General features: G+C 52.7%; 53 protein-coding genes, 1 tRNA gene and 1 other RNA gene (1 of these 55 only partly in view). 16 read left to right on the top strand and 39 right to left on the bottom strand.

Annotated features, from left to right (window positions below; genetic code table 11):
• Positions 1 to 1,236: 1,236 nt before the first annotated feature.
• A tRNA-Gly gene (locus ABIE10_RS15765) sits at positions 1,237 to 1,310 on the bottom strand.
• Between the two features lie 79 nt (positions 1,311 to 1,389).
• Positions 1,390 to 2,148 carry an amidase activator ActS gene (gene actS, locus ABIE10_RS15770; RefSeq protein ID WP_046274955.1) on the bottom strand — a complete coding sequence of 253 codons (759 nt, stop codon included), beginning with the start codon at positions 2,146 to 2,148 and terminating at the stop codon, positions 1,390 to 1,392.
• Between the two features lie 166 nt (positions 2,149 to 2,314).
• Between actS and idi the strand changes: the two genes are divergently transcribed.
• The gene (gene idi, locus ABIE10_RS15775) at positions 2,315 to 2,863 is read left to right on the top strand and encodes an isopentenyl-diphosphate Delta-isomerase (protein WP_279263795.1); all 549 of its coding nucleotides are present in this window, start codon (positions 2,315 to 2,317) and stop codon (positions 2,861 to 2,863) included.
• 85 nt (positions 2,864 to 2,948) lie between these two features.
• Here idi and lysS read toward each other — a convergent pair whose 3' ends face one another.
• From lysS to xerD, 5 genes are all read right to left on the bottom strand, one after another.
• Complete coding sequence (lysS, locus tag ABIE10_RS15780) at positions 2,949 to 4,466, bottom strand: lysine--tRNA ligase (protein ID WP_005123357.1); 1,518 nt, start codon at positions 4,464 to 4,466, stop codon at positions 2,949 to 2,951.
• 9 nt (positions 4,467 to 4,475) lie between these two features.
• Positions 4,476 to 5,574 (bottom strand): peptide chain release factor 2 gene (gene prfB, locus ABIE10_RS15785; protein ID WP_100250065.1). Its coding sequence is split into 2 segments (ribosomal slippage): positions 4,476 to 5,498 and positions 5,500 to 5,574, totalling 1,098 coding nucleotides; the frame shifts between segments, so codons are not numbered across the junction.
• A 217-nt stretch (positions 5,575 to 5,791) separates the two neighbouring features.
• Positions 5,792 to 7,525, bottom strand: a complete 1,734-nt coding sequence (recJ, locus tag ABIE10_RS15790) for a single-stranded-DNA-specific exonuclease RecJ (protein ID WP_016157413.1) — start codon at positions 7,523 to 7,525, stop codon at positions 5,792 to 5,794.
• 5 nt (positions 7,526 to 7,530) lie between these two features.
• Complete coding sequence (gene dsbC / locus ABIE10_RS15795) at positions 7,531 to 8,244, bottom strand: bifunctional protein-disulfide isomerase/oxidoreductase DsbC (protein ID WP_047357820.1); 714 nt, start codon at positions 8,242 to 8,244, stop codon at positions 7,531 to 7,533.
• Positions 8,245 to 8,267: 23 nt separating this feature from the next.
• A complete protein-coding gene (gene xerD, locus ABIE10_RS15800; RefSeq protein ID WP_016154346.1) occupies positions 8,268 to 9,164 on the bottom strand; it encodes a site-specific tyrosine recombinase XerD in 897 nt (298 codons plus the stop codon).
• 113 nt (positions 9,165 to 9,277) lie between these two features.
• Here xerD and fldB point away from each other — a divergent pair, with 113 nt between their 5' ends.
• Positions 9,278 to 9,799, top strand: coding sequence for a flavodoxin FldB (gene fldB, locus ABIE10_RS15805; protein ID WP_016154347.1), 522 nt, complete (start codon positions 9,278 to 9,280; stop codon positions 9,797 to 9,799).
• A 100-nt stretch (positions 9,800 to 9,899) separates the two neighbouring features.
• Here fldB and ABIE10_RS15810 read toward each other — a convergent pair whose 3' ends face one another.
• Positions 9,900 to 10,307 carry a protein YgfX gene (locus ABIE10_RS15810; RefSeq protein WP_016154348.1) on the bottom strand — a complete coding sequence of 136 codons (408 nt, stop codon included), beginning with the start codon at positions 10,305 to 10,307 and terminating at the stop codon, positions 9,900 to 9,902.
• A complete protein-coding gene (sdhE, locus tag ABIE10_RS15815) occupies positions 10,288 to 10,554 on the bottom strand; it encodes an FAD assembly factor SdhE (RefSeq protein ID WP_016154349.1) in 267 nt (88 codons plus the stop codon). The genes ABIE10_RS15810 and sdhE overlap by 20 nt, the downstream gene beginning before the upstream one ends.
• A 257-nt stretch (positions 10,555 to 10,811) precedes the next feature.
• Here sdhE and ygfZ point away from each other — a divergent pair, with 257 nt between their 5' ends.
• On the top strand, positions 10,812 to 11,792 hold the full coding sequence (gene ygfZ / locus ABIE10_RS15820; RefSeq protein ID WP_137352061.1) for a tRNA-modifying protein YgfZ: 981 nt from the start codon (positions 10,812 to 10,814) through the stop codon (positions 11,790 to 11,792).
• A 79-nt stretch (positions 11,793 to 11,871) separates the two neighbouring features.
• On the opposite strand, the gene trhA is transcribed toward ygfZ, so the two are convergent.
• Both trhA and yqfB read right to left on the bottom strand, forming a co-directional pair.
• The gene (gene trhA, locus ABIE10_RS15825; RefSeq protein WP_049282171.1) at positions 11,872 to 12,531 is read right to left on the bottom strand and encodes a PAQR family membrane homeostasis protein TrhA; all 660 of its coding nucleotides are present in this window, start codon (positions 12,529 to 12,531) and stop codon (positions 11,872 to 11,874) included.
• A 164-nt stretch (positions 12,532 to 12,695) separates the two neighbouring features.
• Positions 12,696 to 13,007 (bottom strand): N(4)-acetylcytidine aminohydrolase, encoded by a 312-nt coding sequence (gene yqfB / locus ABIE10_RS15830; RefSeq protein ID WP_016154352.1) that lies wholly within the window; start codon positions 13,005 to 13,007, stop codon positions 12,696 to 12,698.
• A 52-nt stretch (positions 13,008 to 13,059) separates the two neighbouring features.
• On the opposite strand from yqfB, the gene ABIE10_RS15835 reads away from it, so the two are divergent.
• On the top strand, positions 13,060 to 13,788 hold the full coding sequence (locus ABIE10_RS15835; RefSeq protein WP_003838265.1) for a MurR/RpiR family transcriptional regulator: 729 nt from the start codon (positions 13,060 to 13,062) through the stop codon (positions 13,786 to 13,788).
• Positions 13,789 to 13,908: 120 nt separating this feature from the next.
• Positions 13,909 to 15,342 carry a 6-phospho-beta-glucosidase BglA gene (gene bglA / locus ABIE10_RS15840; RefSeq protein ID WP_016154353.1) on the top strand — a complete coding sequence of 478 codons (1,434 nt, stop codon included), beginning with the start codon at positions 13,909 to 13,911 and terminating at the stop codon, positions 15,340 to 15,342.
• Between the two features lie 94 nt (positions 15,343 to 15,436).
• On the opposite strand, the gene ABIE10_RS15845 is transcribed toward bglA, so the two are convergent.
• The 8 genes from ABIE10_RS15845 to ABIE10_RS15880 form a co-directional block, all read right to left on the bottom strand.
• Entirely contained in the window at positions 15,437 to 16,180 is a 744-nt protein-coding gene (locus tag ABIE10_RS15845; RefSeq protein ID WP_046274935.1) for an SDR family oxidoreductase, read from the bottom strand.
• Between the two features lie 61 nt (positions 16,181 to 16,241).
• The gene (gcvP, locus tag ABIE10_RS15850; RefSeq protein WP_049282168.1) at positions 16,242 to 19,115 is read right to left on the bottom strand and encodes an aminomethyl-transferring glycine dehydrogenase; all 2,874 of its coding nucleotides are present in this window, start codon (positions 19,113 to 19,115) and stop codon (positions 16,242 to 16,244) included.
• Positions 19,116 to 19,291: 176 nt separating this feature from the next.
• A complete protein-coding gene (gene gcvH, locus ABIE10_RS15855; RefSeq protein WP_003026965.1) occupies positions 19,292 to 19,681 on the bottom strand; it encodes a glycine cleavage system protein GcvH in 390 nt (129 codons plus the stop codon).
• A gap of 25 nt (positions 19,682 to 19,706) precedes the next feature.
• On the bottom strand, positions 19,707 to 20,801 hold the full coding sequence (gene gcvT, locus ABIE10_RS15860) for a glycine cleavage system aminomethyltransferase GcvT (protein WP_016157417.1): 1,095 nt from the start codon (positions 20,799 to 20,801) through the stop codon (positions 19,707 to 19,709).
• Between the two features lie 452 nt (positions 20,802 to 21,253).
• Positions 21,254 to 22,456 carry an FAD-dependent 2-octaprenylphenol hydroxylase gene (gene ubiI, locus ABIE10_RS15865; RefSeq protein ID WP_047499314.1) on the bottom strand — a complete coding sequence of 401 codons (1,203 nt, stop codon included), beginning with the start codon at positions 22,454 to 22,456 and terminating at the stop codon, positions 21,254 to 21,256.
• A gap of 139 nt (positions 22,457 to 22,595) precedes the next feature.
• Entirely contained in the window at positions 22,596 to 23,774 is a 1,179-nt protein-coding gene (ubiH, locus tag ABIE10_RS15870; RefSeq protein WP_016154358.1) for a 2-octaprenyl-6-methoxyphenyl hydroxylase, read from the bottom strand.
• Positions 23,771 to 25,096, bottom strand: coding sequence for a Xaa-Pro aminopeptidase (pepP, locus tag ABIE10_RS15875; RefSeq protein ID WP_429156278.1), 1,326 nt, complete (start codon positions 25,094 to 25,096; stop codon positions 23,771 to 23,773). The genes ubiH and pepP overlap by 4 nt, the downstream gene beginning before the upstream one ends.
• Before the next feature lie 24 nt (positions 25,097 to 25,120).
• Positions 25,121 to 25,699, bottom strand: a complete 579-nt coding sequence (locus tag ABIE10_RS15880; protein ID WP_016157420.1) for a YecA family protein — start codon at positions 25,697 to 25,699, stop codon at positions 25,121 to 25,123.
• Between the two features lie 167 nt (positions 25,700 to 25,866).
• Here ABIE10_RS15880 and zapA point away from each other — a divergent pair, with 167 nt between their 5' ends.
• The 3 genes from zapA (at position 25,867) to ABIE10_RS15895 (ending at position 27,037) form a co-directional block, all read left to right on the top strand.
• Complete coding sequence (gene zapA / locus ABIE10_RS15885) at positions 25,867 to 26,196, top strand: cell division protein ZapA (RefSeq protein WP_003026980.1); 330 nt, start codon at positions 25,867 to 25,869, stop codon at positions 26,194 to 26,196.
• Between the two features lie 41 nt (positions 26,197 to 26,237).
• Positions 26,238 to 26,421: non-coding RNA, 6S RNA (gene ssrS, locus ABIE10_RS15890), on the top strand.
• 19 nt (positions 26,422 to 26,440) lie between these two features.
• Entirely contained in the window at positions 26,441 to 27,037 is a 597-nt protein-coding gene (locus ABIE10_RS15895; RefSeq protein ID WP_286454560.1) for a 5-formyltetrahydrofolate cyclo-ligase, read from the top strand.
• A gap of 381 nt (positions 27,038 to 27,418) precedes the next feature.
• Here the strand turns inward: ABIE10_RS15895 and serA are convergent, their stop codons facing one another.
• Positions 27,419 to 28,651 (bottom strand): phosphoglycerate dehydrogenase, encoded by a 1,233-nt coding sequence (serA, locus tag ABIE10_RS15900; RefSeq protein WP_016154363.1) that lies wholly within the window; start codon positions 28,649 to 28,651, stop codon positions 27,419 to 27,421.
• A gap of 271 nt (positions 28,652 to 28,922) precedes the next feature.
• A complete protein-coding gene (gene rpiA / locus ABIE10_RS15905) occupies positions 28,923 to 29,582 on the bottom strand; it encodes a ribose-5-phosphate isomerase RpiA (protein WP_016154364.1) in 660 nt (219 codons plus the stop codon).
• Between the two features lie 170 nt (positions 29,583 to 29,752).
• Here rpiA and argP point away from each other — a divergent pair, with 170 nt between their 5' ends.
• The 5 genes from argP (at position 29,753) to ABIE10_RS15930 (ending at position 36,292) form a co-directional block, all read left to right on the top strand.
• On the top strand, positions 29,753 to 30,646 hold the full coding sequence (argP, locus tag ABIE10_RS15910; RefSeq protein ID WP_003825477.1) for a DNA-binding transcriptional regulator ArgP: 894 nt from the start codon (positions 29,753 to 29,755) through the stop codon (positions 30,644 to 30,646).
• 226 nt (positions 30,647 to 30,872) lie between these two features.
• A complete protein-coding gene (scpA, locus tag ABIE10_RS15915) occupies positions 30,873 to 33,017 on the top strand; it encodes a methylmalonyl-CoA mutase (protein ID WP_181629876.1) in 2,145 nt (714 codons plus the stop codon).
• Positions 33,010 to 34,005: a methylmalonyl Co-A mutase-associated GTPase MeaB gene (gene meaB / locus ABIE10_RS15920; RefSeq protein ID WP_181626958.1), complete on the top strand. Its 996-nt coding sequence runs from the start codon at positions 33,010 to 33,012 to the stop codon at positions 34,003 to 34,005. The genes scpA and meaB overlap by 8 nt, the downstream gene beginning before the upstream one ends.
• Before the next feature lie 10 nt (positions 34,006 to 34,015).
• The gene (gene scpB / locus ABIE10_RS15925) at positions 34,016 to 34,801 is read left to right on the top strand and encodes a methylmalonyl-CoA decarboxylase (RefSeq protein WP_049041966.1); all 786 of its coding nucleotides are present in this window, start codon (positions 34,016 to 34,018) and stop codon (positions 34,799 to 34,801) included.
• A 24-nt stretch (positions 34,802 to 34,825) separates the two neighbouring features.
• Positions 34,826 to 36,292, top strand: coding sequence for an acetyl-CoA hydrolase/transferase family protein (locus ABIE10_RS15930; RefSeq protein WP_429156283.1), 1,467 nt, complete (start codon positions 34,826 to 34,828; stop codon positions 36,290 to 36,292).
• Here the strand turns inward: ABIE10_RS15930 and srsR are convergent.
• The 3 genes from srsR to argO all read right to left on the bottom strand — a co-directional run bounded on the left by srsR (position 36,289) and on the right by argO (position 38,823).
• Positions 36,289 to 37,185, bottom strand: a complete 897-nt coding sequence (gene srsR, locus ABIE10_RS15935; protein ID WP_016154369.1) for a LysR family transcriptional regulator SrsR — start codon at positions 37,183 to 37,185, stop codon at positions 36,289 to 36,291. The two genes, ABIE10_RS15930 and srsR, sit on opposite strands and share 4 nt — an antisense overlap.
• 186 nt (positions 37,186 to 37,371) lie before the next feature.
• Positions 37,372 to 38,094 (bottom strand): oxidative stress defense protein, encoded by a 723-nt coding sequence (locus ABIE10_RS15940; protein WP_029139653.1) that lies wholly within the window; start codon positions 38,092 to 38,094, stop codon positions 37,372 to 37,374.
• A gap of 93 nt (positions 38,095 to 38,187) precedes the next feature.
• The gene (gene argO, locus ABIE10_RS15945) at positions 38,188 to 38,823 is read right to left on the bottom strand and encodes an arginine exporter ArgO (RefSeq protein ID WP_003027005.1); all 636 of its coding nucleotides are present in this window, start codon (positions 38,821 to 38,823) and stop codon (positions 38,188 to 38,190) included.
• A 200-nt stretch (positions 38,824 to 39,023) separates the two neighbouring features.
• Here argO and dctP point away from each other — a divergent pair, with 200 nt between their 5' ends.
• The gene (gene dctP, locus ABIE10_RS15950; protein ID WP_200079809.1) at positions 39,024 to 40,070 is read left to right on the top strand and encodes a TRAP transporter substrate-binding protein DctP; all 1,047 of its coding nucleotides are present in this window, start codon (positions 39,024 to 39,026) and stop codon (positions 40,068 to 40,070) included.
• A 41-nt stretch (positions 40,071 to 40,111) separates the two neighbouring features.
• On the opposite strand, the gene ABIE10_RS15955 is transcribed toward dctP, so the two are convergent.
• From ABIE10_RS15955 to tkt, 11 genes are all read right to left on the bottom strand, one after another.
• Complete coding sequence (locus ABIE10_RS15955; protein WP_141875628.1) at positions 40,112 to 40,972, bottom strand: small-conductance mechanosensitive channel MscS; 861 nt, start codon at positions 40,970 to 40,972, stop codon at positions 40,112 to 40,114.
• 191 nt (positions 40,973 to 41,163) lie between these two features.
• Complete coding sequence (gene fbaA / locus ABIE10_RS15960; RefSeq protein WP_003027029.1) at positions 41,164 to 42,243, bottom strand: class II fructose-bisphosphate aldolase; 1,080 nt, start codon at positions 42,241 to 42,243, stop codon at positions 41,164 to 41,166.
• Positions 42,244 to 42,331: 88 nt separating this feature from the next.
• Entirely contained in the window at positions 42,332 to 43,495 is a 1,164-nt protein-coding gene (gene pgk, locus ABIE10_RS15965; RefSeq protein WP_003027032.1) for a phosphoglycerate kinase, read from the bottom strand.
• A 39-nt stretch (positions 43,496 to 43,534) separates the two neighbouring features.
• The gene (epd, locus tag ABIE10_RS15970) at positions 43,535 to 44,563 is read right to left on the bottom strand and encodes an erythrose-4-phosphate dehydrogenase (protein ID WP_016154379.1); all 1,029 of its coding nucleotides are present in this window, start codon (positions 44,561 to 44,563) and stop codon (positions 43,535 to 43,537) included.
• 287 nt (positions 44,564 to 44,850) lie between these two features.
• Positions 44,851 to 45,561 (bottom strand): nucleoside/nucleotide kinase family protein, encoded by a 711-nt coding sequence (locus ABIE10_RS15975; protein ID WP_046274945.1) that lies wholly within the window; start codon positions 45,559 to 45,561, stop codon positions 44,851 to 44,853.
• Positions 45,558 to 46,067 carry an MltR family transcriptional regulator gene (locus ABIE10_RS15980; RefSeq protein WP_016154381.1) on the bottom strand — a complete coding sequence of 170 codons (510 nt, stop codon included), beginning with the start codon at positions 46,065 to 46,067 and terminating at the stop codon, positions 45,558 to 45,560. Before ABIE10_RS15980 ends, ABIE10_RS15975 begins: the two co-directional genes overlap by 4 nt.
• 15 nt (positions 46,068 to 46,082) lie before the next feature.
• Positions 46,083 to 47,054, bottom strand: a complete 972-nt coding sequence (gene glpX / locus ABIE10_RS15985; protein WP_279265520.1) for a class II fructose-bisphosphatase — start codon at positions 47,052 to 47,054, stop codon at positions 46,083 to 46,085.
• On the bottom strand, positions 47,051 to 48,328 hold the full coding sequence (locus tag ABIE10_RS15990; RefSeq protein ID WP_016154383.1) for a zinc-binding dehydrogenase: 1,278 nt from the start codon (positions 48,326 to 48,328) through the stop codon (positions 47,051 to 47,053). Before ABIE10_RS15990 ends, glpX begins: the two co-directional genes overlap by 4 nt.
• Before the next feature lie 24 nt (positions 48,329 to 48,352).
• The gene (locus ABIE10_RS15995) at positions 48,353 to 49,732 is read right to left on the bottom strand and encodes a PTS mannitol transporter subunit IICB (RefSeq protein WP_141875630.1); all 1,380 of its coding nucleotides are present in this window, start codon (positions 49,730 to 49,732) and stop codon (positions 48,353 to 48,355) included.
• A 27-nt stretch (positions 49,733 to 49,759) separates the two neighbouring features.
• Positions 49,760 to 50,203 carry a PTS mannitol transporter subunit IIA gene (cmtB, locus tag ABIE10_RS16000; protein ID WP_016157436.1) on the bottom strand — a complete coding sequence of 148 codons (444 nt, stop codon included), beginning with the start codon at positions 50,201 to 50,203 and terminating at the stop codon, positions 49,760 to 49,762.
• 316 nt (positions 50,204 to 50,519) lie between these two features.
• Positions 50,520 to 52,511 carry a transketolase gene (gene tkt, locus ABIE10_RS16005; RefSeq protein ID WP_016154386.1) on the bottom strand — a complete coding sequence of 664 codons (1,992 nt, stop codon included), beginning with the start codon at positions 52,509 to 52,511 and terminating at the stop codon, positions 50,520 to 50,522.
• A gap of 279 nt (positions 52,512 to 52,790) precedes the next feature.
• Here tkt and ABIE10_RS16010 point away from each other — a divergent pair, with 279 nt between their 5' ends.
• Positions 52,791 to 53,549: a M48 family metallopeptidase gene (locus ABIE10_RS16010; protein ID WP_016154387.1), complete on the top strand. Its 759-nt coding sequence runs from the start codon at positions 52,791 to 52,793 to the stop codon at positions 53,547 to 53,549.
• A 111-nt stretch (positions 53,550 to 53,660) separates the two neighbouring features.
• Here ABIE10_RS16010 and speB read toward each other — a convergent pair whose 3' ends face one another.
• From speB to ABIE10_RS16030, 4 genes are all read right to left on the bottom strand, one after another.
• On the bottom strand, positions 53,661 to 54,581 hold the full coding sequence (gene speB, locus ABIE10_RS16015) for an agmatinase (protein WP_016154388.1): 921 nt from the start codon (positions 54,579 to 54,581) through the stop codon (positions 53,661 to 53,663).
• A 142-nt stretch (positions 54,582 to 54,723) separates the two neighbouring features.
• The gene (gene speA, locus ABIE10_RS16020; RefSeq protein WP_016154389.1) at positions 54,724 to 56,700 is read right to left on the bottom strand and encodes a biosynthetic arginine decarboxylase; all 1,977 of its coding nucleotides are present in this window, start codon (positions 56,698 to 56,700) and stop codon (positions 54,724 to 54,726) included.
• A gap of 8 nt (positions 56,701 to 56,708) precedes the next feature.
• Positions 56,709 to 56,840, bottom strand: a complete 132-nt coding sequence (yqgB, locus tag ABIE10_RS16025; RefSeq protein WP_049041971.1) for an acid stress response protein YqgB — start codon at positions 56,838 to 56,840, stop codon at positions 56,709 to 56,711.
• Positions 56,841 to 56,931: 91 nt separating this feature from the next.
• Positions 56,932 to 57,069 carry a hypothetical protein gene (locus ABIE10_RS16030; RefSeq protein ID WP_269149342.1) on the bottom strand — a complete coding sequence of 46 codons (138 nt, stop codon included), beginning with the start codon at positions 57,067 to 57,069 and terminating at the stop codon, positions 56,932 to 56,934.
• Positions 57,070 to 57,607: 538 nt separating this feature from the next.
• Here ABIE10_RS16030 and metK point away from each other — a divergent pair.
• Positions 57,608 to 57,671: the start of a methionine adenosyltransferase gene (gene metK / locus ABIE10_RS16035; RefSeq protein WP_003027071.1), read on the top strand. Its footprint extends 1,091 nt past the window's final position; 64 of the gene's 1,155 nt are visible here — the first part of the coding sequence; it begins with the start codon at positions 57,608 to 57,610; its stop codon lies off the right edge, out of view.

The following is a 57,671-nucleotide window of genomic DNA, read 5'->3' on the forward strand; positions in this document are numbered from 1 at the left end:
TCCATAACCTCAAAAAACTCTATTTCATCCATGGAAAGGTAAGTGTCTACTTTTAAGCACACCGCCCCTCTAAAAAATACCTAACAATCGAGTAATTGATTTTATTAATATTGCTAAATACATGAGATGAACTTTTACACAACAAGGATGTGATATCAACCCCTCGCCATTCATAGCTAAAAGCTATCAATCACTCATTCTTAGATTTGAATTACTAATGGATATCGGCATTTTAATACGATTATTGGTTGTATTATTAGCACTACCTGTGAAACCGCACTTTCATCTTTTATTCAAAATGAGAAAATTCTCAAAACACAAGGAAACATTTTCTTACAAATTACCAGCATACATACTGGGGTTAAAGGTAGCCTGACTGAATTGTCACCCATGTCTCTACCTTTAAATTCTTAGCTATACCGTGTGAGATTTTAATCAGTACAACTGAAGTCTATCTAACTATATTTGCTATATTTTTCAACAACAATGACATAATATACACAAGGCTAACGAGCCCCCGGGCATAGCAAGCATTCAAAATGGTACAAAGTACTAAACTGACTCGTATATTTTTGTGTATCTACATGATTTCGTGACCGGATAATGAGAACAAAACTAGTCACCCTAAGAAATTATCAGCAGTGATTAAACTCCTGAAGATATTTTTAACAAAATAGATGTCACCATGTTTATCCAGGTAAAATCATACCAAGTCTAAACCATTTAAAACCTGTTACTGCCGATTAGAGAAAATTGACCTACAAAAAGACTATATTACTTATTTATGAAGAATGACCAATCTTATATCGTGTTAAATAAAGATAACTTTGGAATTATAATCTAACAATTAACTACGTGACCTGTATTAACGTTGATATATTTTCAGACAGATAATCAAACATACTTCTTAAAATTTCTTAAATAAATTCAATTGATTGATAGTTGATTTTTTGTACCACGGGGGGGAAATGCGATATTTAAGACACCAGTATCGCGAATTGAAAGGATTAACCAACATATACAAGGCTCTACTATCCGAGAGCGTCAAAGATTTCTCTTTGGCCCCTGTGGATAGTTAGTTTCATATGAGGTATCTCCTGCCAGGGGAGCCTATCGTCTCCCACAATCGCTTTAGCCTGCATAGTCGTGCATTGAGTCTGTCTGACCGTTAAACAAAGAAACACATTGAGATTACGAAGGATAATTGAATCAGGAGAGTCAGTGAGAAGTAAGTCGTGGAGCGGGCGAAGGGAATCGAACCCTCGTATAGAGCTTGGGAAGCTCTCGTTCTACCATTGAACTACGCCCGCATTGGAGTGCGTAAGGGATTATAAACCTTACGCTCTCCTTGGCAAGGGACTAACTGACTGACTGGCGATTAATTCACCGTCAGCATTTTGGCTTACTGCCCTTTGGTGGCAAATAACGCAGCGGATCGATAGCCGTCGCCCGATAGCGGATCTGGAAATGCAGCCGCACCGTGGTCGCATCCGAGCTGCCCATCGTCGCGATCTTCTGCCCGGCTTTCACGTTTTGACCGTTGTTCACCAACATGGTGTCATTATGCGCATACGCAGTGATGTAGTCCTCACTGTGCTTAATCATAATGAGATTACCGTAGCCCCGTAGCTGATTACCGACATAAACCACCTTCCCGGCTCCGGCGGCATAAATCGGCGTACCGCGCGCAGCTGAGATATCAATGCCTTTATTGCCGCCGTCCGCGGTTGAATAAGGCAGAATCACTTTACCGCTGGCAGGCCACTGCCAGCAACGCTGTCCGACCGGTGGCCAGGAGGATTGCGGTACGGACGAAGATGGTCTGACCGCCGCCGTTTTGGTTGAGGATTTCGTCGTTGTTTTGCCAGAGCCTGAACTGGTTTTCGCGCCGCCGCTGACCTTCAGCTTTTGCCCCACTTCAATGGTATAGGGCGGTGAAATATTATTCAGGCGTGCAAGCTCTTTTACGCTGGTCCCGGTGGCGCGCGAAATACGGTATAGCGTATCTCCCCGCTTCACGGTATACACGGAGCCGGAATAACTTCCTGTATCAGACGACTTGCTCCCGGAACAGCCAGCTAACAGCAGACCGACACACAGCAGCATCGCGATACTCAGGCCATTTTTCTTCAGGCGTCCTGCACTCAAAACAATACCTCGCAACATTTTCAGACGCTTTATCATAGCAGCCAGAAACCGGATGCCAAATCATATCGCGCAACGAAGCGTCGACTCTGGCATTTCACACCCTCTGTTAATCATTCTGACTTAATAAAGCATATAATGTGAATGCTTAAGATTGATGGTGGACGCTATGCGACAGGAACATGTCATTTTATTGAATGAGCAGGGCCAGCCCTGTGGAACACTGGAAAAGTATGCGGCGCATACCGCCACAACCCCCCTGCACTCTGCTTTCTCATGCTGGATATTTAACGAGCAGGGTCAACTGCTGGTCACCCGCCGTTCGCTGCACAAAAAAGCCTGGCCAGGCGTCTGGACCAACTCTGTCTGCGGTCACCCGCAATTGGGTGAAAGCACCGAAGCCGCTATTATCCGCCGGGCTAGCTTCGAGCTGGGTGCAGACATCGACTCGCTCAGCCCCGTGTATGCTGATTTTCGTTATTGCGCCACGGACCCGAGTGGAATAGTGGAAAACGAAGTATGCCCGGTTTATGCCGCACATATCGTCAGTGAGCTACAGCTAAACCCAGATGAAGTGATGGATTTCCAGTGGAGCAATCTTGAGGATGTTTTAAGCGGGATTGACGCGACGCCGTGGGCTTTTAGCCCGTGGATGGTAATGCAGGTTTCAGACGTTAAGGCGCGAGAGTTACTGCGCAAGTTTGCCAACGGGAATTGATTGCCTGACGGGGCTACGCCCATCAGGCCTACATAACGCATTGTAGGCCTGATAAGGCATCAGCCGCCATCCGGCATTTCACATCTTACTTAACCGGGCGCATTGCCGGGAACAGGATTACGTCGCGGATAGTATGGCTGTTTGTGAACAGCATAACCATACGGTCGATACCAATGCCCAGGCCCGCAGTCGGCGGCAGACCGTGTTCCAGAGCGGTAACATAGTCTTCGTCGTAGAACATCGCTTCGTCGTCACCTGCATCTTTGGCATTAACCTGATCCTGGAAACGCTGCGCCTGATCTTCTGCATCGTTCAGCTCGCTGAAGCCGTTACCGATTTCACGTCCGCCAATGAAGAATTCGAAGCGATCGGTGATTTCCGGATTTTCATCATTACGACGCGCCAGCGGAGAAACTTCTGCCGGGTACTCGGTAATGAAGGTCGGTTGAATCAGGTGCGCTTCTGCAACTTCTTCAAAGATTTCGGTCACGATACGGCCCAGACCCCAGCTCTTCTCAACTTTGATGCCGATAGATTCCGCAATCGCTTTTGCAGAATCGAAGTTATCCAGATCGGCCATGTTGGTTTCCGGACGGTATTTCTGAATCGCTTCGCGCATCGTCAGTTTTTCGAACGGCTTACCAAAGTCAAAGACTTCTTCGCCGTAAGGCACTTCAGTCGTTCCCAGAACGTTCTGCGCCAGCGTACGGAACAGCGATTCGGTCAGTTCGATCAGATCTTTGTAGTCCGCATAAGCCATGTAGAGTTCCATCATGGTGAACTCTGGATTATGGCGAACAGAGATGCCTTCGTTACGGAAGTTACGGTTAATTTCGAATACGCGTTCGAAGCCGCCAACCACCAGGCGCTTGAGGTACAGTTCCGGCGCGATACGCAGGTACATGTCCAGATCCAGCGCGTTATGATGGGTGATAAACGGACGCGCTGCCGCCCCGCCTGGGATCACCTGCATCATCGGGGTTTCTACTTCCATAAAGCCACGACCAACCATGAACTGACGGATACCCGCCATAATCTGTGAACGCACTTTAAAGGTATTGCGGGATTCATCGTTAGAGATGAGGTCCAGGTAGCGTTGACGATAGCGCGCTTCCTGATCCTGCAGACCGTGGAATTTATCCGGCAATGGGCGCAACGCTTTCGTCAGCAGACGCAGCTCGGTACAGTGGATAGACAGCTCACCGGTCTTGGTCTTGAACAACTTACCTTTCGCGCCGAGGATATCGCCCAGATCCCATTTTTTGAACTGCTCGTTGTAGACGCCTTCCGGCAGATCGTCGCGAGCAACGTACAGCTGAATGCGGCCGCCAACATCCTGCAGCGTAACGAATGATGCTTTACCCATAATACGGCGGGTCATCATACGGCCAGCAACGGAAACCTCAATGTTCAGCGCTTCCAGCTCTTCATTTTCTTTCGCGTCGAAGTCAGCATGCAGTTGGTCTGAGGTATGATCGCGACGGAAATCGTTCGGGAAGGGGATCCCCTGCTCGCGCAGGCTCGCCAGCTTCTCACGGCGCGTTTTCAGTTCATTGTTAAGGTCGGCTACCGCGTCAGCGCCCTGTACGTGTTGTTCAGACATGTTGGTTCCTCATAACCCTGCTTTCAAACTTGCTTCGATAAATTGATCCAGGCTGCCATCCAGCACCGCCTGCGTGTTGCGGGTTTCAACCCCAGTACGCAGATCTTTGATGCGGGAGTCATCAAGGACATAAGAACGAATCTGGCTACCCCAGCCGATATCTGATTTAGTATCTTCCATCGCCTGTTTCTCGGCATTCTTCTTCTGCATTTCCAGTTCATAAAGCTTCGCTTTCATCTGCTTCATGGCCTGGTCTTTGTTCTTGTGCTGGGAACGGTCGTTCTGACACTGCGTCACAATCCCAGTCGGGATGTGGGTGATACGCACCGCAGATTCGGTACGGTTAACGTGCTGACCGCCCGCACCAGAAGCGCGGTAAACGTCAATACGCAGGTCCGCCGGGTTGATATCGATATCAATATCATCGTCAACTTCCGGGTAGACAAACGCAGAGCTGAACGACGTATGGCGACGACCGCCGGAGTCGAACGGGCTTTTACGCACCAGGCGATGTACACCGGTTTCAGTACGCAGCCAACCGTAAGCATATTCGCCAGCAATTCTGATGGTCACGGATTTAATACCCGCCACTTCACCTTCAGATTCTTCAATAATTTCAGTCTTAAAGCCGCGCGCTTCAGCCCAACGCAGGTACATACGCATCAGCATGCTTGCCCAGTCCTGTGCTTCCGTACCGCCGGAGCCAGCCTGAATATCGAGATAGCAATCTGCGCTATCATATTCACCGGAGAACATACGACGGAATTCCAACTGGGCCAGCTTATCTTCCAGCGTATCAAGTTCTGCTACGGCTTCGTTAAAGGTTTCTTCGTCGTCGGCTTCTACAGCCAGTTCCAGCAGGCCGGAGACATCTTCCAGGCCCTGGCTCATCTGATCGAGCGTATCAACGATGGCCTCGAGGGAGGAACGCTCTTTACCCAGCGCCTGCGCGCGTTCGGGTTCGTTCCATACGTCCGGCTGTTCCAGCTCGGCGTTTACTTCTTCCAGACGCTCTTTCTTGGCATCATAGTCAAAGATACCCCCTAAGAACGTTAGAGCGCTCCGTGAGGTCCTGAATGCGGTTATTTACCGGATTAATTTCAAACATTGTCTGATTTCTTTTATTGGACTAGTCAAAATGCGGTTATAAGAGCGGGATTGTAACTAATCCACACCCTTTTTTATAGCGAATATACACATCATCCTTCAAGCTGCCTCTTTGTTGGCTGCGCGATTTCGCCCCAGTCACGTACTGCTCGTACGCTTATGGAGACTCATCCACTTGCCGCCTCGATGCAGCTTGAATGATTTTGTGTAAAGTGACGCTAAAGTGGCCAGATATTATCGATTATAATCTGCAGGCTGCGGTTGCCGCGAAACTCATTAATATCCAGTTTGTAGGCAAGCTGAACTTCGCGAACACCGTTATCCGGCCAGCAGGTGGTATCAACGTTAAACGCAATACCGTCCAGCAACGGTCCACCACCGACGGGCTCCACCATCACCTTCAGATGACGCTCACCGACCAGACGCTGCTGGAGCAGACGGAAATGCCCGTCAAACAGTGGTTCCGGGAACATTTGTCCCCACGGTCCGGCATCACGCAGCATTTGCGCGACCTCCATGGTCATCTCCGCCGCGCTCAGAGCACCGTCAGACACCACTTCGCCCTGCAGTAAGGCGGGGTCCAGCCACTCGGTTACCAGTTCGCCGAAACGCTGCTGGAAACGCTCAAACTGCGCCTCTTCCAGCGACAAACCCGCCGCCATAGCGTGACCGCCAAACTTGAGGATCATACCTGGATGAAGAGTGTCCAGGCGCTCCAGCGCATCGCGCATGTGTAGCCCCTGAATCGAGCGCCCGGAGCCTTTCAGCGTACCGTCACCGGCCGGGGCAAACGCAATTACCGGACGGTGAAAGCGCTCTTTAATACGCGATGCCAGAATCCCCACCACTCCTTGATGCCACTCGGGATGGTACATCGCCAGACCGCCTGGTAGCGTATCGCTACTGCGTTCCAGCTTTTCACACAGAGTCAGCGCTTCCGCCTGCATACCCTGCTCGATCTCTTTACGCGTCTGGTTGAGTGCGTCCAGCTCATTGGCCAGCACGCGTGCTTCACCAATGTTGTCGCACAGCAACAGCGCCACGCCAACGGACATATCGTCCAGACGCCCCGCTGCATTCAGCCGTGGTCCGAGAGCAAAACCTAAATCACTGGCAGCCAATTTGAGTGGGTCGCGATTGGAAATCTCCAGCAGCGCTTTTATACCAGGGCGGCACTTTCCGGCACGAATACGGCTTAAGCCTTGCCACGTCAGAATGCGGTTATTGGCATCCAGCGGGACCACGTCGGCCACCGTGCCAAGCGCAACCAGATCGAGCAAATCCGCCAGGTTCGGCGGCGCAATTCCTCGTTCATCAAACCAGCCTTTGTCACGCAGGAAGGTGCGCAGCGCCAGCATCAGATAGAAGGCCACGCCAACGCCAGCAAGCGATTTAGACGGGAATTCACAATCGTGGAGGTTAGGATTGATGATCGCTTCAGCGCCCGGCAGCGTGTCCCCAGGCAGATGGTGATCGGTCACAACGACCGGGATCCCCAGCGTTCTGGCATGTTCAACACCCGCGTGGGACGAGATGCCGTTGTCGACGGTGACAATCAGCTGAGCGCCCCGGGCATGGGCCTGATCAACAACTTCCGGGCTTAAGCCATAACCGTCTTCAAAACGATTAGGCACCAGGTAGTCCACGTTACTGCAGCCCAACGCGCGCATCGCCAGAATGCTGAGCGCGGTGCTGGTCGCGCCATCGGCGTCAAAATCGCCGACCACGATGATTCGGGTTCCTTCGCGAAAAGCGTTATAGAGGATTTCAACCGCTTTTTCGACACCGTTCAAATGCTGCCACGGCAGCATGCCTTTCACACTACGCTCAAGCTCCTGCGCGCTGCGCACGCCACGGCTGGCGTATAAACGGCGCAGCAATGGCGGCAAGTCGGCAGGTAGCTCGGCGGTCTCGTCGGCTTCACGCCGACGAAGTTGTATCTGTTGTTTCACGCGAATTATTTACCGCTGGTTTGTTTTGCATGTGCGTCGAGGAATTCTTTCATCTCTTTCGGGCCCTGATAGCCAGGCACTACATAGCCATTGCTCAGCACAATCGCCGGCGTACCGCTGACGCCAAACTGTACGCCCAGCGCGTAGTGGTTAGCGATGTCCACATTGCAGGTCGCAGGCTTCACATCTTTGCCAGCCATGGCGTCGTCAAAGGCTTTGTTTTTGTCCTTCGCACACCAGATAGATTTCATGTCCTGCTCGGCCTGGCTTTCCAGTCCCTGACGAGGGAAGGCCAGATAGCGTACGGTGATCCCTAACGCATTGTAGTCTTTCATCTCTTCATGCAGCTTGTGGCAGTAGCCACAGGTGATGTCGGTGAAAACGGTAATGACGTGTTTTTCCTGCGGCGCTTTGTAGACGATCATCTCGTTTTCCAGCGCGTTCAAATGCTTCATCAGCAGTTGGTTGGTAACGTTTACCGGGCTTGCACCGCTCACGTCATACATCGGTCCCTGAATAATATGTTTACCGTCTTCGGTAACGTACAACACGCCGCTATTGGTCAGTACAGTTTTCATGCCCGCAACCGGAGCAGACTGAATCTCGGTACTCTTAACACCCAGCTTCGCTAATGACTGGCGAATCGCCGCATCGTCTGCATGTACCATGCCGGAAAACGCCGTCGCCAGCAGGGTGAACATCATAAAACGTTTTTTCATAACCTATCCTTTCCTGTCAGCACTCACGCTCGCGGGTGATGCTGTTGATGTAGTTGCCGCAAGCGCTCCGTTGCGACATGAGTATAAATCTGCGTTGTCGAGAGGTCGCTATGCCCCAGTAGCATCTGCACCACGCGCAGATCAGCGCCATGGTTGAGCAGATGCGTGGCAAACGCATGCCGCAGGACGTGCGGGGACAGCTTTTCGCTGTCGATTCCAGCCAACACAGCATAGTGTTTGATACGATGCCAAAAGGTTTGGCGAGTCATCTGTTGCGCCCGCTGGCTGGGAAACAGCACATCTATTGATACACCGTTGAGCAACCACGGACGCCCATGCTCCAGGTACGTTTCCAGCCAGTACACCGCCTCCTCACCTAACGGGACAAGGCGCTCTTTATTACCTTTACCGATCACCCGAACCACGCCCTGACGCAGGCTGACGTCACTCATCGTCAGCCCCACCAGTTCAGACACGCGCAGGCCTGTGGCATACAATACTTCCAGCATGGCTTTGTCGCGAAGTTCCAGCGGTTGTTCTATCAGCGGCGCCTGCAGAAGTCGTTCGACCTGTGCTTCGCTGAGATCTTTGGGCAGACGCTGCGGAAGTTTAGGTGATGCAAGCGAGGCGCTGGGGTCATCTTCGCGATATTTTTCACGGTACAGATGCTGAAAAAAACGCCGCATTGCACTGAGCAAGCGTGCGGAACTGGTGGCTTTATATCCCCCATCCATCCGCTCAGCCAACAATGCTTGCAGGTCATCACTCTGCGCGGTCGCAAGCGAGGCGCCGCGGTGATGTAGCCATTCAACAAGCATGGTCAGATCGCGACGATACGCACTTAGCGTGTTTTCCGCCAGATTTCGTTCCAGCCACAGGGCATCAAGAAACTGCTCGATGCGCGCCAGATCCTGTTCCACTCGCGCCCCTTATTTCACTCTCATTTTTGATGCATTATGCCTCATTGTGCCGAGAATGCGGCGATTCTGTTACACTACCCGCAACGCTACAGCAGAATTGAGATGTTTACGTCATGAACATGGGTCTTTTTTACGGTTCCAGCACCTGCTATACCGAAATGGCAGCAGAAAAAATCCGCGATATCCTGGGTCCCGAACTGGTGACACTGCACAACCTCAAAGATGATTCCCCGACCTTAATGGAGCAGTATGACGTGCTCATTTTAGGCATCCCAACCTGGGATTTCGGTGAAATCCAAGAGGACTGGGAAGCGGTCTGGGAGCAACTGGACGACCTCAACCTGGAAGGCAAAATTGTTGCGCTTTACGGTATGGGCGATCAGTTGGGATACGGTGAATGGTTCCTGGATGCGCTGGGTATGCTGCACGATAAACTGGTCACCAAAGGCGTAAAATTTGTTGGTTACTGGCCAACCGAAGGGTATGAATTTACCAGCGATAAGCCCGTCATTGCCGATGGACAGCTGTTTGTTGGCCTGGCACTGGATGAAACAAACCAGTACGATCTCAGCGATGAACGCATTCAGGCCTGGTGCGAGCAAATCCTTGGTGAAATGGCCGAACACTGGTCCTGATAACCATTTTGCCGGATGTAGGCGTAAACGCCATATCCGGCCTACATGTCGCACCGAACCGTAGACCTTAACGCTGCACGCCATCAGGCATTCATCAGCATTATCCCTGCTTCGCCTGTTGCAGTATTAACCGCCGCAAATCCCGCCACTCCGCGTCATCCATACTGTCTGCCGCCAGCCACAAATGCTGACGTTTTCCGGCATCGGAACGTAAACGCAGCATCATGCCTGTTTTGACCATCCAGGGTGCGCTAGCAATAGTCCACTCTTGCCCTTGCCAGCGCAGACGACCGTCCATCAACAGCCGAATCTCGCCCTGACAGGCATTGATTCGGCGCTGGCTACGGACGCTATCGAACACCACCAGAGAGAGCAGAACCAGCCATAATGGGGTGTAGCTCAATGGCCAGGGCATCAATAATATAAATACCGCCACCAGCCCATGAATGAGCAGCGAAAGCCATTGCGCGCGCCATGAAACGCGTAAATCAGATTGCCACTGGACCACGTTCCCGATTCCGTGTCTGGATAAGTCGCACCATCTGCTCTAGCTGAGCATCAGCCGGTTTCCCATGATTCATCAACCAGTTAAATAAGTCTGGATCATCACATTCTAGCAGACGGATAAAGATACGTTTTTCTTCATCACTTAAGCTGTCATATTCATGTTCGAAAAACGGCATGATCGAGATGTCCAGCTCACGCATACCGCGACGGCATGCCCAATGAATACGTGCTTTGTTGTTAATATCCATGTTCTTCTTCCTATCTCGCGAAAACGAAGTATCCCGCTATTGTAACGTGTTTTTCCCTCATATTTACGGGAATATCAGTAAACGGAAGCGTGCTCGCTAAATAAAACCACATTAAGTCAAAGGATTCAGCATTTTTGGATGTCTCCTCGCAAAGCTTAATATATGGCACAAATAGCCTGTTTAAACCGCTTGCAATGGGCCATAGCTCTTTTACCATTAGTCATTATCACTGCGTTAAGCAAATCAGGACATTAATTATGGCTTTTATATCTTTTCCTCCTCGCCAGCCTTTCGCGTCAACGCGCTTGCCTCTGACGCTAATGACGCTCGATGAATGGGCGCTCGCCACCATCACCGGTGTCGACAGTGAGAAGTATATTCAGGGTCAGGTCACAGCGGATGTCAGCCAGATGACTGAGCATCAGCACGTGTTGGCAGCACATTGTGACGCCAAAGGTAAAATGTGGAGCAACCTGCGTCTGTTCCGCCAGGGTGACGGTTTTGCATGGCTTGAGCGCCGTAATCTGCGCGATGCGCAGCTCACCGAACTGAAAAAATATGCAGTCTTCTCGAAAGTGGCGATTGCCCCGGACGACGAGCGCGTACTGCTGGGCGTCGCGGGATTCCAGGCGCGTGCTGCGCTGGCCAATCTCTTTAGCGAATTACCAAACAGCGATAAGCAGGTCATTACTGAAGGTTCTTCCACCATATTGTGGTTCGAACATCCCGCTGAGCGTTTCCTGCTGATCGTTGATATTGCAACGGCGGAAACCCTGGTAGAGAAGCTGCGCGGTGAAGCGGAGTTAAATAACAGCCAACAGTGGCTGGCGCTGGATATCGAAGCAGGTATTCCGGTGATTGATACTGCCAACAGCGCGCAGTTTATTCCGCAAGCCACCAATCTGCAGGCTCTGGGCGGAATCAGCTTTAAAAAAGGCTGCTATACCGGTCAGGAAATGGTTGCTCGCGCAAAATTTCGCGGAGCCAACAAACGTGCCATGTGGACGCTGGCAGGTGCGGCCAGTCGGGTACCGGAAGCAGGTGAAGACCTGGAGCTGAAAATGGGTGAGAACTGGCGTCGTACCGGCACCGTACTCGCCGCGGTGCAACTGGCGGATGGACAGGTACTGGTGCAGGTTGTGATGAATAACGACATGGAAGCCGACAGCGTGTTCCGCGTTCGTGACGACGCGAAAACGCTGCATATCGTACCGCTGCCGTATTCGCTGGAAGAGTAAATCGCCGGGTGGTGACTTTATCTTACCGGGTCGCGCGTTTTAAAGACCCGGTAAGCACAGCACTGCTGGGTAATGATAATTACGCCTGCCCCACGTACAGGTAGATCGCCAGGAAATGGCAAACGCTGCCACCCAGCACAAAGCCGTGCCAGATCGCATGGTTGTATGGAATGCGCTTACAGACGTAGAAAATAACGCCCAGCGAATACACCACACCACCAACTGCCAGCAACGTCACACCACCCACCGCCAGCTTAACCGCCAGTTGATACACCACAATCAGCGATAGCCAGCCCATCGCCAGGTAGGTTACCAGCGACAGAACCTTAAACCGGTGCGCAATGGTCAGTTTGAATAAAATACCGAGCAGCGCCAGGCTCCAGATAACAATCATCAGTCCATGTGCCAGCGGCGAATCCAGCCCCACCAGCAGAAATGGCGTGTAGGTCCCGGCAATCAGCAGATAAATCGCGCAGTGGTCGAACTTTTTCAGCCAGACTTTCGCTCTTTGATGGGGGATCGCGTGATATAAAGTTGAGGCGAGGAACAGCAGGATCATGCTGCCGCCATACAGGCTATAGCTGGTTATCGCCATGGCGCTGGCGTTGGTATCCACTGCCTGAACCAGCAACAATACCAGTCCGACAATCCCAAACACCAGCCCGATACCGTGACTGATGCTATTGGCTATTTCCTCTGCCAGCGAATATCCCTGCGCAATTAATGGCTTCTGAACCATATTTTACTCCCGAGAAACGAACACTATCGTGATTGCTCCTCTAGCGTAACTGAGAATGGTTCCAGTGAACACCTGTTAGCTAAAATATTTGCCAACTAAATAATAATCCATAAAAATCATGATGTTATATTTTAATATTCAGCTAACAGGCGTTACCTTTAAAATCAAAGGCATTTAAAATCAATCACATAAAATTGTGTTTGATCCGGGTAAATCTCGGCAATCACGTGTTTAAGTTCTTCTAGCGTCATGTTTTCCTGGCGAGCATGTTTCTCCGTCAGCGTATCCAGCGTGACGGTTGAGGTGCCAACAACCTCAATCGTGCAGAAGTACCCCTCATCTTCGAAGCGCCCAACCCGTAGAATGTCACCGGCTTTGAAGTGTGATTCGGACTCGTCACGAATCGTAATGGTTTTGCGTCCGGCCAGAATGTCATCCTGGAAACGCTGAAAAAAAGTGATGTCATTTGGCTGCATGTTATTATTCCCTGTAGATGAAGTCTGATGAGTGAGTTTTGCCATTGTGAGTATGTTCTCCCACGCTGCCATCGCCAGTCTCAACAATCTTGAGATGCTGGTCTACAACTATGTCATCAAAAACCGTGACAAAGTCATGTACATGACCATTCGCGAACTGGCTGATGCCGTGGGCGTTTCCACCACCACCGTACTGCGCTTTTGCCGCAAGCTTAAGTGTGAAGGTTACTCAGAATTTCGCGTACGCTTCAAATTATATTTAGAGCAGAATGAACCGCAACAGGCTAATTTCGGTGCCAGCGAAATTATCAGCTTCTTTAAAGGCGTTAATAACGACGAGTTCGACAAACTACTCGATCAGGCTGTTGATATTATATTATCTTCCGAGCGTATTATATTCGTCGGGGCGGGAACATCCGGAGCCCTGGCAAAATATGGCGCACGTTTTTTCTCAAACGTCGGAAAATTCAGTAACCACATCGATGACCCTTATTTCCCGGTAACTAATGATATGGCCAGAAACGCGCTGGCGATCGTGCTTTCCGTTTCTGGAGAAACCGAAGAGATCCTACGCTTTGCCAGCCAGTTCAGTCTGCATAACTGTAAGGTTCTGTCGGTCACCAGCCATGAACATTCGCGCCTCGCGAAACTTGCCGACTTTAATCTCTCCTGGCACGTTCCACAGACACGCATTGCCGGGGTATACGATATAACCACGCAGATCCCCGTTATTTATATTCTGGAATCACTCGGTCGCAAGCTGGCGAAAAGAATAGCGTAAAAAAACAATATGTTTTTTTGATGTAACAAATCACATTAACGCTATTTTGTTATATCGTGACATTTATCTTTCCTTTGTTAGACTCAAAATCAGATTGTATTAATTTGAGACTGAGCGCAGATGAAAAAACTTACCTTACCAAACGATTTTTTATGGGGCGGCGCGGTTGCGGCGCATCAGGTTGAAGGCGGCTGGAATAAAGGTGGCAAAGGGCCCAGCATTTGCGACGTACTGACCGGGGGGGCACACGGCGTTCCGCGAGAAATCACTCAGGACGTCGTGCCAGGTAAGTACTACCCCAACCACGAAGCCGTCGATTTTTACGGTCATTACAAAGAAGACATTAAGCTGTTTGCCGAGATGGGCTTCAAATGCTTCCGTACGTCAATTGCCTGGACCCGTATCTTCCCCAAAGGGGACGAAACCCAGCCAAACGAAGAAGGGCTAAAATTCTACGACGACATGTTTGATGAACTGCTGAAGTACAATATCGAACCGGTCATCACCCTTTCCCACTTCGAAATGCCGCTACACCTGGTTCAACAGTACGGTAGCTGGACCAATCGTAAAGTCGTTGATTTCTTTGTCCGTTTTGCTGAAGTGGTCTTTGAGCGCTACAAGCACAAGGTCAAATACTGGATGACCTTCAACGAGATCAACAACCAGCGTAACTGGCGTGCACCGCTGTTTGGCTATTGCTGCTCCGGCGTGGTGTATACCGAGCATGAAAACCCGGAAGAGACTATGTACCAGGTGCTGCACCACCAGTTCGTGGCCAGCGCTCTGGCGGTGAAAGCCGCACGTCGCATCAACCCTGAAATGAAAGTCGGCTGCATGCTGGCAATGGTCCCGCTATACCCGTACTCCTGTAAGCCTGAAGATGTGATGTTCGCGCAGGAATCAATGCGTGAACGCTATGTATTCACCGACGTTCAACTGCGCGGCTACTATCCATCTTATGTACTGAACGAGTGGGAGCGCCGCGAATTCAATATTCGAATGGAAGCTGGCGATGAACAAATCCTGCGTGAAGGCACCTGCGACTATCTCGGATTTAGTTACTACATGACCAACGCGGTAAAAGCGGAAGGCGGTAGCGGCGATGCTATTTCCGGTTTTGAGGGCAGCGTGCCGAACCCGCACGTCAAAGCATCCGACTGGGGCTGGCAGATTGATCCGGTCGGCCTGCGTTACGCCTTATGCGAACTGTACGAGCGTTATCAGAAGCCATTGTTTATCGTTGAAAACGGATTTGGCGCTTACGACAAAGTGGAAGAAGACGGCAGCATCCACGATGACTACCGCATCGACTATCTGCGCGCCCACGTCGAAGAGATGATGAAAGCGGTAACGTATGACGGCGTAGATCTGATGGGCTACACGCCGTGGGGCTGCATCGACTGCGTCTCGTTCACCACCGGCCAGTACAGCAAACGCTACGGTTTTATCTACGTGAACAAACACGACGACGGCACCGGCGATATGTCGCGTTCGCGTAAGAAAAGTTTTGAGTGGTATAAAGCAGTGATTGCCAGCAACGGCGAGAATCTGTAATTTTTTGCCGGATGGCGCTGCGCTTATCGGGTTTACGGTAACTGTACCTGTAGACCAGAGCAGACATTTACGCCGCCATCCGGCAAGCAACGCATTACTTCCCGCCGGCCAGCTCCAAAAAACTGCCCGTGACGTAAGACGCCTTCTCACTCAGCAGCCAGGTTATCGCCTGCGCGACCTCTTCCGGCTGTCCGCCGCGCTGCATAGGCAACATGGATTTCACGCGATCCACCCTTCCCGGCTCGCCGCCTGACGCATGCATTTCCGTGTAGATAAGACCGGGTCTCACGCAGTTCACGCGTATCCCCTGCGCCGCAACCTCCAACGCGAGGCCGGTGGTAAGCGTGTCCACCGCACCTTTTGAGGCTGCATAATCAACATATTCGAACGGGGCGCCAAGCCGTGACGCCGCCGAAGAGACATTCACAATCGCCCCGCCCTGACCGCCATGCTTAAACGACATGCGCTTTACCGCTTCCCGACAACACAGAAAATAGCCGGTAACATTAGTCGCCAGGACGCGATTAATACGCTCAGCGGTTAGGCTTTCCACCGTGCTCTGTTCAAACAAAATCCCGGCATTGTTCACCAGCGCAGTCAGCGGCTCACCCTCGCGGTCAATGGACTCAAACATCGCCCCGACCTGGCTTTCATCGCTGATATCGGCCCGCAGAGCAAACGCCTTTCCTCCCGTAGCGGCGATATTGTTCACCACCTCCGTTGCCGCACGAATATTGTGATGAAAGTTAACGGCGACCGTGTAACCCTCTAGCGCTAACTGCAGCGCGGTTGCCCGACCAATACCGCGACTGCCTCCCGTAACCAGTGCTATAGCCATCACTATTCTCCCCAAAAATAAAGGCGCCGAAGCGCCTTTAAAAGATAGCTGAATCAGTCGATTACTGATAATCGCTCATCGGCACGCAGGAGCAGAACAGGTTACGGTCACCGTAAACGTCATCAAGGCGTTTCACGGTCGGCCAGTATTTGTTCGCTACGCCCGCCGGGAAGACGGCGATTTCGCGGCTGTAACCGTGATTCCACTCCGCGACCAGCTCATTTTGCGTGTGCGGGGAGTTAACCAGCGGGTTATCTGTAAGCGACCATTCACCGGCTTTCACGCGATCGATCTCTGCGCGGATTGCCAGCATCGCATTGATAAAGCGATCCAGTTCCACTTTGCTTTCCGATTCAGTCGGTTCCACCATCAGCGTACCCGCTACCGGGAACGACATGGTCGGCGCATGGAAACCGTAATCGATCAGACGCTTGGCAATATCCAGTTCGCTGATGCCGGTCTCTTCTTTCAGTGGGCGAATGTCGAGAATACATTCATGTGCCACGCGACCATCGCGACCGGTATACAGCACCGGATAGGCATCTTTCAGACGGCTGGCAATGTAGTTAGCGTTCAGGATCGCCACCTGGCTTGCCTGCTTCAGACCTTCTGCGCCCATCATACGGATATACATCCAACTGATCGGCAGAATGGATGCGCTACCGAACGGTGCCGCAGAAACCGCGCCCTGACGGGTGAGCATCCCTTCAATCTGTACTACGCTATGACCCGGCACGAACGGCGCCAGATGCGATTTAACACCGATTGGTCCCATACCTGGGCCGCCGCCGCCGTGCGGAATGCAGAATGTTTTATGCAGGTTAAGGTGTGAGACATCGGCACCGATAAAGCCCGGTGTGGTGATCCCAACCTGAGCATTCATGTTCGCGCCATCAAGATAAACCTGGCCGCCAAACTGGTGCACAACGTCGCACACTTCACGGATCGTTTCTTCATACACGCCATGAGTAGAGGGATAGGTCACCATGATGCAGGAGAGGTTTTCACCCGCCTGCGCCGCTTTTTCACGCAGATCGCCAAGATCGATGTTGCCGTTTTTATCACAGGCGACAACCACTACCTGCATACCCGCCATCTGTGCAGAGGCCGGGTTGGTACCGTGGGCAGAGGCCGGGATCAGACAGATATCGCGATGGCCTTCGTTACGGCTTTCGTGATAATGGCGAATCGCCAGCAGACCCGCATACTCGCCCTGCGCGCCGGAGTTCGGCTGCATGCAGACTGCGTCATAACCGGTCAGTTTTACCAGCCATTCGGAAAGCTGGCCGATCATCTGGTGATAACCTTCTGCCTGCTCTGGCGGGCAGAACGGATGCAGTTCAGCGAATTCCGGCCAAGTGATAGGGATCATCTCGGCGGCAGCGTTCAGCTTCATGGTGCAAGATCCCAGCGGGATCATTGCCTGGTTCAGGGCCAGATCTTTGCGCTCCAGCGAGTGCATGTAACGCATCATCTCGGTTTCGCTGTGATAGCGATTAAACACCGGATGGCTGAGGATCGCATCGTCACGCAGCATGCTGTCCTGAATGGAACGGCTGTCGAGCGCCACGTCTTTGTCCAGCGTTTCGATGTTCAGACCGTGGCTGTCTCCCAGCAGAACATTGAACAACTGCACCACGTTTTCACGGGTGGTGGTTTCATCGAGCGTAATACCTACCGCGTTATGGATATCGCTACGCAGGTTGATTTCTGCTGCTTCAGCACGCGCCAGTACCGCAGCCTTATCGGCCACTTCAACACACAAAGTGTCAAAGTAGTGCGCATGACGCAGCTTCAATCCTTTCTGTTGCAGACCGGCTGCCAGAATATCGGTCAGACGATGGATGCGATTAGCGATGCGTTTCAGGCCAACCGGGCCATGATAAACGGCATACAGGCTGGCGATGTTGGCCAGCAGAACCTGCGAGGTGCAAATGTTGGAGTTCGCTTTCTCGCGGCGGATATGCTGTTCGCGAGTCTGCATCGCCATGCGCAGGGCGGTATTACCCGCTGCATCTTTGGAGACGCCGATAATACGGCCTGGCATGGAGCGCTTGAATTCGTCTTTAGCGGCAAAGAATGCCGCGTGCGGGCCGCCGTAGCCCATCGGTACGCCGAAGCGTTGCGCAGAGCCGAAAACGATATCCGCGCCCTGTTTGCCCGGTGCAGTCAGCAGTACCAGCGCCATAAAGTCGGCAGCGACGCTGACCACTATTTTACGGGATTTCAGCTCAGCCATCAGGGCGCTGTAGTCGTGCACTTCACCGGTGGTGCCAACCTGCTGCAACAGCACGCCGAACACATCCTGATGATCCAATGCTTTTGCCGCGTCATCAACAATGACGTCAAAACCAAAAGTTTGCGCACGAGTACGCACTACGTCCAGCGTTTGCGGATGAACATCAGCAGCCACAAAGAAACGGTTAGCGTTTTTCAGTTTGCTGACGCGTTTGGCCATCGCCATGGCTTCAGCTGCAGCAGTAGCTTCATCCAGCAGAGAAGCGGAAGCCATGTCCAGGCCGGTCAGATCCAGCGTCACCTGCTGGAAGTTCAGCAGTGCTTCCAGACGGCCCTGGGAGACTTCCGGTTGATACGGGGTGTAGGCGGTGTACCAACCCGGGTTTTCCAGCATGTTACGCAGGATAACCGGTGGCAGCTGCACGGCGGTGTAGCCCATGCCAATGTAGGACGTGAAGCGCTTGTTACGCCCGGCGATGGCTTTTAATTCAGCCAGCGCAGCGTATTCGGTCGCCGCCTCGCCCACCTGTGGCGGGGTTGCGAGCTGAATGTCTTTCGGCACAATCTGGCCGATCAGCGCGTTTAACGACTCTGCGCCAACCGCATTCAGCATCTCTTGCTGCTGCGCGGCGTCCGGTCCGATGTGGCGTTCAATGAAAGCGCCGCTATTTTCAAGCTGGCTTAACGTCTGTGTCATGGGCGATGGTTCCTGAAACGTGCAGTGAATCGTAGGTGTCTCTACTTACCTGAATACGCGAAAAATTCGCGTTGCAGGAAGGCGGCGACGCAGCACATCCCCAGGAGCTTACATCAGTAAGTAACTGAGGTGTGCAAGAAAGCCAACACACCTGCAACGTGAAGAATGAAGCGTATTTATTCGTCTTCTAACAAAGCTTCATATGCAGTCGCATCCAGCAGCGATTCAATTTCGCTTTCATCGCTGGCTTTGATTTTGAAGATCCAGCCCCCTGCATACGGCTCGCTGTTGACCAGTTCCGGGGAGTCGCTGAGCGCGTCGTTAACCGCAACAATCTCACCGCCTACTGGCGCATAAATATCGGATGCCGCTTTTACGGATTCCGCAACGGCGCAGTCATCGCCCGCGCTGACGGTTGCGCCAACTTCGGGCAGGTCAACGAAAACCATGTCACCTAACAGCTCCTGAGCATGTTCGGTGATCCCAACGGTGTAAGAGCCGTCAGCTTCTTTGCGCAGCCATTCGTGTTCTTTGCTGTATTTCAGTTCTGCAGGTACGTTGCTCATCAATCAATCTCCAAAAAAGGATGAATTACGCGACGGCTTTGCCGTTACGCACAAAAACAGGTTTAGTCACTTTTACCGGCATTTCGCGGTTACGGATCTGTACGATCGCATTCTCACCAATACCCGCAGGGACACGCGCCAGCGCGATGCTGTAACCCAGGGTTGGGGAGAATGTTCCGCTGGTGATAATGCCTTCCTGCTGATTGCCGGAAGCATCGGTGAAACGCACCGGCAGTTCATTACGCAGTACGCCTTTCTCGGTCATCACCAGTCCGACCAACTGTTCGTGGCCTTTTTCACGCTGCATTTCCAGCGCTTCCCGACCGATAAAGTCGCGGTCAGTAGGTTCCCACGCGATGGTCCAGCCCATGTTGGCCGCCAGCGGGGAAATGCCTTCGTCCATCTCCTGACCGTACAGGTTCATGCCGGCTTCCAGACGCAGCGTGTCGCGCGCGCCAAGACCGCAAGGTTTGACACCTGCTTGTACCAGCGCACGCCAGAAGTCTGCCGCCTTTTCACTCGGCATGGCAATTTCATAGCCTGCTTCGCCGGTATAACCGGTGGTTGCGATAAACAAATCACCCGCCTGAACGCCGAAGAACGGCTTCATGCCTTCTACCGCCTGACGCTGCTCGTCAGTAAACAATGTGGCTGCTTTTTCCTGCGCGTTTGGACCCTGCACCGCAATCAGCGACAGATCGTCTCGAACGGTGATGTCGATGGCGTAAGGTTCAGCGTGTTGGGTAATCCAGGAGAGGTCTTTTTCGCGGGTGGCGGAGTTTACAACGAGGCGGAAGAAATCTTCAGTGAAGTAGTAGACAATCAGGTCATCTATCACGCCGCCCGACGCGTTGAGCATACCGGAGTAGAGGGCTTTACCCGTCTTCGTTAGCTTCGCGACGTCGTTTGCCAGCAGATAACGCAAGAACTCCCGGGTGCGGCTACCGCGCAGGTCGACGATGGTCATATGTGACACATCAAACATTCCGGCATCGGTGCGAACAGCATGGTGTTCATCAAGCTGAGAACCGTAATGCAGTGGCATCATCCAGCCATGGAAATCTACCATGCGCGCGCCACATAGCGTGTGTTGTTCGTACAAAGGAGTCTGTTGAGCCATCTTTTCCTCGTTGAATAAGCGGGGCTACCAACTCTTTCGCGGTGAAATTTTCGCCACGAAACCCAGCACCGCAGCCGCTCCAGGGGCCACGACGCAAACGTTCTCTTTGTCCTGAACTTACCACCGAAACAGACGCTAAACCATAAGGCAAAATTAACCATCACATTAGCTTATGGCCAAAAACAGCAAAATCACCGGCAGAACAAAACCCCATCCATACGGCAAATAATCAGAATAAAAAATAAATACAAGCTGGAATTAACAGCACCAACCAACATTAAATGTGGAAAAATTGTCAAAAATGGCGTTATGAAAAAAACGTAATATTAAAAAAACTAATGCGAAAAAAGGCGTGGAATTAGATTATTTCAAATGAGAGAAGCCCCCCGGCGCGCAGGCCGGGAGTGGAAAGTGTGACGGGTCTCAAACTCTTAAGATTGTCCTTACGGACGCTAGCGTAACCACTCAGGAAGATCGTTCAGTCCCATCGCCTGGCGGATGAGCTGTGGTTTTACGCCTGGCAGGGTATCGGCCAGTTTCAGACCAATATCACGCAGCAGTTTTTTCGCCGGATTCTCGCCAGCAAACAGTTCACGAAAGCCCTGCATACCGGCCAGCATCATCGCTGCGCTGTGCTTACGGCTACGCTCGTAGCGGCGCAAATAGAGATACTGACCAATATCTTTGCCCTGACGCTGTAGCCGCTTCAGCTCATCGATCAGCTCCGCCGCATCCATAAAGCCAAGGTTAACCCCCTGACCCGCCAGCGGGTGGATGGTATGCGCCGCATCCCCCACCAGCGCCAGACGATGAGCAGCGAACTGACGGGCATAGCGTCCCGTCAGCGGAAACGCCTGACGCTCGCTTTCAAGGCTGCACAGCCCCAGGCGATTATCAAAAGCGATATTCAGCGACTGATTAAACTCGTCAACGCTTGCCTGCTGCATGCGTTCTGCTTCCTGCGGCGAAAGCGACCAGACGATAGAGCACAGGTGCGGGTCACTGAGCGGCAGGAACGCCAGGATCCCCTCACCGTGAAACGCCTGCCGCGCAACCGCGCCGTGAGCTTCCTGCGTACGGATAGTCGCCACCAGCGCATGATGACGGTAATCCCAGAAAGTGAGCGGAATATCCGCTTTGTTGCGCAGCCAGGAGTTAGCGCCATCGGCGCCGACCACCAGGCGAGCTGTCAGCATTGCGCCATCTTTCAGGGACAGAAATGCCTCATTCTCACCCCAGGCTACCTGCTGTAACTCAGCGGGCGCCATCAGCGTAATGTCCGCTGAACGCTGCGCTTTTTGCCAGAGTGCGTAATGGATCTCTGAGTTTTCAACGATGTGGCCTAAATGGCTGTAGCCCATGCTCTGGTCATCAAACGCAATACGCCCAAAGCTGTCTTTGTCCCAGACTTCCATGCCGTGGTAGCAACAAGCGCGACGGGCAACAATGTCGGACCAGACGCCCAGTCGGCTAAGCAGTTTTTCACTGGCGGCATTAATGGCCGATACGCGAAGCTGAGGAGGTGCATCCGCCGCCAAAGGCTGCGGAACATGTTGTTCTAACACCGCAACGCGCAACCCGCTGCCCTGCAAGCCGCAGGCAACCGCCAGTCCCACCATGCCGCCACCAACAATTGCTACATCAACACTTTGCACTGTTTGCTCCTGAAAATAGGACAATCAAAAACCGTAGGCCGGATAAGGAAAAGCCGCCATCCGGCATTACTTCCGCGACATTGCCTGATGGCGCTGCGCTAATCAGGCCTGCTTTTTTAATTCGGCCTACAGGTTATATCTATCGCGCAACCCAACCGAGGGTCCGCTCCGCCAGCGCATCGCGCGCAGGCGTGAATAATTCCATCGCCATCAGCCCGACATTACGCCCAACGACCAGCGGGGCCCAGCGATTGGCAAACAAATACACCAAATTGTTGGTCACACCAATCGTCGTTTCGCGATCGCGTTCGCGGCGCTGCTGATAGCGTGCCAGCACCGCATAATCACCGATATCTTCCGCGCAGTTTTGCGCCTGCGTCAACGTCTCAGCCAGGCTCATCACGTCGCGCAGACCAAGGTTAAAACCTTGTCCGGCAATGGGATGCAGCGTCTGTGCTGCGTTCCCCACCAGCACAGTACGATGGGTAATGGCTTTTTGCGCCGAGGTTAATGAAAGCGGATAGGCGTTGCGTTTACCGGCCTGGGTAATACGCCCCAACCGCCAGCCAAACGCAGTTTGCAGTTCGCGGCAAAATTGTTCGTCGGACCAGGCCATAATCTCATCACGCCGCTCCAGCGGATGGCACCATACCAGCGAGCAGCGACCATCAGACATCGGTAGCATTGCCAGCGGACCATATTGCGTGAAACGTTCGAACGCTCGCCCGTCATGCGCAACGGAGGTCGTGACGTTGGCAATCACCGCCAGTTGTTCATAGGGTTGTTGCTGCCAGTCAACGCCGCAGGCGGTAGCCAGCGCGGAGCGCGTGCCATCGGCGGCCACCAACAGGCGACCATTAATCATCTCACCATTTTCCAGCGTAACCTCAACGCGTTCCTGCGTGCGTGACACGCTGGCTACACGGTCGGGGCAGTGCAGCGTGATGCCCGGCGCTTTACGCAGCAGCGCAAACAAACGCAGCCCGACATCGTGCAGTTCTACCACCTGGCCCAGCGCCGGAATACGGTATTCCTGCGCATCCAGCGTCACAAATCCGGCATGGCCGCGATCGCTGACGTGAACCGTTTTGATCGCCGTTGCGCAATCGGCAATCGCCTGCCATACGCCAATTCGCGCCAGCTGTTGGCAGGTCCCTGCCGCCAGCGCGATCGCCCGGGCGTCAAACCCTGGATGGCGGTCAGTTTCAGGTTCGCTCGCTTCTATCAGGTGAACAGGCAGAGTCCCGTGGCTGAGCTGAGAAATGGCCAGCGCCAGCGTCGCACCGACCATACCACCACCAACGATAATCACGCTCATTGCAGTCGCGCCGCAGCCATTAAGGCTTCAATGTCATCCGCTTTCTTCACCACGCTGGCGGTCAGGTTCTCATTGCCGTCCTCGGTGATGAGGATGTCATCTTCAATACGAATGCCGATACCACGATAAGCAGGCGGCACATCGGCGTCCGGCGCGATATACAGCCCCGGTTCGACAGTGAGTACCATTCCTGGCTCGAGAATACGTGAGCGCTCCTGACCATAAACGCCAACGTCGTGCACATCCAGTCCCAGCCAATGGCTAAGACCATGCATAAAGAATGGGCGATGCGCATTTTCGGTAATCAGTTGGTCGATCTCGCCGTGCAAAATGCCAAGCCTCACCAGACCCGTAATCATGATGCGCACCACTTCGCCGGTGACTTCCTGGATGGAAGTCCCCGGGCGATACAGGCGCAGGCTGGTCTCTAATGACTCCAGTACGATGTCGTAGATTTCACGCTGAGCAGGGGAAAATTTGCCGTTTACCGGGAAGGTACGCGTAATGTCGCCCGCATAACCTTTGTATTCACACCCGGCGTCAATCAACACCAGATCGCCATCGCGCATTGCACTTTCATTTTCGGTGTAATGGAGAATACAGCCGTTTTCGCCGCTGCCGACAATCGTGTTATAGGATGGGTAACGCGCGCCATGGCGAGTAAACTCGTGGTGAATCTCCCCTTCCAACTGGTATTCAAACATTCCCGGACGGCATTTTTCCATCGCGCGGGTATGCGCCAGCGCACTGATCTCTCCGGCACGGCGCATGACCGCAATTTCTACTGGTGATTTGAACAGGCGCATTTCATGGACCATTGGACGCCAGTCGATGATCGCGGCGGGTGCGTGCAGATTTTGTCTGGAGCCTTTACGCAGTTTATCCAACGCCGTGCACACAATCTCGTCTGCCCAGGCATATTCGCCCTGTGCGTGGTACACCGCGTCCAGGCCATTGAGCAACAGGTGCAGTTGTTGGTTGATTTCACTGAAGGCCAGCGCCCGGTCAACGCCGAGTTTTGCCGGTGCGGCATCCTGGCCCAGACGGCGGCCAAACCAGATCTCCGCCGTCAGATCGCGAACCCGATTAAACAAAACGCTGTGGTTATGAGTGTCATCACTTTTAATCAGCACCAGCACGGCTTCCGGTTCGTTAAAACCGGTGAAGTACCAGAAATCACTGCTTTGGCGGTACGGGTATTCACTGTCCGCGCTGCGCGTCGCTTCAGTCGCGGCAAAAATCAGCGCGGCGCTGCCGGGCTGCATTTGTGCCAGTAAAGCCTGGCGACGACGCTGGAATTCTTGCTGAGATATCTCGCTCATCACACTCTCCTTTGCGTTTCGTTCTTAGTGCAGAGTCGGTTTACGGACTTCCGGCGCGGTCGGCTGCTGACGCGTAAACGTGTCATGACATAGCAAGGCGGCTACGCGCACGTATTCGATAATCTCTTCGAGCGACATTTCCAGCTCTTCCTGATCTTCGTCTTCGTCATATCCCAACTGAGCGATATTGCGCAGGTCGTCAATCGCTTCACCGGTTTCACCGGTCACTTTGTCGAGCTTTGGCTGCGTAACGCCAAGGCCCAGCAAAAAGTGGTTTACCCACCCCGCCAGCGCATCGGCACGATCAAACACGCTAACGTCGTCGCCTTCAGGCAGATAAAGCTGAAAAAGGAAGCCGTCGTCCTCGAGGGCATCGCTGGTGGCTGAGTGCATTTTCATCAGTGCCTGAGCCAGCTCGTGACCGAAGGCCAGACCTTCGTTAGTCAGGTCGTGCAGCAGCGGCTGCCATGAGCTGTCGTTGTTGCCGCCGCAAATCATCCCGCTGATCAAGCCGTGCATTTCGGCCGGGGTTAATCCAGCCCCTTGTTGGTTCAAAAACTGGCTAACGTCGTTGTAGCCAGGCATTTCGTTCTGTATAGACATAAGCATTCGTCATCAAAGGGAGGAATATTCATGGTATGCTACCACTTTGGGCCCTGGTGGACCAGAAAAGGGCTTGTATCTTGATACCAGGGTAGCTATAGTGTCGCCCCTTCGCGGACCCAAGGTCTGGAGACGAAGGCAGCGCAGTCAATCAGCAGGAAGGTGGCATGTCTGCACAACCCGTCGATATCCAAATATTTGGCCGTTCACTGCGAGTGAATTGCCCGCCTGAACAAAGGGATGCGTTGAATCAGGCTGCGGACGATCTCAATCAGCGATTGCAAGATCTGAAAGTTCGCACTAGAGTCACAAATACTGAGCAGTTGGTTTTCATCGCCGCGTTGAACATCAGCTATGAATTAACTCAGGAAAAAGCGAAGACGCGTGAGTACGCGGCGAGCATGGAACAACGTATTCGGATGCTACAACAGACCATCGAACAGGCGTTGCTTGATCAGGGTCGCATAACCGAAAAAACGGGCCAAAACTTTGAATAACACTTTTCGGTTTACTGTGGTAGAGTGACCGTGAAGACAAAATTTCTCTGAGATGTTTGCAAGCGGGCCAGTCCCCTGAGCCGATATTTCATACCACAAGAATGTGGCGCTCCATGGTTGGTGAGCATGCTCGGCCCGTCCGAGAAGCCTTAAAACTGTGACGACGCATTCACCTTGAACCAAGGGTTCAAGGGTTACAGCCTGCGGCGGCATCTCGGAGATTCCCTTCAACCTGGCAACAGCCATGACACTACTTTCTGAACTCCCTTTATCCCGGCAAGAAATTCGTCAACTGATTCGACAGCGTCGTCGCGCGCTGACCTCTGAACAGCAACGACACTACGGTCAGCAAGCCGCGACCCGAATGCTCAGTTTTCCCCCTGTTGTACTCGCGCATACTGTGGCGGTATTTCTCTCGTTCGATGGCGAACTCGATACCCAGCCGCTGATAGATCAGCTGTGGCGAGCGGGCAAGCGCGTTTACCTTCCGGTTCTTCATCCCTTCAGTCCCGGTAATTTACTGTTCCTGCACTATCATCCGCACAGCGACCTGGTGACCAATCGCTTAAAGATCCCGGAACCACGGCTTGATGTACGCGACGTATTGCCGCTGTCAAAGCTGGACGTACTGATTACGCCGTTAGTGGCATTTGATGAGGACGGGCAACGCCTGGGCATGGGCGGTGGATTTTACGACCGCACGCTACAAAACTGGCAGCAGCATAAGATCCAACCCGTGGGCTACGCGCATGACTGCCAGTTGGTAGAAAAATTGCCGGTTGAAGAGTGGGATATCCCGCTGCCAGCGGTGGTGACGCCGTCCAAAATCTGGGAGTGGTAGCCGTTTTTTGCCGATTGACAGCGCCGTTTTTTTGACCTAAATTCCTCGGTGAAGGGTGAGGGAGGCGAACCTCCCTCCTGCGTACTCTCTGTTAATATGCTGGGCAAGCGATGATTAACAGGATCAGCAGCATGATGACGTATCTCATCATCGTCCCTTTCCTTTTTAGAGCCCCTGCTTCGGTAGGGGCTTTCCCGTTTCAGCGCTATGCTGCGCCCCTATCGTAAATTCCTTTTATTGCTGTACAACACGCAACGCTGCCTTTAGTTGCCAACTGCGGCAAAGCTCGAAAACAGAATGTATGCGTTACAGAAAGAGATTTTGAGGCAGGGAAATCAGAGGAAAGATGGGCAGGTCAACCGCCTGCCCATGTAGAGGAAATCAGTACAGCAGACGAGCGCGAATGGTTCCAGGAAGGGCTTTCATCGCCAGCAGCGCTTTCTCCGCCACATCTTCATCCGCTTCAATATCGATAACCACATAACCTACCTGCGCGGAAGTTTGCAGATACTGCGCGGCAATGTTGACGCCCTGCTCGGCAAAAATCTGGTTCAGTGCCGTCAGTACGCCCGGACGGTTTTCGTGAATGTGCATCAGACGTCGACCACCGTGCAGCGGCAGCGAAACTTCCGGGAAGTTTACCGCAGACAGCGTAGACCCGTTGTCGGAATACTTGGTCAGTTTCCCAGCCACTTCCAGACCGATGTTTTCCTGCGCTTCCAGCGTTGAACCACCAATGTGCGGCGTCAGGATCACGTTATCGAAATCACACAGCGGCGAAGTGAAAGGATCGCTGTTAGTTGCCGGTTCGGTTGGGAATACGTCGATTGCAGCCCCCGCCAGATGTTTAGTCGCTAACGCGTCGCACAGCGCAGGAATATCAACAACCGTACCGCGTGCGGCGTTAATCAGCAGCGCCCCCGGTTTCATCAGCGAAATTTCACGCGCGCCCATCAGGTTTTTGGTGGAGGCATTTTCCGGTACGTGCAGACTCACCACGTCGCTCATATTGAGCAGGTCGGAAAGATGCTGTACCTGCGTGGCATTGCCAAGCGGGAGTTTATTTTCAATATCATAAAAAAAGACATGCATCCCGAGCGATTCCGCCAGAATGCCCAACTGAGTACCAATGTGGCCGTAGCCGATGATCCCCAGTTTTTTACCACGCGCTTCAAAAGAGCCGGTAGCCAGCTTATTCCAAACGCCGCGGTGCGCTTTGGCGTTCGCTTCGGGTACGCCACGTAGCAGTAGCAGCAGTTCGCCAATCACCAGCTCAGCAACGGAACGTGTGTTAGAGAATGGTGCGTTAAATACAGGGATCCCGCGCTTTGCCGCTGCACTTAGATCAACCTGGTTGGTGCCAATGCAGAAGCAGCCAATCGCGACCAGTTTCTCTGCGGCGTCAATCACATCTTCAGTCAGATGGGTACGGGATCGCAGGCCAATGAAGTGGGCATCACGGATGGACTCTTTCAGTTGTTCAGTGTCCAGAGCACCTTTGTGAAACTCGATGTTGGTATAACCTGCTGCACGAAGGCTTTCGAGTGCTTTTTGGTGCACGCCTTCAACCAGCAGAAATTTAATCTTATCTTTCTCCAGTGATACCTTTGCCATTTCCCCGACCCTGTCTTTTTTTGTTCAAACTGATGTGTTGTGTGTGGGATTTTCATCCGTCTCTTCAACATATCAAAAAATAATATTGCGGCAATATGAACGTTTGCGTCGCCGTGCTGAAGAAATGTCATTCAACGGGAAATGTCAGAGGAAAATACTGGCGATAACTTTTTCTTTGGAGAGATCGGCAGGACAATATTATAAACGTGACACAAGTCACCAAATTTGCCCTGCCAAAATTTTTTTAACGGGAGAAGACGCTCCCGTCAGATCATTTTACGATAGTTTTCACGCCGTCAGGCGTACCGATCAGCGCGACATCCGCACCACGGTTGGCAAACAGGCCGACGGTTACCACACCTGGAATCGCATTGATGGCATTCTCCAGCGCGATGGCGTCGAGGATCTCCAGACCGTGCACATCGAGGATCACGTTGCCGTTGTCTGTCACGACGCCCTGACGGTATTCAGGACGACCGCCCAGCTTCACCAACTGGCGAGCCACAGCGCTGCGCGCCATTGGGATCACTTCGACCGGCAGCGGGAAGTTGCCGAGAATATCGACTTCTTTAGACGCATCCGCGATGCAGATAAATTTCTTCGCCACGGAAGCAATGATTTTTTCACGGGTCAACGCTGCGCCGCCGCCCTTGATCATTTGCATGTGACCGTTGATTTCATCCGCGCCGTCAACGTATACGCCGAGGCTATCCACTTCGTTAAGATCGAACACGTGGATGCCAAGGCTTTTGAGTTTTTCAGTCGATGCGTCCGAACTGGATACCGCACCTTCAATCTGACCTTTCATTGTGCCCAGCGCATCAATAAAGTGTGCGGCTGTTGAACCTGTACCTACGCCCACAATGGTGCCGGGCTGTACATACTGAAGTGCCGCCCATCCTACTGCTTTTTTCAGTTCATCCTGCGTCATGATCGTTTCGCCTGTGGTGTGAATATGGTGGGAAAATTCACGCGCATTATAGAACATTGTGCAGAAAAATGTCCCCACACCCGCTCGCAAGCGGCGGATTTCGTCTTTACCCAATCAAAAATTGTGTCATAGTGCAGAACAAGCAAAAATTTCAGGAGTGCGTCAAAGCAATGAAACGTCCGGACTACAGAACACTACAAGCACTGGATGCGGTTATTCGTGAACGAGGATTTGAACGCGCGGCGCAAAAGCTGTGCATCACGCAATCCGCGGTTTCACAGCGCATAAAACAGCTTGAGAATATGTTCGGACAACCGCTGCTGGTGCGTACCGTACCGCCGCGCCCAACGGAACAGGGACAGAAACTACTGGCGCTTCTGCGCCAGGTTGAACTGCTGGAAGACGAGTGGCTGGGCGATGAACAAACCGGCTCGACGCCGCTTCTGCTTTCGCTGGCGGTGAACGCCGACAGTCTGGCGACCTGGTTACTTCCGGCGCTGGCCCCGGTACTGGCTAATTCACCGATTCGACTGAACCTGCAGGTTGAAGATGAAACCCGAACCCAGGAACGTCTGCGTCGTGGTGAAGTTGTCGGTGCGGTGAGTATTCAACATCAGGCGCTGCCAAGTTGTCTGGTGGATAAACTGGGCGCGCTGGACTACCTGTTTGTTGGCTCTAAACCTTTCGCCGAGCGTTATTTCCCAAACGGCGTCACCCGTTCCGCCCTGCTGAAAGCCCCGGCGGTCGCGTTTGACCATCTTGATGATATGCACCAGGCGTTCCTGCAACAAAACTTCGACCTACCGCCGGGCAGCGTACCGTGCCATATCGTTAACTCGTCTGAAGCCTTCGTCCAGTTAGCCCGTCAGGGAACAACCTGCTGCATGATCCCACACTTACAGATTGAGAAAGAGCTGGAAAGCGGTGAGCTTATCGACTTAACGCCAGGCCTGTTCCAGCGTCGGATGCTGTACTGGCACCGCTTTGCACCAGAAAGCCGCATGATGCGCAACGTCACCGACGCGCTGCTGGCCTATGGCCACAATGTACTGCGTCAGGATTAATTCCTCGAACAGAGGCCGGATAGCGGCGTCACGCCTTATCCGGCCTGCAAGCCTTTCCCCTCTTTTCATGCTATTCCCGCCACGTCTTTGAAATACATCACAAAATAAAACACGCCACACGGCAAAAAACGACGTCCTGTTGGCTATTTTTTGCTGGCGACAAGCCAAATGAAAAAGCACACCGTATTCGCAAAGATTCAACTTATTGCGTAATACGGAGCAAAAAATGGCAAACGTGCAGGAGTGGCAAACACTCGCCAATAAAGAACTCAGTCGACGGGAAAAAACCGTTGAGTCGCTGGAAAGACAAACGGCGGAAGGGATTGCCATCAAGCCGCTGTACACCGAAGCGGACCTCGATAATCTGGAAGTCACGGGCACCCTGCCCGGCCTGCCGCCTTACGTGCGTGGCCCGCGCGCCACTATGTACACCGCGCAGCCGTGGACGATTCGCCAATACGCCGGTTTCTCTACCGCCAAAGAGTCCAACGCCTTTTACCGCCGTAACCTCGCCGCTGGGCAAAAAGGGCTTTCCGTCGCCTTTGACCTTGCCACTCATCGTGGCTATGACTCAGACAACCCGCGCGTAGCGGGCGACGTCGGCAAAGCCGGCGTGGCGATCGATACCGTCGAAGATATGAAGGTGCTGTTCGACCAGATCCCGCTGGATAAGATGTCGGTATCGATGACCATGAACGGCGCGGTGCTGCCGGTACTGGCGTTTTATATCGTCGCGGCGCAGGAGCAAGGCGTGACGCCGGAACAGCTCACCGGGACCATTCAGAACGATATTCTGAAAGAGTACCTGTGCCGCAACACCTACATTTATCCGCCAAAACCCTCCATGCGCATTATCGCCGACATCATCGCCTGGTGCTCAGGCAACATGCCGCGCTTTAACACCATCAGCATCAGCGGCTATCACATGGGTGAAGCCGGGGCAAACTGCGTACAGCAGGTGGCGTTTACGCTGGCAGACGGTATTGAATACATCAAGGCCGCGCTTTCCGCCGGACTGAAAATTGATGACTTCGCCCCGCGCCTGTCATTCTTCTTCGGCATCGGCATGGATCTGTTTATGAACGTCGCCATGCTGCGCGCTGCACGGTATCTGTGGAGCGAAGCGGTCAGCAGTTTTGGCGCGACCAACCCGAAATCTCTCGCTCTGCGTACCCACTGCCAGACCTCAGGCTGGAGCCTGACCGAGCAGGACCCGTACAACAACGTGGTACGAACCACCATTGAAGCGCTCGGCGCTACGCTTGGCGGCACCCAGTCTCTGCATACCAACGCTTTTGATGAAGCGCTCGGCCTGCCCACCGATTTCTCCGCCCGTATTGCGCGTAATACGCAGATCATCATTCAGGAAGAATCAGAGATCTGCCGCACCGTCGATCCGCTGGCCGGATCGTATTACGTCGAATCACTCACCGATCAAATCGTGAAGCAGGCGCGCACGATCATCAAGCAGATTGATGAGGCAGGCGGCATGGCGAAGGCGATTGAAGCCGGGCTTCCTAAACGGATGATCGAAGAAGCGTCCGCGCGCGAACAGTCGCTGATCGACCAGGGTAAGCGCGTTATCGTCGGGGTGAACAAATACAAGCTGGATAAAGAAGACGACACGTCGGTGCTGGAGATCGACAACGTGAAGGTGCGCAACGAGCAGATTGCCTCACTGCAGCATATCCGCGCCACCCGCGACAATGATGCGGTTAAAACCGCGCTATCCGCGCTGACCCACGCCGCACAGCAGAATGAAAATCTGCTGGCAGCCGCCGTCAACGCCGCCCGCGTTCGCGCCACGCTCGGCGAAATATCCGATGCGCTCGAGGCCGCCTTTGACCGTTATCTGGTTCCCAGCCAGTGTGTTACTGGGGTCATTGCGCAAAGCTATCACCAGTCCGACAAATCCGCCGATGAGTTCGATGCCATTGTTGCGCAAACAGAACAGTTCCTCGCAGAAAATGGCCGCCGCCCGCGTATTCTGATCGCCAAGATGGGTCAGGACGGCCACGATCGCGGCGCAAAAGTGATCGCCAGCGCCTACTCCGATCTCGGCTTTGATGTCGATCTCAGCCCGATGTTCTCCACACCGGAGGAAATTGCCCGTCTGGCGGTAGAAAACGATGTGCATGTCATTGGCGCATCATCGCTGGCGGCGGGTCATAAGACATTGATCCCGGAGCTGGTCACCGCGCTCAAAGGCTGGGGACGCGAAGACATTTGCGTCGTCGCCGGCGGGGTTATTCCGCCACAGGATTATGCTTTCCTGCACGAGCATGGCGTGGCAGCCATTTATGGCCCAGGCACGCCAATGCTCGACAGCGTCCGCGATGTGTTAACCCGTATCAGTCAGCATCATGATTAACGCCGCCACGCTTGAGGATACCGTCCGCCGCTTGCGACTCGGTGAACGGGCTACGCTCGCCCAGGCGATGACGCTGGTCGAAAGCAATCACCCGCGCCACCAGCCGCTGAGTACGCAATTGCTGGACGCGATTATGCCGTTCACCGGTAACGCCCTGCGTCTGGGGATCACCGGCACGCCGGGCGCGGGTAAAAGCACCTTTCTGGAAGCATTCGGCATGCTGTTGATTCGCCGCGGGTTACGGGTAGCGGTGATCGCCGTCGATCCCAGCAGCCCGGTTAGCGGCGGCAGCATTCTTGGTGATAAAACCCGCATGACGGAACTGGCTCGCGCAGAATCTGCGTTTATACGTCCGGTTCCTTCCAGCGGTCATTTAGGCGGTGCCAGCCAGCGCGCCCGCGAATTAATGCTGCTGTGCGAGGCGGCGGGCTTCAACGTGGTGATTGTGGAAACCGTCGGCGTTGGGCAGTCAGAAACCGAAGTCGCAGGCATGGTGGATTGCTTTCTCTCACTGCAAATCGCCGGCGGTGGCGACGATTTGCAGGGCATCAAAAAAGGCCTGATGGAGATGGCGGACCTGGTCGTCATCAACAAGGACGACGGTGATAACCGTACCAGCGTTGCCATCGCCCGCCATATGTACGAATCCGCCCTGCATATTCTGCGCCGCAAATATGACGAGTGGCAGCCGCAGGTTCTGACCTGTAGCGCCCTGGAAAAACGCGGCATTGAGGAGGTTTGGCAGGCGATAACCGACTTTAAAACGTGCCTCACCGCCAGCGGTCGACTGGAAAAAGTCCGCCAGCAGCAGGCGGTGGAATGGCTACACAAGCAGGCTGAAGAAGAAGCCCTGCATCTGCTGTTTGCCCGGGCTGATTTCGACCGGTATTTCCAGCAGACGCTGCTGGCCGTCAAAAACAATGATCTTTCGCCGCGCACCGGCCTGCGGCACATCAGCGAATTTATCCAGCATCATTACTTTCAATAAAGAGAACATTATGTCTTATCAATACGTCAACGTGGTCATCATCCAGAAAGTCGCGGTTATTGAGTTCAATTACGCCCGCAAGCTCAATGCCCTGAGCAAAGTGTTTATTGACGATCTGATGCAGGCGCTGAGCGACCTCAATCGTCCGGACATTCGCTGCATCATTCTGCGTGCCCCGAGCGGGGCCAAAGTGTTCTCTGCCGGGCATGATATTCATGAACTCCCCACCGGACGTCGCGATCCGCTCTCTTATGACGATCCGCTGCGTCAGATAACTCGCATGATCCAAAAATATCCGAAGCCGGTGATCTCCATGGTTGAAGGCAGCGTCTGGGGCGGCGCGTTTGAGATGATCATGAGTTCCGATCTGATCATCGCAGCCAGTACGTCTACCTTCTCCATGACCCCGGTCAACCTCGGCGTGCCCTATAACCTGGTGGGCATCCACAACCTGACCCGTGACGCTGGTTTTCACATCGTTAAGGAGCTGATTTTTACCGCCTCGCCCATCACCGCTCAACGCGCCATGGCGGTCGGGATCCTCAACCATGTCGTTCCAACCGAGGAACTGGAAGATTTCACCCTGCAAATGGCGCATCACATCTCGGAAAAAGCGCCGCTGGCAATCGCCGTCATCAAAGAAGAACTGCGCGTGTTGGGCGAAGCACACACCATGAACTCTGACGAATTCGAGCGCATTCAGGGCATGCGCCGCGCGGTGTATGACAGCGAGGATTATCAGGAAGGGATGAACGCGTTTATGGAAAAACGTAAACCTAATTTTGTTGGCCATTAATCACGTCCGACGAAGGAGACGTCCATGAAACGGATGAGCGCCGAACAGGCGGCAGAAATTATCCAGCACGATGATATGGTGGCGTTCAGCGGCTTTACCCCCGCGGGTTCGCCAAAAGCGTTACCCACCGCAATTGCCCAACGCGCCTGCGAACGGCATCAGGACGGGCAGCCTTTTCAGATCCGCCTGCTGACCGGGGCGTCAATTGGCGCCGCCGCTGATGATGCACTATCCGCGGCGGATGCCGTTTCCTGGCGTGCGCCTTATCAAACCTCATCTGGCCTGCGCGAGAAAATTAACCAGGGCCAGGTGAGGTTTGTCGATCTCCATTTGAGCGAAGTCGCGCAGATGGTTAATTACGGCTTTTTTGGCGATATCGATGTTGCCGTCATTGAAGCTTCCGCCATTGCGCCGGATGGCCGGATTTGGCTTTCCAGCGGTATTGGCAATGCGCCTACCTGGCTGCTGCGGGCGAAAAAGGTGATTATCGAGCTGAATCATTACCATAATCCGCGCGTGGCAGAGTTTGCCGACATCGTAATACCCGGCGCACCGCCGCGGCGTAACAGCGTGCCCATATTTCATACCATGGATCGCGTGGGCAGTCAGTGCGTGCAGATAGACCCCAGGAAAGTGGTCGCGGTGGTGGATACCGACCAGCCCGATGCCGGGAATGCGTCGGATAAAACCAATCCGGTCAGCCAACAAATTGCCGATAACGTCGTCACTTTCCTACTGGCAGAAATGGCGTACAAACGCATTCCAGCAGAGTTTCTGCCCTTACAAAGCGGCGTGGGCAATATCAATAACGCGGTAATGGCGAGACTGGGAGAGAATCCGGATATCCCGCCCTTTATGATGTATTCAGAGGTGTTACAGGAATCGGTGGTGCATCTGCTGGAAACGGGCAAGATCACCGGTGCCAGCGCCTCCAGCCTGACCATCTCAGCCCCGTCGCTACAGAAGATTTACGACAATATGGACTTCTTCGCCAGCCGAATTGTGCTGCGCCCGCAGGAGATCTCCAATAACCCGGAAATCATCCGTCGGCTGGGGGTCATTGCGCTCAACGTTGGGCTGGAGTTTGATATCTACGGCCATGCCAATTCCACGCACGTTGCGGGCGTGAACCTGATGAACGGGATCGGCGGCAGCGGGGATTTCGAGCGCAACGCCTACCTGTCTATCTTTATGGCGCCGTCGATTGCCAAAGGCGGGAAAATCTCAACCATCGTGCCGATGTGCAGCCATGTCGACCACAGCGAACATAGCGTTAAAGTGATCGTGACCGAACAAGGGATTGCCGATCTGCGTGGGTTATCTCCGATGCAGCGGGCGCACACGATTATCGATAACTGTGCGCATCCCCTTTACCGGGACTACCTGCACCGCTATCTGGAAAAAGCACCCGGCGGGCATATCCATCACGATCTCAGCCATGCGTTCGATCTGCATCGCAACCTTCTCGAGACAGGATCGATGCTCGGTTAACTTGCCGTACCGTCACGATCTTCAGCAATATGCTGGAGCATGGTGCCGGTATAGCGATGATTTTTCAGCGAATAGAGAAACTCCTGCATATACATGGGGCTGCCGGGCGCGTCGAAATACTTTAGCGTCGACGGATTCACCAGCCGCCAGGCAAAATGAGGAATCACCGTCAAAAACTGCCCGCGCTCCACCGCGCTAATCTTGGCCATAAAGCTGTACGGACGGTAGATAATTGTCGGATTGATCCCGCAGGGCCGCATATAAGCATCCAGCATCGCCTCAAAGTTGGCGCGATTCTGGAAGCGCATTTGCAGCCAGGGTAGCTCGCGCAGCAGATCCTGCGGCTGTTTCTCTTCGTAGCGCCGGGAAACGAGAAACCCCAGACGTAGCGGAGACAGTTCGCTGATCGCCAGATTTTCCAACTCCTGTACGCGGGGAGAAACGTGCTGCGGCGAGATAATGAAATCCAGTTTGCGGTCGAACAGATTATCAATCACCCCATTCTCACTGAATTCAACGGCCTGAGCCGTCACGCCGTCATATTTATCGCCAAGGCTAATCAACTGGTCAAAAATAATCGTTGGATAAGTATTATCGATACCGATGACGATTTCCCGCGAGCGACAAGAGGCGTTATGGATTTCATTATCAATGGCAGAGAGGCGCTGATAGACGGGAAACAGCTTCTGATACAGCTCCTGTCCGGCTTTATTCAGGCTGATGTTGTTATCTTTACGGGTAAACAGCGTATAGCCGATTTGATCTTCCAGTGCAGCAATGCTTTTACCGAAAGGCGATGCGGTCATATGTATTTTTTCTGCCGCTCTGGCGATGTTATTGGTTTGCGCCAGCAGAATGAAATTACGCATCTTTTTCGAGATAAAAATATCCATAGCGTCCCCTTAAAAATCGCTATGGCCTATCCTCATTACCACGAAAAAAAAGACTGAATGTGAGGTCTCATTTTTACAGTTGCTCACAGAAAAACCGGCTGGAATGTTTTGTCGGCCTGATGAGACGCGTAAGCATCGCCATCAGGCTAAAAACTTGCCGGATGGCGACTTACGCCTATATCAAGACTACTTATTGGTTACTGTAGGCTCAATCTGGAAGACGACATCAACCTGATCGTCAAACTGAATAACCGGCTGTTCGTAGGTTTCCTGAGCAGAGGTTGCAGGCGCTGCATCTGCTTTCATCATCCGTACCATCGGGCTCGGTTGATAATTGGAAACGTGGTAACGCACACTGTAAACGGGACCCAGTTTGCTATTAAAGCCCGCTGCCAGCTGTTCAGCCTGATGAACAGCATCATCAATCGCCGCTTTACGCGCTTTGTCTTTGTAAGCATCCGGCTGGGCAACGCCCAGCGATACCGAACGAATCTCATTCAGACCGGCCTTCAGCGCGCCATCAAGCAGAGCGTTGAGTTTGTCCAACTGACGCAGCGTGACTTCAACGGTGCGCACTGCACGATAACCTTTGAGGATGCTTTTGCCGTTCTGGTAGTCGTAGTCCGGCTGCGTACGCAAGTTTGCAGCGCTAATGTCTTTCTTCGCTATCTGGTTCTGTTCAAGGAAAGACAGATATTGCGCCACGCGCTCATCGGCCTGCTTCTTCGCGGAAGCCGCATCCTTTGCAGCAACGTTCACTTCAATCGCCAGGGTGGCGATGTCTGGTGTTGCATCTACGCTTGCCGTTCCGGAAGTCACGATGTGCGGTCCATTTGGCAACTCATTTGCCTGTACCGATAGTGCGCTGAATCCGACTAATGCCGCCAGGGCCATTATTTTGAACTTCACGGTCGTTCCTCCATGTTTCATTAATTACCCCAAAACTCAGGGCACATGCAGGCAAGCTTAGCCGATCTCGCTGCGTTGTCCATCAGACAACACTTAGTTGAACAGCGCATGAACGTGCGCAACACCTTCTTTTGCCAGCTGAAAAGCGATAAACCACATCACTAATCCTACCAGCGTATTGATGATGCGCTGTGCTTTCGCAGTTCGCAGACGCGGTGCCAGCCAGGCCGCCAGCAATGCCAGACCGAAGAACCACAGGAACGAAGCGCTGACGGTTCCCAGTGCAAACCAGCGTTTAGGCTCAACGTCCAGTTGTCCCCCCAGACTCCCGAGCACCACAAAGGTATCCAGGTAAACATGTGGGTTGAGCCATGTCACCGCCAGCATAGTGGCGATGATTTTCCAGCGCCCCTGCTTCATCACCTCGGCGCTGGCCAGTTCCAGATTACTGCTCATCGCCGTTTTTAGCGCACCGAATCCGTACCAGAGTAAAAATGCGACCCCGCCCCAGGTGACCAGCGCCATCAGCCATGGCGACTGCATCAGCAAGGCGCTACCGCCGAAGATCCCCGCGCAAATCAGCACTAAATCGCTGATGGCGCAGAGTAAAGCAATCATGATGTGATACTGACGACGGATCCCCTGATTCATCACGAAGGCATTTTGTGGACCAAGCGGAAGTATCATGGCTGCACCAAGCGCAAGCCCTTGAAAATAGTAGGATAACATGTAAAGCATCTCACATAATTGTCTTGTGGGCAGACTATACTGCGCGGGATTCATTAGAGGAAATGGATAATATTAATCAGTAATTAGCATTATTAATAATACCGCGCACACTCCCCTCCATATTCAGTCTCTGACAATAGCGATTGTGCGTTACCCGAGGTATGCTGAAAGATAAGTCTGTCTATACCAAAGGAATGGGTATGAAGCATAACGCGAACATTTTTCTCTTCTGTGCCTCGCTGGTAGTTACCAGTTTGTGGCCCACTGTCGCCAGCGCAGACAGAACGCTGCGCTATACCGATCACGAGCCATATGGCAACATGCGTACCCGGCTCATAAAAGAGACTTTTTTTCGCGCGATCGAACAAGAGTCGCTTGGACGTTTGAAAATCGACGCTCACTGGAACGGCGAGCTGTCCACCAGCTATGACGCCTTAAAAACGATCGGCCAGGGCAGCGTGGCGGATATGGGGATCGTGGTCCCTGAGTACACGCCCGAACAACTGCCGCGACACCAGATTTTTAAGAGCTTCCCCCTCGGACCGGGCCGTGGTGAAGCGCAGGTTAACGCCTTTCAGCGGATTTTCCGCGAGTATCGCCAGTTTGGTCGCGAGCTGGAAAACAACAATCTGGTGAATCTTCAGTTTTTCCTCGGCTATCCGGTTGGATTTTTTACTACCAGGCCGAACGTCGATTTGGCACAGCTGAATGCAAGCCAATGGCGGACCGCCAGCTTTTGGCATCAATCATTTTTACGCAACGCGGGCGGCGTGCCGGTCAGCATGCCATGGAATGAAAAAATTACCGATGCGCTTCAGACCGGACAGCTTGACGGCCTGATGGTTAACCTCGACAGCGGAGATGATATCCATGCCCAGCGGGCGGCCCCCTATATTCAGCTCTCCCCTTCGCTCTGGCTCGGACACGTTTATCTTCTGGTGATGAATAAAGACGTCTGGGATAGCCTGGACGTGAAAGATCGCGCAGCCATCAATCGGGCCGCCGCCATGACGCAAAAGCGTATTGGCGCAGTGCAGGACGCAAGCCTGACCGCAATGGCGAAAAAGATGGCAAAAGAGGGTGCACGCGTTCACTACCTGACCAACAGCGAGCTGAATGCGTGGCAAGCCGCTACCGGTTATCAGCACGTTCAGGCCGAATGGATTGCCCAACAGGAAAGTAAAGGAATAAACGATGTTGGCGAGCTGATGCGGGGTGTCAGCGCAATTCTTAACAAGACGAGATAAATCAACGCCCGCCTCTCTCGGGCGGGCGTTTTTAGCTGAAGTTAGTCGGTCGCGTTCTCTTTCACGCGTTTAAAGTTCACATCCATCTGCGGGTACGGGAAGCTGATACCGTTGGCGTCAAACTCGCGCTTAATGCGCTCCAGTACATCCCAGTAGACGCTTTGCAGATCGCTGCTGTTGCTCCAGACACGTACGACGAAATTAATCGAGGAAGCGCCCAGCTCATTCAGGCGTACCGTCATTTCACGGTCTTTTAGGATGCGATCTTCAGACTGGATGATATCAGTGAGGATTTTTTTCACCTGATCGATATCGGAGTCGTAGGCCACGCCGATAATAAATTCGTTACGACGGACCGGCTCGCGAGAGAAGTTAATGATGTTCCCGGCAATGATTTTACCGTTTGGGATCACCACAATCTTACCGTCTACGGTACGCATAGTTGTGGAGAAAATCTGCACGTTAAGCACGGTTCCCGCAACGCCGCCAAGGTCTACATATTCACCCGCGCGGAACGGACGGAACATCACCAGCAGCACGCCTGCGGCGAGGTTGGACAGCGACCCTTGCAACGCCAGACCGACAGCTAAACCTGCGGCACCGAGAACGGCGATCACGGAGGCAGTTTGCACCCCAACGCGACCCAGCGCGGCAATCAGCGTGAAAGCGATAATACCGTAGCGCACCAGTGCAGAAAGAAAGTCGGCAACGGTGGCATCAATTTTACGCGCCAGCATCAGGCGGTTAACGGTGTTTGATACGATACGCGCCACGATCATACCGATAATGACAATCGCGAGAGCCGCAACGATGTTGACGGCATAGCTCAACAGTAGCTCCTGATTGCGGACCAGCCAGGTGCCCGCACCGTTTATGCTGTCGACAACATTCAAATCTTCCATTCAATATTCCTTTTTTGCTTACCCAAACGGGAGAAATAAAGCCGCCCTAACGGGACTGGCAACCTGACAAGGGTAAACAATAAACTCAGATTTTGCCAAACAGATCACAGAATTCTCTGTCAGCAGCACATTGAAATGGCAATAAAAAAGGCCCGCATTTGCGGGCCTCATGTCACGTTGGACGGCGTAAATTACAGAACGTCAACCGCGTTCAGTTCTTTGAAAGCCTGTTCCAGACGGGTGATCATGGTTGCCTGACCAGCACGCAGCCATACGCGCGGATCGTAGTATTTCTTGTTCGGCTGATCTTCGCCTTTCGGGTTGCCCAACTGACCCTGCAGGTAAGCTTCGTTTGCTTTGTAGTAGTTCAGAACGCCTTCCCAGGTAGCCCATTGGGTATCGGTGTCGATGTTCATTTTCACTACGCCGTAGCTTACGGAGTCTTTGATTTCCTGAGCAGTAGAACCGGAACCACCGTGGAAGACGAAGTTCAGGCTGTTATGCGGCAGGTTATGTTTCTTAGAAACATAGTCCTGAGAGTCGCGCAGGATGGTCGGGGTCAGAACTACGTTACCCGGCTTGTAAACGCCGTGTACGTTACCGAAGGACGCTGCGATGGTGAAACGCGGGCTGATTTTGCTCAGCTCGGTGTATGCGTAGTCAACGTCTTCCGGTTGGGTGTACAGTGCAGAAGCGTCCATGTGGCTGTTGTCCACGCCGTCTTCTTCACCACCGGTGCAACCCAGTTCGATTTCCAGAGTCATGCCCATTTTGGACATGCGCGCCAGGTATTTGGAGCAGATTTCGATGTTCTCTTCCAGAGACTCTTCAGACAGGTCGATCATGTGAGAAGAGAACAGCGGTTTGCCAGTTGCTGCGAAGTGTTTTTCACCCGCGTCCAGCAGACCGTCGATCCACGGCAGCAGTTTCTTCGCGCAGTGGTCAGTGTGCAGGATAACCGGAACACCATAGTGTTCAGCCATCTGGTGAACGTGATGCGCACCAGAGATAGCACCCAGGATTGCAGCGCCCTGAGGAACATCAGACTTCACGCCTTTACCCGCGATGAAAGAAGCACCACCGTTGGAGAACTGGACGATGACCGGCGCTTTAACTTTTGCAGCGGTTTCCAGAACGGCGTTGATGGAGTCGGTACCAACGCAGTTAACAGCTGGCAGAGCAAAGTTGTTTTCTTTAGCTACCTGGAAAACTTTCTGTACGTCATCACCAGTGATTACGCCTGGTTTTACGAAATCAAAAATTTTAGACATGTTGCGAGTCCTGTATCTTCGGCCTTGGAAAGGGGGCGCGCTCGACAGCGCGCTAATAATTGGGCAGGTTTCCCTGCCCATCAATGTCTTACTTTTTAGCACGCTCTTCGAGCATGGCTACTGCTGGCAGTACTTTGCCTTCCACGAATTCGAGGAATGCGCCGCCGCCAGTAGAGATGTAGGAGATTTTGTCAGCAATGCCGAACAGGTCGATTGCTGCCAGGGTGTCACCGCCGCCTGCGATAGAGAATGCTTCGCTGTCTGCGATAGCATTAGCAACGATTTCAGTACCTTTGCGGAAGTTCGGGAATTCGAACACGCCAACCGGGCCGTTCCACAGAATGGTTTTCGCATTCTTCAGAATGTCAGCCAGCTGCTGTGCAGAAGCGTCGCCGATATCCAGGATCTGCTCGTCTTCTTTTACATCGCTAACGGATTTAAGCGTAGCCGGTGCAGTTTCAGAGAATTCAGTCGCTACGCGAACGTCAGTCGGGACCGGGATATCGCAAGTCGTCAGCAGACGCTTAGCTTCATCAACCAGGTCAGCTTCGTACAGGGATTTGCCGACGTTGTGGCCTTGAGCAGCAACGAAGGTGTTCGCGATACCACCACCAACGATCAGCTGGTCAGCGATTTTTGACAGAGAGTCCAGAACGGTCAGTTTGGTAGAAACTTTAGAACCACCAACGATAGCCACCATCGGACGAGCAGGTTCTTTCAGCGCTTTACCCAGCGCATCCAGCTCAGCAGCCAGCAGCGGACCAGCGCAAGCTACGTCGGCGAATTTACCGATACCGTGGGTAGAAGCCTGCGCACGGTGAGCTGTACCGAAAGCGTCCATTACGAATACGTCGCACAGCGCAGCGTATTTTTTGGACAGCGCTTCGTCGTCTTTCTTCTCGCCTTTGTTGAAGCGAACGTTTTCCAGAACAACCAGTTCACCGGCAGCGACTTCAACGCCGTCCAGGTAATCTTTTACCAGGCGAACCGGAGCAGACAGTTTGTCTTTCAGGTAGTTAACAACCGGCAGCAGAGAGAATTCTTCGTTGTACTCGCCTTCGGTAGGACGACCCAGGTGGGAAGTTACCATCACTTTAGCACCCTGTTTCAGGGCCAGTTCGATGGTCGGCAGGGAAGCACGGATACGCGCATCGCTGGTTACTTTCCCTTCTTTAACTGGTACGTTCAGGTCCGCACGGATAAAAACGCGTTTACCAGCCAGATCCAGATCGGTCATCTTAATTACAGACATGGTGAATCCTCTCGTTGATTCATAAAGTTTTGTCGACGCTCAAGCGTCGAGCCTGAAACCAATAGCAGCCATCGCTAACGTTGTGTCGAGCATACGGTTAGCAAAGCCCCATTCATTATCACACCAGACCAGCGTTTTGATCAGGTGAGCGCCACTCACGCGCGTTTGCGTACCATCAACGATGGCGCTGTGCGGGTCGTGGTTAAAATCTACAGAGACCAACGGTAATTCCGTATAGTCAACTATACCATGAAATGCACCTTGTGCTGCTTTTTGCAGCAACTGGTTGACTTCACTGGCTTTTACTGGTTTTTTCACCGTCACGCTTAAGTCGATCGCCGTCACATTTATGGTCGGTACACGCACCGCAATCGCTTCAAAACGATCGTTAAACTGCGGGAAAATTCGCGTGATTCCCGCCGCCAGTTTGGTATCAACCGGAATAATAGACTGGCTGGCCGCTCGCGTGCGACGCAGGTCAGGATGATAGGCATCAATAACCTGCTGATCGTGCATCGCGGAGTGGATCGTGGTGACGGTACCAGACTCAATGCCGTAAGCATCATCCAGCAATTTAATGACGGGTATTATGCAATTCGTGGTGCAGGAGGCGTTGGAAACGATCCGGTGTTCAGCGCGGAGCTGATCCTGATTAACGCCATACACAACGGTTGCGTCGATGTCGTGACTACCAGGATGTGAAAAGAGCACTTTTTTTGCACCAGCGGCAATATGCGCCTCGCCGTGTTCGCGGTTGCCGAAAACCCCCGTACAGTCCAGCACAACGTCGACACTCAGTTCGCGCCAGGGAAGCGCATCGAGCGTTCGCTCATGCAGAATGCGGATCGCGTCATCGCCAACGATGAGCTGGTCACGTTCCTGACGAACATCCCAGGCAAAACGTCCATGGCTGGTGTCATATTTCAACAAATGCGCCATGCCTGCAGCATCCGCCAGTTCGTTGATTGCCACCACGGTGATTTCCGCCCGACGCCCGGATTCATACAAAGCACGAACCACGTTGCGTCCGATGCGACCGAAACCATTAATCGCTACGCGTACGGTCATAGGTCTCCTGCAAGGATTTCTCAGAAACGATGTGGCAGACAGAGTAATGCAGCAAATCGCTCAGGGAAACCTTACCTGTCGCAAACTGCGACTAATTGGTTAATTGTCGAACATTTAATCGACTGAAACGCTTCAGCTAGAATAAGCGAAACGCGGAATAAAAGGAATGATTGTCCAGCCAAAGAAAACAGTTATCTGACGTACATCACACTTTTCCCGCTAAGACCGGGGGAAATTATTCCAGTAAGCCGTAATAATCATTACGGCTTAACAGGAATAATTGGCCTTCACGCTATCCGATATTCACCAGATTCCAGCATCTCCAGCGTCAGGTCACCAGGCAGACTCGCTTCCAGTACCCGGCGAACATTCGGTCCGTCGGTACGCTCATAAAACGCCTCAGCGTCAGCTTGTGATAGTCCGCCCGCCAGTTTACGGCCTACCAGTCGTGTACGGAGCGCGTTGGCAGGAGCACGAATAAACAGCGAGTAATCACAAAACTCAGCTAACGCCCGCCACCTTTCATCATCGCGTAATAACCAGTTGCCTTCCACAATCACAATCGGCGCGCTCACTGTTATGGCCGCTTCTACCGGATCGTGTTTTTGCCGGTCGTACTGTGGCCAGGTGCCCTCCCCTTCCCTTATCAGACGTAGATTCTGCGCAAGCTTATCCACATCAAAGGTTTCCGGCGCACCTTTATATGCTCGCAGGTTATGAGCATCCAGCCAGGTGTTGTAGTGATGGAAGCCATCCATCGGCAGCGTCTGGATCTCCGGCAGGCCAGGATCCTGACGGGAGAGATATTCCCAGAAGGTGGTCAGCGTCGATTTACCCGTACCAGGCGGTGCGCTGAGAAAAACGATCGTTCGTCGCTGCGGGTGAGTGGCATGTATTTTTGCCAGCTGTTGTAATAACGGTTTGTGGACGTTCTCTATCTCATCATCACGGTAATGTGCTTCAACCTGTAGCCCATTCACCGTTAGTTTGATTTTCACGGCGTTAATTCCTTTAAAATCGCCGTCACTGCCAGCGTCATTGCCGTCTTGACCATTGCGCTAAAGCGCACTTCGGACCACGCAGCAAAGTCGGCAAATTTCATCGACTCCAGCGCACCGTAGAGCGTTGCGTTGCGGGTGATACTGTTCACGTTGCTGACAAAATCCCAGGTAATGTCATCGGCAAAACCGGGGATATTATCCTGCTCGTTCAGGTACTGATAAAACTGAGAGAAATGGGTGATGTCGGCATAAAGCCATTTATCCATTTTTCCCAACGCATAAATCAGACGTAACGCAACGTCGATATCGTCAAGCGGTCCACTCTGGGCGAGTAACGGCTTCACTGCATATTCCACGATCTCTTCATCGTTATTAACGAACAGCGACGGTAGAAAGCGCTTAATGCCCTGGAGCAAAATGTTATGTGCCGTCGTCATAAACGAGAGTAAATTATTTTGAGCATCCAGTTGCTCAAGCACATCGTCTTCTGTCAGCGTCGTCATTCGTTTCTCGATAAATCACCATGAATGCAGAGAGTCTATTATATTACACGTTCGATCCGCGCCGCCGATCAGTAAAGTTTGCGTGCGCACACCATTCGCAACCTGTTGGATCCCTTTCACAAGATCGCCGCCCGTGACCCCTGTTGCGCTGAAGAGGATCTTATCTCCCCCTACCAGTTCGTCCAGCGCATAGATCCGGTTGATCTCAACGCCCATTTCCGCGCAGCGCTGATGTTCCTGTGCCGCAATCAGACGATTATCTGCGTTATTTCCTTTCGCTTCGCAAAAATCAATCAGTTCAGCCTGCATATCGCCCCCCAGCGCTTTAACCGCACAGGCTGAAATAACCCCTTCAGGCGCGCCGCCAATGGTATACATCAGATCATAAGGATTCTCCTGCATACAGGCCAGCACGCTGGCGGCCACGTCGCCGTCGGGCAGAGCAAAGACCTTGACGCCAAGCCGTGTCGCCTCGGCAATCGCTGGTTGAAGGCGCGGCTTATCCAGCGTCACCATCCGCAGTCGCTTCAGCGGTTTACCCAACGCCTCTGCCACATTACGCAGATTATCTGCCAACGGCAGCGCCAGATTAATCGCCCCTTTCGCAAACCGATTAACAACCAGTTTTTTCATGTACATATCAGGGGCGTGTAACAAACTACCGCGAGGGGCAAACGCCATGACGGCCAGCGCATTGCTTTGCCCCATAGCCACCATTCGGGTTCCTTCGATAGGATCAACGGCGATATCTACCTCAGGTCCGGTGCCGGTTCCCACTTCCTCACCAATCCACAGCATCGGGGCTTGATCAATCTCCCCTTCGCCAATAACGATGCGTCCGCGAATGGCAATACAGTTCAATGCTTCCCGCATTGCCGTCACAGCCAGACCATCAATCTTGTTTTTATCGCCGCACCCGGTTTGCGGCCAGGCTGCCAGTGCAGCCTGCTCCGTGATACGAAATAGCGGCCATGCCAGCGACATCATATCGCCGCCTCCCCGATATCAACGCCAAAGTGTGCCAAAAGGTATTTTTCTGCCTTTTCATTCCAGATACCGTGCGTCTCCTCCACCAGCAGCGCCAGTTCTTTGAATAATGGGTCAGTTTTCCCTTTCTCGGCAAAATCAGCAATGGCGGTTAGTGGCATGGTAACGCCGTTATATATCAGCTTCTTACCGCCGGGGATCGCCGGTAAATTCAAAACAGTTTCCGGAACTGCATCAAGGCCGCCAATGTGCGTCACCATAAAAGACGGTTGCAGTTGGCCAGTTGCACTGAGCGCAATGGCCTCTTTCATATCATCCGTTGAACCACCGGATGTCCCGACAACGTGAGTGCTGTTGTAGTGCACGTTATAAAAATTAAACGGCACTTTGAAGTTACTGTCCGTAGGGCCGGCAAAAAAATTCAGGCAACCATCTTCCGCGAGTAAATCATCAGCCATCTCAACAACTGCAGGCACTGCCGCATACACAAAGACATCATCAAAACCTGCGTCATGAGTTAACGCTCGCAGCATCGCTGTCGGAGAATCCATGCCAGTAGTATTCACATAGATGAGCTCAATCCCCTTTTCAGCCGCCAACTCAACGGGCAACAGTTTTTTAGCTTGCGCCAGTCGTGCTTCGTCAATATCGACCACCACCACGCGCGACGGCTGAATATTCCCGTTAATGGCATAATCTATTGCACCAATACCCATCGGCCCGGCGCAGGCCAGAAGCGCAATGTTCCCCCCTGGCTTAATCCCCATGCGATGCTCATAAACGTAAGGCGTGGTATGAAAATTCGCGTTATACGCCCCAATAATGCAGCACATCGGTTCTGCCAATGAGGCAGCGGCAAAATAAGAGCCGTGGTAAGGCAAAACGCATCCCAGGTTAATCGCCACTTCCGGGATAATCATATATGTCGCATTGCCGCCAAAATATTCATAGCTGTATCCTGCTGAATATCCACTTGGCAATCCCATCGCGGGTTGCAACACAAAACGCTGACCTTTCTTATATTTATCCGTCAGGTTTTTTCCCACCTCAACAATAATACCTGCACATTCATGTCCGGTAATAACCGGATGATTTTCCAGATCGTCCGGTACGCGTTTATGATCGCTCCCCAATGCTGCTGCTTTCCAGGTGGACAAACAAACGCTATCGGATATTACGCTTACTAACAATTCATTATCTGTAATTGCAGGCAGTTCAAACTCGCGGATACGAATATCCTGCTTGCCATATATGGCAGCAACTTTCGTTTTCATATTCACTCCAAAAATAGAAGAAGGCTAGTTCGCAGTAATGCGTTTAAATAAATCATCCAACAATGGGTCACCAATATAGTTCTTAATCAGCACTAATGGCTTTTCACTTACACGTTTAACACGACCTTCAAGACTGGCATGGGTGACAATAATATCGGCATCTTGCGGAACGTTTTCGATAGCATAATGCGTCACAGTAATATTCAATCCCGCTTTCTCCAGACGCTTACGAAATGTGGTTGCCCCCATAGCACTGGAACCCATTCCTGCATCACAGACAAAAGCGACGCGTTTAATGTTTTTGTAAGAGAATTGCCCTTCCTGCTTCATCGCTTTGACGGTTCTGGCTGATTCAGCAAAGTCATCTTCACTTTCTGTTTCAACGTTCTTTTCCATTTTCAGGATGACAGAGGTAATAACAAAAGTAACAACGGTTCCCGCGGTAACTCCTGCAATGGTCGCGAGGAAAGAACCTTTCGGCGTTAATGCCAGATAGGCGAATATGGATCCTGGGCTTGGCCCCGCAACTAACCCACCGTCCAGCAGGTGGAATACCCACGTCCCGGTCATTCCCCCGGCAATCATCGCGATCAGGGTCAGAGGCTTCATCAGCACATACGGGAAATACAGTTCATGAATACCACCGAGGAAGTGGATAATCATGGCGCCTGGCGCAGACTTTTTACTCATTCCTTTGCCAAAGATAGCAAAGCCGAGTAACAAACCTAATCCCGGCCCTGGGTTAGATGCCACCATGAAGAAAATTGATTTTCCCGTTTCAGAAGCTTGCTGCATCCCCAGCGGATAATACACCCCCTGATCGATGGCATTGTTCAGAAAGAGGATTTTTGCCGGCTCATTGATTACGGATAGCAACGGCAGATAGCCCGCATGAACCAACGCTTCAATACACTCCTTCACGAAATTATTGGCAATGAGAACCGCCGGGCCGATAACTTCAAACCCCAACAAGCATAAGAGCATTCCCGCGATACCAAGAGAGAAATTATTGATAACCATCTCGAAGCCTGCAGGAATGCGTTTTTCCAGCAGACGATCGATATGCTTAATCACCCAACCGCCAAGCGGCCCCATTACCATGGCGCCAAGGAACATCGGGATATCCGCGCCCACAATAACGCCAATAGAACCAATGCCCCCCATCACCGCACCGCGTTTCCCGCCAACCAGATGCCCCCCAGTGGAGCCAATCATGACGGGCAGTAAATAGGTAATCATCGGACCGACAATTTTGGCGAAATGCTCATTCGGCATCCAACCGGTAGGAATAAATAATGCGGTAATAAAACCCCAGGCAATAAACGCACCGATGTTGGGAATGACCATTGCAGTCAAAAACCCACCAAAAGCCTGGACTTTGGCACGAGCAGACTTGTTTTCCATAATAATGTCCTGAAAGGAAACCGTTAATTATGCTTGAGCGATAATATCCGCCAATTGTTTTTCTGATTTAGCCGCTAACAAAGCGGTTAGTGCTTCCTCTTCACATAATAATTCGCTTAAGGCCTGAATAGCGCCAATGTGTGAATCAGCATTAGCCGCCGACAATCCGATTAATAATCTGATACCTTCATCATCTTCGGCAAATTTCACTTCCTGTTTGAGAAGCGTTAATGACATACCGGTTTTTAACGCGCCACACTCCGGTCGAGCGTGCGGCATGGCGACGCCTGGCGCTAAAATATAATAAGGACCATTGTTAATCGTTGAGTCTTTAATGGCCTGAATATAATCTGAATTGACATAATGATTGGCGAGTAAGGATGACATAGAAAAGTCAATTGCCTCCTGCCAGTTCTTTGCTGAATTTTTTATTGAGATAGATGATTCTGGAAAGTAATCAATCAGCCGCATACATTTTCCTTATTTTATTTTTAGGGTACGAGTTAGCGTTAAAAATAAAATACGCGCACGGCAAAATGAAATCAATCGAGGAGAAAACTACATACAGCGCAGAATGTTTTTTGGTGATGCCTTTAAAAACAATGAATTGAGAAAAGAAATATAAAAATCAATAGCAATAATGTGATTCAAGTTGCAAATATAAAACATCACTAAATATCACATTTGTGATGCAAATCTACATTTTCGGGTTGCACACAACCGAATAAATTTACTTACTTTAAAAAAACGGGCCGCATAAGCGACCCGTTTTCACCTGTAATCAAAATTACAGCAGTTCTTTTGCTTTCGCGACAACGTTGTCGACAGTGAAGCCAAACTCTTCAAACAGCAGCTCAGCCGGTGCAGACTCACCAAAGGTAGTCATACCAACGATAGCGCCGTTCAGGCCCACGTATTTGAACCAGTAGTCTGCGATACCCGCTTCCACTGCAACACGTGCGGAAACAGCTTTCGGCAGTACGGACTCGCGATAAGCGGCATCCTGTTTGTCGAACGCGTCGGTAGACGGCATGGAAACCACGCGCGCTTTAACGCCTTCAGCGGTCAGTTTGTCCCAGGCAGCCACAGCCAGCTCAACTTCAGAACCGGTAGCGATGAAGATCAGTTCCGGCTGACCGGCGCAATCTTTCAGCACGTAACCACCGCGCGCGATGTTCGCCAGCTGCTCTTCGGTACGTTCCTGCTGTGCCAGGTTCTGGCGGGAGAGGATCAGCGCGGTTGGACCGTCCTGACGCTCTACACCGTATTTCCATGCAACGGCAGATTCAACCTGGTCACACGGACGCCAGGTGCTCATGTTCGGGGTCACACGCAGCGAAGCTACCTGCTCTACCGGCTGGTGAGTCGGGCCATCTTCGCCCAGACCGATGGAGTCGTGGGTATAGACCATCACCTGACGCTGTTTCATCAGCGCAGCCATACGCACCGCGTTACGGGCATATTCCACAAACATCAGGAAGGTGGAGGTGTACGGCAGGAAGCCACCGTGCAGGGAGATACCGTTAGCGATAGCGGTCATACCGAATTCACGTACACCGTAATGGATGTAGTTACCGGCAGTATCTTCGTTGATAGCTTTAGAACCAGACCACAGAGTCAGGTTACTTGGTGCCAGGTCAGCGGAGCCGCCGAGGAATTCAGGCAGCAGAGGACCAAACGCTTCAATCGCGTTCTGAGACGCTTTGCGGCTGGCGATTTTCGCCGGGTTAGCCTGCAGCTTAGCGATGAACTCGTTCGCTTTTGCGTCGAAGTCAGACGGCATTTCACCTTTCATACGACGGGTGAATTCAGCGGCTTCCTGCGGGAAGGCTTTCGCATAAGCAGCGAACTTCTCGTTCCATGCAGCTTCTTTTGCCTGGCCTGCTTCTTTCGCATCCCACTGCGCGTAGATTTCAGACGGAATTTCAAACGGCGCGTATTTCCAGCCCAGCTGTTCGCGGGTCAGTGCGATTTCTGCATCACCCAGCGGCGCACCATGAGAGTCGTGGGTACCGGCTTTATTCGGGGAACCGAAACCGATGATGGTTTTGCACATCAGCAGGGACGGTTTGTCGGTCACAGCGCGAGCTTCTTCCACTGCGCGCTTAATCGCGTCAGCATCGTGACCATCAACGCCACGAACCACGTGCCAGCCGTAAGCTTCGAAACGCTTAGCGGTGTCATCGGTGAACCAGCCTTCAACGTGGCCATCGATAGAGATGCCGTTGTCATCGTAGAACGCTACCAGTTTACCCAGCTTCAGCGTACCGGCCAGGGAACATACCTCGTGAGAGATACCTTCCATCATGCAGCCGTCGCCCATGAAAGCATAGGTGAAGTGGTCAACGATGTCGTGACCAGGACGGTTAAACTGCGCCGCCAGCGTTTTTTCGGCGATAGCCATACCCACAGCATTCGCAATGCCCTGACCCAGAGGACCGGTAGTGGTTTCAACACCTGCGGTGTAACCCACTTCCGGGTGACCCGGAGTTTTGGAATGCAGCTGACGGAAGTTCTGCAGCTCGGACATCGGCAGATCGTAGCCGGTGAGGTGCAGCAGGCTGTAAATCAGCATGGAGCCGTGGCCGTTGGACAGCACGAAGCGGTCACGGTCAGCCCAGGACGGGTTAGTCGGGTTGTGGTTCAGGAAATCACGCCACAGGACTTCGGCAATGTCAGCCATACCCATCGGGGCACCCGGGTGACCGGATTTGGCTTTCTGTACTGCGTCCATGCTCAGCGCACGAATAGCATTGGCAAGCTCTTTACGTGAGGACATTTTGACTCCAGATCGGATAATGAAGGCTGAGCCCTTAACGACTTGACGACAGCGCGTTTTGGGCTACGCCGGAAAAAAGTGCCAACAATGTAACCCAAGCCGCGTGTCATGTACATGGAGCATCCTTTTACCGCTTCAGAAATCTCTGGATCATGCGCGCAAGTTGCGCAATCTTCTCGCCCGCTGAATGTTCTTTTCTTTATACTAAGGCCGAGCGTCGGTTTACCTGCAAACGACGCATTTTTTAGAATAATCCTGACTTTGTGCGGAAGAGAAAAAATGAAAATTCGCGCTTTACTGCTTGCTACGAGCATGGCGGCGGCATTGACCGGCTGCCAGAACATGGACTCAAACGGACTGCTTTCTTCTGGCGCAGAGGCTTTTCAGGCCTATAGTCTGAGCGATACTCAGGTAAAAGCGCTGAGCGATCAGGCCTGTAAAGATATGGACAGCAAGGCTACTATCGCCCCTGCCAGCAGCGAGTACGCAACGCGTCTTGGCAAAATCGCCGCCGCGCTTGGCGACAACATTAACGGCCAGCCGGTGAACTACAAAGTCTATATGGCGAAAGATGTGAATGCCTTTGCCATGGCGAACGGTTGTATCCGCGTGTACAGCGGCCTGATGGATATGATGACCGATAACGAAGTCGAAGCGGTGATCGGCCACGAAATGGGCCACGTCGCGCTGGGTCACGTGAAAAAAGGCATGCAGGTCGCGCTGGGCACTAACGCCGTACGTGCAGCAGCGGCTTCCGCTGGCGGCATTGTCGGCAGCCTGTCGCAGTCGCAATTGGGCGATCTTGGCGAGAAACTGGTGAACTCGCAGTTCTCCCAGCGTCAGGAATCCGAAGCGGATGATTACTCGTATGATTTGTTGCGCAAACGTGGGATCAATCCGGCAGGACTAGCCACCAGCTTTGAGAAACTGGCTAAACTGGAAGCAGGACGCCAAAGCTCAATGTTTGACGATCACCCGGCATCTGCAGAACGTGCGCAACACATTCGCGATCGCATGAGCGCAGACGGGATAAAATAATCCTCGAACAGTGCCGGATGGCGGCGTGAGCGCCTTATCCGGCCTACAAATTCAGCAATAATGTAGGCCGGATTAGCGTCAGCGACATCCGGCAAAATAGTCCGAAACCCGTTATTCGCCTTTCTTCGCCGCCTGGATATACAGCATTTCCAGTGCCAGCGTAGCCGCCGCCAGCGCGGTGATCTCTGACTGATCATAGGCCGGAGCCACTTCCACCACATCCATCCCGACGATATTCAGATCTTTCAGACCACGTACCAGCTTGATCGCGCGATCGGAAGTCAGACCGCCGATTACGGGCGTACCGGTTCCTGGAGCAAACGCCGGATCGAGGCAGTCGATATCAAAGGTCAGATACACCGGCATATCACCAACAATCTGCTTAACCTGGGCGATGATGTCATCTACGCCGCGATCGTTCACCTGGCAAGCATCCAGCACGGTAAAGCCGTTATCTTTGTCGAACTCGGTACGAATACCGATCTGCACAGAGTGATTCGGATCGATCAGACCTTCGTTCGGCGCAGTGTAGAACATGGTACCGTGGTCGAATTCACAGCCGTTAGCGTAGGTGTCGGTGTGGGCATCAAAGTGCACCAGCGCCATTTTACCAAAGTGTTTAGCGTGCGCGCGCAGGAGCGGCAGCGTGACGAAGTGGTCACCGCCGAAAGAGAGCATGCGCTTACCAGCAGAAAGCAACTTCTCAGCATGCGCCTGCAGTTTTTCACTCATTTCACGGGCATCACCGAACGCATAAACCAAATCGCCGCAGTCCACCACGTTCAGGCGCTCGCGCATATCGAAGTCCCACGGGAAGCGATTGTGTTCCCACGCCAGGTTAGTGGAAACCTGACGAATCGCAGCCGGACCATGACGACCGCCCGCGCGGCCAGACGTTGCCATATCAAACGGTACGCCGGTGATCACCCAATCGGCGTCGCTGTCGTACGGCATGAAGTTCATCGGCAGACGCAAAAAACCAAAGGCGTTAGAAACCAGGGAGTTGTCGTATTGATGACCTAAGGTGCTCATGTACTGACCTCTTTTAAAATCGGTGAAAAAAAATCCCCTCCGCGTCGTTAAGCCCGACGAGGAAGGGATTGATTTACGTGACTACTTGTATAGGCGAATTATCGCCGTTAATTTGCTCAGGTTCAAGCGAACCCCAACAGCATTACTCGTCTTCGAGATAGGTATATCCGTACAGACCTGCCTCAAACTCTTCGAGGAACTGCTGCTGCAACTCGGTATCCAGATCGGTATTTTTCACCTGGTCACGGAACTGCGTTAGCAGGGTGTTCGGATCCAACTGCACGTATTGCAACATATCCGCCACGGTATCCCCTTCGTCAGACAGCTCAACTTCCACGCTGCCGTCAGGGAAGACGAACACGTCAACCGCTTCGGTATCACCGAACAGGTTGTGCATGTTGCCAAGGATCTCCTGGTACGCACCCACCATAAAGAAGCCCAGCATCGGCGGGTTCTCCGGGTCGTATTCCGGCATCGGCATGGTGGTCGCAATGCCGTCACCATCAACATAGTGGTCGATAGCGCCATCAGAGTCACAGGTGATATCCAGCAGCACCGCACGGCGCTCAGGAGCCTTGTTCAGCCCTTCCAGTGGCATCACCGGGAACAGCTGATCGATCCCCCACGCATCCGGCATCGACTGGAACAGCGAGAAGTTGACGTAAATCTTATCCGCCATACGCTCCTGCAACTCGTCGATAATCGGACGGTGCGCGCGGTTGCTCGGGTCGAGTTGTTTTTGCACATCGTGACACATGTTCAGATAGAGCTGTTCTGCCCACGCGCGTTCCTGCAGGCTAAAGGTGCCTGAAGAGTACCCAACGTGAATATCGTGCAGATCCATCTGGCTGTCGTGCAGCCATTCACGCAGCGAACGACGGGTTCCCGGCTCATGCATCTCTTGCCAGGTTTCCCACATGCTTTGCAGGGCACGCGGCGCATCGTCAGCCGGAGGCGTTGCTTCGGTATGCTCGCTACGCTCAACGCCGATAATATTAGACACCAGCACGGTATGATGCGCGGTAACAGCGCGACCGGATTCGGTAATTACCGTCGGGTGCGGCAGACCGTGCTCTTCACAGGCGTCGCCAATGGCCCAGATGATGTTGTTCGCGTATTCGTTCAGGCCGTAGTTTACGGAGCAGTCAGACTGCGAACGGGTACCTTCGTAGTCCACGCCCAGGCCACCGCCCACGTCGAAGCACTGGATATTTACGCCAAGCTTGTGCAGCTCAACGTAGAAACGCGCCGACTCACGTACGCCGGTGGCAATATCACGAATGTTCGCCATCTGTGAGCCGAGGTGGAAGTGCAGCAACTGAATACTGTCCAGACGACCGCGCTCGCGCAGCATTTCTACCAGTTGCAGCACCTGGTTTGCCGCCAGGCCGAATTTCGATTTCTCTCCGCCGGAGGACTGCCATTTGCCGGAACCCTGCGACGCCAGACGCGCACGCACGCCCAGACGCGGAACAACATTCAGTCGTTCAGCTTCATCCAGCACGATAGCGATTTCAGACATCTTCTCGATGACCAGATAGATCTTATGGCCCATCTTTTCGCCAATTAGCGCCAGGCGGATGTATTCGCGGTCTTTATAGCCGTTACACACGATCACGCTGCGGGTCATTCCGGCATGAGCCAGAACGGCCATCAGTTCAGCTTTAGAACCGGCTTCCAGCCCCAGCGGTTCGCCGGAGTGGATCAGCGATTCAATCACGCGACGGTGCTGGTTAACCTTGATCGGGTAAACGAGGAAATAGTCACCGTTGTAGCCGTAAGACTCACGGGCGCGCTTAAACGCGGCGTTAATCGAACGCAGACGGTGTTGCAGGATCTGCGGGAAGCAGAACAATGCAGGCAAACGCTGGCCCTGCGCTTCACGGGCTTTCACCAACTCAGCAAGGTCAACGCGCGCTTCTGGTACGTCGGGATCCGGGCACACGCTGATGTGGCCCAGTTCATTGACGTCATAATAGTTATTACCCCACCAGGCAATATTGTAAGTACGCAGCATCTTGCTGGCTTCCTGGGAACTCATTGCAACCTCCTGCATGGAGCGTAGTACACCGTGTTCGCCTGCTGACGAAGGCGAACCCAAAGAAATGTCGTCAGACATAGCGAACCTCAAATTTTATTAACAAGTGTAAAACAGTTGACTACTATCGCAATCCGAAGACGCGATAACAACCCAAATACAGGCAGAATTTCCAGCAGATAGTGCTGACGCTCCGACTGTGCGACCGGTTTCTTTTTCATATCAATGTAAACACGTAACCGAACTTAATGCTTACGGTTCGGCGAAACCACGAGAAAACTCTTGTTTACCAAGAGCGCCCTTGTTCAGTTCTTAGTGACCGTTGCCGGCCCTGGAGTCCTGAGAAGCGCCGAGATGGGTATAACATCGGCAGGTATGCAAGATGCAGATTGCGGGGGACATATGTACACCAGAACGGTGCGACAGATTCAGCAGAATACAACGGTTCATTATCTCGTATCACCTCCACGGTTGCTCCTGACGGAACGAACCCACAAGCCAAAGCTAAAGTTTTAACCCGGCTGGAAGTGGCAACACGATGAAAACGTCGTGTGCTTTTTTGTCTATCCTCAATAAATCGAGTTGCGGGAAGGCGGCAACGCAGTGAATCCCCGGGCGCTTACAGGAGTAAGTGACTGGGCGAGTATTGCCAACGCACATGCAACTTGAAGTATGACGGATATGAGCCGCGCGCCGCGTTTTATACCGACAACAGTACGAAAAAGCAAAAGATAAATACGCGCATTGCCAGCACCGTCAGGAAAAATTTCCAGTTACATTTTCAGTACAATGCGAGCTCAATCAAAAAAAGCTGGAAATCAGGCGCAGAACCGCCTTAAAATAGCCGTCCAGATGTTAATCCATCTATACCGATTAACACTCAGACTGCCAGTGTCCGTCATCTGCAGACTCATGGTAGAATCTTCTACACATGGCTATTCCACTCGACAGTTTGAGCTAACTACATTCTCCTTAGGTGAAATTAAATATGGCAAAACACCTTTTTACGTCCGAGTCCGTATCAGAAGGGCATCCTGACAAAATCGCTGACC

The organism is Citrobacter sp. 506 (assembly GCF_050434985.1).
In the GTDB taxonomy this organism is placed as follows: domain Bacteria; phylum Pseudomonadota; class Gammaproteobacteria; order Enterobacterales; family Enterobacteriaceae; genus Citrobacter; species Citrobacter braakii.

Excerpts from the sequence above, each read along its gene's own strand:
- idi (WP_279263795.1), top strand. The coding sequence starts at position 2,315 with ATGCGACAGGAACATGTCATTTTATTGAATGAGCAGGGCCAGCCCTGT.
- lysS (WP_005123357.1), bottom strand. The coding sequence starts at position 4,466 with ATGTCTGAACAACACGTACAGGGCGCTGACGCGGTAGCCGACCTTAAC.
- dsbC (WP_047357820.1), bottom strand. The coding sequence starts at position 8,244 with ATGAAAAAACGTTTTATGATGTTCACCCTGCTGGCGACGGCGTTTTCC.
- fldB (WP_016154347.1), top strand. The coding sequence starts at position 9,278 with ATGAACATGGGTCTTTTTTACGGTTCCAGCACCTGCTATACCGAAATG.
- sdhE (WP_016154349.1), bottom strand. The coding sequence starts at position 10,554 with ATGGATATTAACAACAAAGCACGTATTCATTGGGCATGCCGTCGCGGT.
- ygfZ (WP_137352061.1), top strand. The coding sequence starts at position 10,812 with ATGGCTTTTATATCTTTTCCTCCTCGCCAGCCTTTCGCGTCAACGCGC.
- trhA (WP_049282171.1), bottom strand. The coding sequence starts at position 12,531 with ATGGTTCAGAAGCCATTAATTGCGCAGGGATATTCGCTGGCAGAGGAA.
- yqfB (WP_016154352.1), bottom strand. The coding sequence starts at position 13,007 with ATGCAGCCAAATGACATCACTTTTTTTCAGCGTTTCCAGGATGACATT.
- ABIE10_RS15835 (WP_003838265.1), top strand. The coding sequence starts at position 13,060 with ATGTTCTCCCACGCTGCCATCGCCAGTCTCAACAATCTTGAGATGCTG.
- bglA (WP_016154353.1), top strand. The coding sequence starts at position 13,909 with ATGAAAAAACTTACCTTACCAAACGATTTTTTATGGGGCGGCGCGGTT.
- ABIE10_RS15845 (WP_046274935.1), bottom strand. The coding sequence starts at position 16,180 with ATGGCTATAGCACTGGTTACGGGAGGCAGTCGCGGTATTGGTCGGGCA.
- gcvP (WP_049282168.1), bottom strand. The coding sequence starts at position 19,115 with ATGACACAGACGTTAAGCCAGCTTGAAAATAGCGGCGCTTTCATTGAA.
- gcvH (WP_003026965.1), bottom strand. The coding sequence starts at position 19,681 with ATGAGCAACGTACCTGCAGAACTGAAATACAGCAAAGAACACGAATGG.
- gcvT (WP_016157417.1), bottom strand. The coding sequence starts at position 20,801 with ATGGCTCAACAGACTCCTTTGTACGAACAACACACGCTATGTGGCGCG.
- ubiH (WP_016154358.1), bottom strand. The coding sequence starts at position 23,774 with ATGAGCGTGATTATCGTTGGTGGTGGTATGGTCGGTGCGACGCTGGCG.
- pepP (WP_429156278.1), bottom strand. The coding sequence starts at position 25,096 with ATGAGCGAGATATCTCAGCAAGAATTCCAGCGTCGTCGCCAGGCTTTA.
- ABIE10_RS15880 (WP_016157420.1), bottom strand. The coding sequence starts at position 25,699 with ATGTCTATACAGAACGAAATGCCTGGCTACAACGACGTTAGCCAGTTT.
- zapA (WP_003026980.1), top strand. The coding sequence starts at position 25,867 with ATGTCTGCACAACCCGTCGATATCCAAATATTTGGCCGTTCACTGCGA.
- ABIE10_RS15895 (WP_286454560.1), top strand. The coding sequence starts at position 26,441 with ATGACACTACTTTCTGAACTCCCTTTATCCCGGCAAGAAATTCGTCAA.
- serA (WP_016154363.1), bottom strand. The coding sequence starts at position 28,651 with ATGGCAAAGGTATCACTGGAGAAAGATAAGATTAAATTTCTGCTGGTT.
- rpiA (WP_016154364.1), bottom strand. The coding sequence starts at position 29,582 with ATGACGCAGGATGAACTGAAAAAAGCAGTAGGATGGGCGGCACTTCAG.
- argP (WP_003825477.1), top strand. The coding sequence starts at position 29,753 with ATGAAACGTCCGGACTACAGAACACTACAAGCACTGGATGCGGTTATT.
- scpA (WP_181629876.1), top strand. The coding sequence starts at position 30,873 with ATGGCAAACGTGCAGGAGTGGCAAACACTCGCCAATAAAGAACTCAGT.
- meaB (WP_181626958.1), top strand. The coding sequence starts at position 33,010 with ATGATTAACGCCGCCACGCTTGAGGATACCGTCCGCCGCTTGCGACTC.
- scpB (WP_049041966.1), top strand. The coding sequence starts at position 34,016 with ATGTCTTATCAATACGTCAACGTGGTCATCATCCAGAAAGTCGCGGTT.
- ABIE10_RS15930 (WP_429156283.1), top strand. The coding sequence starts at position 34,826 with ATGAAACGGATGAGCGCCGAACAGGCGGCAGAAATTATCCAGCACGAT.
- srsR (WP_016154369.1), bottom strand. The coding sequence starts at position 37,185 with ATGGATATTTTTATCTCGAAAAAGATGCGTAATTTCATTCTGCTGGCG.
- argO (WP_003027005.1), bottom strand. The coding sequence starts at position 38,823 with ATGTTATCCTACTATTTTCAAGGGCTTGCGCTTGGTGCAGCCATGATA.
- dctP (WP_200079809.1), top strand. The coding sequence starts at position 39,024 with ATGAAGCATAACGCGAACATTTTTCTCTTCTGTGCCTCGCTGGTAGTT.
- ABIE10_RS15955 (WP_141875628.1), bottom strand. The coding sequence starts at position 40,972 with ATGGAAGATTTGAATGTTGTCGACAGCATAAACGGTGCGGGCACCTGG.
- fbaA (WP_003027029.1), bottom strand. The coding sequence starts at position 42,243 with ATGTCTAAAATTTTTGATTTCGTAAAACCAGGCGTAATCACTGGTGAT.
- pgk (WP_003027032.1), bottom strand. The coding sequence starts at position 43,495 with ATGTCTGTAATTAAGATGACCGATCTGGATCTGGCTGGTAAACGCGTT.
- epd (WP_016154379.1), bottom strand. The coding sequence starts at position 44,563 with ATGACCGTACGCGTAGCGATTAATGGTTTCGGTCGCATCGGACGCAAC.
- ABIE10_RS15980 (WP_016154381.1), bottom strand. The coding sequence starts at position 46,067 with ATGACGACGCTGACAGAAGACGATGTGCTTGAGCAACTGGATGCTCAA.
- glpX (WP_279265520.1), bottom strand. The coding sequence starts at position 47,054 with ATGATGTCGCTGGCATGGCCGCTATTTCGTATCACGGAGCAGGCTGCA.
- ABIE10_RS15990 (WP_016154383.1), bottom strand. The coding sequence starts at position 48,328 with ATGAAAACGAAAGTTGCTGCCATATATGGCAAGCAGGATATTCGTATC.
- ABIE10_RS15995 (WP_141875630.1), bottom strand. The coding sequence starts at position 49,732 with ATGGAAAACAAGTCTGCTCGTGCCAAAGTCCAGGCTTTTGGTGGGTTT.
- cmtB (WP_016157436.1), bottom strand. The coding sequence starts at position 50,203 with ATGCGGCTGATTGATTACTTTCCAGAATCATCTATCTCAATAAAAAAT.
- tkt (WP_016154386.1), bottom strand. The coding sequence starts at position 52,511 with ATGTCCTCACGTAAAGAGCTTGCCAATGCTATTCGTGCGCTGAGCATG.
- ABIE10_RS16010 (WP_016154387.1), top strand. The coding sequence starts at position 52,791 with ATGAAAATTCGCGCTTTACTGCTTGCTACGAGCATGGCGGCGGCATTG.
- speB (WP_016154388.1), bottom strand. The coding sequence starts at position 54,581 with ATGAGCACCTTAGGTCATCAATACGACAACTCCCTGGTTTCTAACGCC.
- speA (WP_016154389.1), bottom strand. The coding sequence starts at position 56,700 with ATGTCTGACGACATTTCTTTGGGTTCGCCTTCGTCAGCAGGCGAACAC.
- yqgB (WP_049041971.1), bottom strand. The coding sequence starts at position 56,840 with ATGAAAAAGAAACCGGTCGCACAGTCGGAGCGTCAGCACTATCTGCTG.
- ABIE10_RS16030 (WP_269149342.1), bottom strand. The coding sequence starts at position 57,069 with ATGAACCGTTGTATTCTGCTGAATCTGTCGCACCGTTCTGGTGTACAT.